Annotated in this window: 32 protein-coding genes and 2 pseudogenes (1 of these 34 running past the window's edge); 12 read left to right on the top strand and 22 right to left on the bottom strand. The window is 43.6% G+C overall.

Translation table 11 applies throughout. The features are described 5' to 3' along the window. Nucleotides 1–297: the 5' portion of a PH domain-containing protein gene (locus tag HMPREF9007_RS06445; protein ID WP_008762797.1), read on the bottom strand. The gene continues 99 nt to the left of window position 1, outside the view; only the first 297 of its 396 coding nucleotides appear in the window; the start codon lies at nucleotides 295–297; its stop codon lies off the left edge, out of view. A gap of 107 nt (nucleotides 298–404) precedes the next feature. On the opposite strand from HMPREF9007_RS06445, the gene nadB reads away from it, so the two are divergent. Both nadB and HMPREF9007_RS06455 read left to right on the top strand, forming a co-directional pair. After that, a complete protein-coding gene (nadB, locus tag HMPREF9007_RS06450; protein ID WP_008762796.1) occupies nucleotides 405–1,976 on the top strand; it encodes an L-aspartate oxidase in 1,572 nt (523 codons plus the stop codon). A 2-nt stretch (nucleotides 1,977–1,978) separates the two neighbouring features. Next, on the top strand, nucleotides 1,979–2,251 hold the full coding sequence (locus tag HMPREF9007_RS06455) for a DUF4884 domain-containing protein (protein WP_008762795.1): 273 nt from the start codon (nucleotides 1,979–1,981) through the stop codon (nucleotides 2,249–2,251). Nucleotides 2,252–2,324: 73 nt separating this feature from the next. Here the strand turns inward: HMPREF9007_RS06455 and rbr are convergent, their stop codons facing one another. Then, the gene (gene rbr / locus HMPREF9007_RS06460; RefSeq protein WP_008762794.1) at nucleotides 2,325–2,903 is read right to left on the bottom strand and encodes a rubrerythrin; all 579 of its coding nucleotides are present in this window, start codon (nucleotides 2,901–2,903) and stop codon (nucleotides 2,325–2,327) included. 244 nt (nucleotides 2,904–3,147) lie between these two features. Between rbr and sulP the strand changes: the two genes are divergently transcribed. Continuing rightward, the gene (gene sulP, locus HMPREF9007_RS06465) at nucleotides 3,148–4,827 is read left to right on the top strand and encodes a sulfate permease (RefSeq protein ID WP_008762793.1); all 1,680 of its coding nucleotides are present in this window, start codon (nucleotides 3,148–3,150) and stop codon (nucleotides 4,825–4,827) included. Nucleotides 4,828–4,920: 93 nt separating this feature from the next. Here the strand turns inward: sulP and HMPREF9007_RS06470 are convergent, their stop codons facing one another. Next, nucleotides 4,921–6,051: a DUF5009 domain-containing protein gene (locus HMPREF9007_RS06470; protein WP_008762792.1), complete on the bottom strand. Its 1,131-nt coding sequence runs from the start codon at nucleotides 6,049–6,051 to the stop codon at nucleotides 4,921–4,923. 271 nt (nucleotides 6,052–6,322) lie between these two features. Here HMPREF9007_RS06470 and HMPREF9007_RS06475 point away from each other — a divergent pair, with 271 nt between their 5' ends. Together HMPREF9007_RS06475 and HMPREF9007_RS06480 are read left to right on the top strand one after the other, a co-directional pair. Next, on the top strand, nucleotides 6,323–7,756 hold the full coding sequence (locus HMPREF9007_RS06475; protein WP_008762791.1) for a sialate O-acetylesterase: 1,434 nt from the start codon (nucleotides 6,323–6,325) through the stop codon (nucleotides 7,754–7,756). 810 nt (nucleotides 7,757–8,566) lie between these two features. Further along, a complete protein-coding gene (locus tag HMPREF9007_RS06480) occupies nucleotides 8,567–8,899 on the top strand; it encodes a hypothetical protein (protein WP_008762790.1) in 333 nt (110 codons plus the stop codon). A gap of 367 nt (nucleotides 8,900–9,266) precedes the next feature. Here HMPREF9007_RS06480 and dinD read toward each other — a convergent pair whose 3' ends face one another. The 5 genes and pseudogenes from dinD to HMPREF9007_RS06505 all read right to left on the bottom strand — a co-directional run bounded on the left by dinD (nucleotide 9,267) and on the right by HMPREF9007_RS06505 (nucleotide 17,956). After that, entirely contained in the window at nucleotides 9,267–10,016 is a 750-nt protein-coding gene (gene dinD, locus HMPREF9007_RS06485; protein ID WP_008762789.1) for a DNA damage-inducible protein D, read from the bottom strand. Nucleotides 10,017–10,246: 230 nt separating this feature from the next. After that, nucleotides 10,247–14,132, bottom strand: a pseudogene (locus tag HMPREF9007_RS06490) (TIM-barrel domain-containing protein). A 169-nt stretch (nucleotides 14,133–14,301) separates the two neighbouring features. Beyond that, nucleotides 14,302–14,964 (bottom strand): hypothetical protein, encoded by a 663-nt coding sequence (locus tag HMPREF9007_RS06495; RefSeq protein ID WP_008762788.1) that lies wholly within the window; start codon nucleotides 14,962–14,964, stop codon nucleotides 14,302–14,304. A 58-nt stretch (nucleotides 14,965–15,022) separates the two neighbouring features. Beyond that, complete coding sequence (locus HMPREF9007_RS06500) at nucleotides 15,023–15,796, bottom strand: radical SAM protein (protein WP_008762787.1); 774 nt, start codon at nucleotides 15,794–15,796, stop codon at nucleotides 15,023–15,025. A gap of 111 nt (nucleotides 15,797–15,907) precedes the next feature. Beyond that, a complete protein-coding gene (locus tag HMPREF9007_RS06505; RefSeq protein ID WP_008762786.1) occupies nucleotides 15,908–17,956 on the bottom strand; it encodes a helix-hairpin-helix domain-containing protein in 2,049 nt (682 codons plus the stop codon). Nucleotides 17,957–18,101: 145 nt separating this feature from the next. Between HMPREF9007_RS06505 and HMPREF9007_RS06510 the strand changes: the two are divergent. Further along, nucleotides 18,102–18,678: pseudogene (locus tag HMPREF9007_RS06510) on the top strand (DUF4294 domain-containing protein). Between the two features lie 382 nt (nucleotides 18,679–19,060). Here HMPREF9007_RS06510 and HMPREF9007_RS06515 read toward each other — a convergent pair. Further along, complete coding sequence (locus HMPREF9007_RS06515; protein ID WP_008762785.1) at nucleotides 19,061–19,588, bottom strand: RNA methyltransferase; 528 nt, start codon at nucleotides 19,586–19,588, stop codon at nucleotides 19,061–19,063. Nucleotides 19,589–20,079: 491 nt separating this feature from the next. On the opposite strand from HMPREF9007_RS06515, the gene nadA reads away from it, so the two are divergent. Continuing rightward, on the top strand, nucleotides 20,080–21,018 hold the full coding sequence (gene nadA / locus HMPREF9007_RS06520; protein ID WP_008762783.1) for a quinolinate synthase NadA: 939 nt from the start codon (nucleotides 20,080–20,082) through the stop codon (nucleotides 21,016–21,018). Between the two features lie 133 nt (nucleotides 21,019–21,151). On the opposite strand, the gene HMPREF9007_RS06525 is transcribed toward nadA, so the two are convergent. From HMPREF9007_RS06525 to HMPREF9007_RS06565, 9 genes are all read right to left on the bottom strand, one after another. Next, nucleotides 21,152–23,176 carry a glycoside hydrolase family 97 protein gene (locus HMPREF9007_RS06525; protein WP_008762782.1) on the bottom strand — a complete coding sequence of 675 codons (2,025 nt, stop codon included), beginning with the start codon at nucleotides 23,174–23,176 and terminating at the stop codon, nucleotides 21,152–21,154. Nucleotides 23,177–23,222: 46 nt separating this feature from the next. Further along, the gene (locus HMPREF9007_RS06530; protein WP_008762781.1) at nucleotides 23,223–23,885 is read right to left on the bottom strand and encodes an SGNH/GDSL hydrolase family protein; all 663 of its coding nucleotides are present in this window, start codon (nucleotides 23,883–23,885) and stop codon (nucleotides 23,223–23,225) included. Between the two features lie 241 nt (nucleotides 23,886–24,126). After that, on the bottom strand, nucleotides 24,127–26,667 hold the full coding sequence (locus HMPREF9007_RS06535) for a beta-glucosidase (RefSeq protein WP_008762780.1): 2,541 nt from the start codon (nucleotides 26,665–26,667) through the stop codon (nucleotides 24,127–24,129). Nucleotides 26,668–26,688: 21 nt separating this feature from the next. After that, nucleotides 26,689–27,639 (bottom strand): DUF4361 domain-containing protein, encoded by a 951-nt coding sequence (locus HMPREF9007_RS06540; RefSeq protein WP_008762779.1) that lies wholly within the window; start codon nucleotides 27,637–27,639, stop codon nucleotides 26,689–26,691. Between the two features lie 30 nt (nucleotides 27,640–27,669). Continuing rightward, nucleotides 27,670–29,673, bottom strand: coding sequence for a RagB/SusD family nutrient uptake outer membrane protein (locus HMPREF9007_RS06545; RefSeq protein ID WP_008762778.1), 2,004 nt, complete (start codon nucleotides 29,671–29,673; stop codon nucleotides 27,670–27,672). Nucleotides 29,674–29,677: 4 nt separating this feature from the next. After that, entirely contained in the window at nucleotides 29,678–32,800 is a 3,123-nt protein-coding gene (locus tag HMPREF9007_RS06550; protein WP_008762777.1) for a TonB-dependent receptor, read from the bottom strand. 29 nt (nucleotides 32,801–32,829) lie between these two features. Then, nucleotides 32,830–34,203, bottom strand: coding sequence for an IPT/TIG domain-containing protein (locus tag HMPREF9007_RS06555; RefSeq protein WP_008762776.1), 1,374 nt, complete (start codon nucleotides 34,201–34,203; stop codon nucleotides 32,830–32,832). Between the two features lie 174 nt (nucleotides 34,204–34,377). Continuing rightward, complete coding sequence (locus HMPREF9007_RS06560; RefSeq protein WP_008762775.1) at nucleotides 34,378–35,742, bottom strand: DUF4998 domain-containing protein; 1,365 nt, start codon at nucleotides 35,740–35,742, stop codon at nucleotides 34,378–34,380. A gap of 439 nt (nucleotides 35,743–36,181) precedes the next feature. After that, nucleotides 36,182–38,611 (bottom strand): glycoside hydrolase family 95 protein, encoded by a 2,430-nt coding sequence (locus HMPREF9007_RS06565; protein ID WP_008762774.1) that lies wholly within the window; start codon nucleotides 38,609–38,611, stop codon nucleotides 36,182–36,184. Between the two features lie 161 nt (nucleotides 38,612–38,772). On the opposite strand from HMPREF9007_RS06565, the gene HMPREF9007_RS06570 reads away from it, so the two are divergent. From HMPREF9007_RS06570 to HMPREF9007_RS06590, 5 genes are all read left to right on the top strand, one after another. After that, complete coding sequence (locus HMPREF9007_RS06570; RefSeq protein ID WP_032850631.1) at nucleotides 38,773–42,807, top strand: hybrid sensor histidine kinase/response regulator transcription factor; 4,035 nt, start codon at nucleotides 38,773–38,775, stop codon at nucleotides 42,805–42,807. A gap of 177 nt (nucleotides 42,808–42,984) precedes the next feature. Continuing rightward, nucleotides 42,985–45,006 (top strand): alpha-galactosidase, encoded by a 2,022-nt coding sequence (locus HMPREF9007_RS06575; RefSeq protein ID WP_008762772.1) that lies wholly within the window; start codon nucleotides 42,985–42,987, stop codon nucleotides 45,004–45,006. An 8-nt stretch (nucleotides 45,007–45,014) separates the two neighbouring features. Further along, on the top strand, nucleotides 45,015–46,961 hold the full coding sequence (locus HMPREF9007_RS06580; RefSeq protein ID WP_008762771.1) for a sialate O-acetylesterase: 1,947 nt from the start codon (nucleotides 45,015–45,017) through the stop codon (nucleotides 46,959–46,961). 24 nt (nucleotides 46,962–46,985) lie between these two features. Next, a complete protein-coding gene (locus HMPREF9007_RS06585) occupies nucleotides 46,986–49,142 on the top strand; it encodes an alpha-galactosidase (protein ID WP_008762770.1) in 2,157 nt (718 codons plus the stop codon). Between the two features lie 46 nt (nucleotides 49,143–49,188). Beyond that, the gene (locus HMPREF9007_RS06590) at nucleotides 49,189–51,396 is read left to right on the top strand and encodes a GH92 family glycosyl hydrolase (RefSeq protein WP_008762769.1); all 2,208 of its coding nucleotides are present in this window, start codon (nucleotides 49,189–49,191) and stop codon (nucleotides 51,394–51,396) included. A 133-nt stretch (nucleotides 51,397–51,529) separates the two neighbouring features. Here the strand turns inward: HMPREF9007_RS06590 and HMPREF9007_RS06595 are convergent, their stop codons facing one another. From HMPREF9007_RS06595 to leuS, 4 genes are all read right to left on the bottom strand, one after another. Next, on the bottom strand, nucleotides 51,530–52,372 hold the full coding sequence (locus HMPREF9007_RS06595; RefSeq protein WP_008762768.1) for an OmpA family protein: 843 nt from the start codon (nucleotides 52,370–52,372) through the stop codon (nucleotides 51,530–51,532). 160 nt (nucleotides 52,373–52,532) lie between these two features. After that, nucleotides 52,533–53,114, bottom strand: coding sequence for a non-canonical purine NTP diphosphatase (locus HMPREF9007_RS06600; protein WP_008762767.1), 582 nt, complete (start codon nucleotides 53,112–53,114; stop codon nucleotides 52,533–52,535). Nucleotides 53,115–53,162: 48 nt separating this feature from the next. After that, nucleotides 53,163–54,080 (bottom strand): YitT family protein, encoded by a 918-nt coding sequence (locus tag HMPREF9007_RS06605; protein ID WP_008762766.1) that lies wholly within the window; start codon nucleotides 54,078–54,080, stop codon nucleotides 53,163–53,165. Nucleotides 54,081–54,252: 172 nt separating this feature from the next. Continuing rightward, a complete protein-coding gene (gene leuS / locus HMPREF9007_RS06610) occupies nucleotides 54,253–57,087 on the bottom strand; it encodes a leucine--tRNA ligase (RefSeq protein WP_008762765.1) in 2,835 nt (944 codons plus the stop codon). Nucleotides 57,088–57,671 lie beyond the last annotated feature (584 nt).

Here is a 57,671-nt window from a genome sequence, read left to right as displayed (position 1 = left end):
ATTCGTCACCGAAAACTTTCCGAATTTCATGGAATGATACTTCCGGATAGCTGTGATTTCGGCAATAGGAATTACTTTTTTACGCATAAAACGTCCGGTGGATATCTCCAGAACTCCATCGGTAGATACAGTGTAAACCGTATGAATAATCTGTTCGATGACTACAATAAGCAGGAGCATTAGTAACACTGCCGGCAAGATATATTTACACCACAAAGCGCCCACGGCATTTACAGTAAGCACCACCAGCAGAAAATACTGGTACCAGGCGATGCGGGCATGAAAAATTCGATTCATTTTGTCAGATTTTTGCGTGCAAGGTAGCAAATTTATGAATTAGTGACAACGAAAAGAACAACGAAGTGACTTATTTTGTAGCTTTGCGGTGAGAAATAAACAAAATTATGGTAAGAAAATTCGATTTCCTCGTTATCGGCTCCGGAATTGCCGGTATGAGTTTTGCGCTCAAAGTGGCGCACAAAGGTAAAGTTGCTCTTATCTGTAAAAGCGGGCTGGAAGAAGCCAATACGTACTTCGCACAAGGAGGAGTGGCGTCCGTCACCAACCTGCTGGTGGATAATTTCGACAAACACATTGAAGACACGATGATTGCCGGCGACTGGATCAGTGACCGTAGCGCAGTAGAAAAAGTAGTGCGCGAAGCGCCTGCGCAAATTGAAGAACTGATCAAATGGGGCGTGGACTTCGACAAAAACGAGAAAGGCGAATTTGACTTGCACCGCGAGGGAGGACACTCCGAGTTCCGCATTCTTCACCATAAAGATAATACGGGAGCAGAGATTCAGGACAGCCTGATCAAAGCCGTGCAAAGGCATCCGAACATCGAGGTGATCGAAAACCAGTTTGCCGTTGAAATACTGACCCAACATCATCTGGGAGTAACTGTTACCCGCCAGACACCGGACATCAAATGCTACGGTGCCTACATCCTCGACCCGAAAACCGGAAAAGTAGATACCTACCTCGCCAAAGTGACTCTTATGGCCACCGGTGGAGTAGGAGCTGTTTATAAAACGACCACCAATCCGCTAGTCGCTACCGGAGACGGTATCGCCATGGTCTATCGTGCCAAAGGTACAGTGAAGGATATGGAGTTTGTGCAATTCCACCCCACCGCCCTGTACCATCCGGGCGACCGCCCTTCGTTCCTGATTACGGAAGCGATGCGTGGCTACGGTGGCGTACTCCGCACAATGGACGGCAAGGAGTTCATGCAAAAATACGATCCCCGTCTTTCACTCGCTCCGCGCGATATCGTAGCCCGTGCTATTGACAACGAAATGAAAAATCGGGGTGATGACCATGTTTATCTTGACGTCACCCACAAAGACCCGGAAGAGACAAAGAAGCACTTTCCCAATATTTACGAGAAATGCCTCAGCTTGGGCATCGACATCACCAAAGATTACATTCCGGTAGCTCCGGCAGCCCACTATCTTTGCGGCGGTATCCTTGTAGACCTGAACGGACAGTCTTCTATCGAACGCCTCTACGCAGTGGGAGAGTGCTCCTGCACCGGTCTCCACGGTGGTAACCGTCTGGCTTCCAACTCACTGATCGAAGCTGTCGTATATGCCGACGCTGCCGCCAAGCATAGCCTGAGAGTTGTAGACCAGTATGCCTACAACGAAGCTATCCCCGAATGGAACGACGAGGGAACCCGTTCACCGGAAGAGATGGTACTGATCACGCAAAGCATGAAGGAAGTCAACCAGATTATGAGTACTTATGTAGGTATTGTCCGCAGTGACCTTCGCCTGAAACGTGCCTGGGACCGACTGGATATCATTTACGAAGAAACTGAAAGCCTGTTCAAACGCAGCGTAGCCTCCAGAGAGATTTGCGAATTGCGTAATATGGTCAACGTAGGATATCTGATTATGCGTCAGGCGATGGAACGCAAAGAAAGCCGCGGATTGCATTATACGATTGATTATCCACATGCTAAAAAATAATCATGAAAACATTAACTAGACTATTTATTCTTTTATTCGTTATGGCAGGTGTAAGTTCCTGCTATACAGGGATCCCATTGAAGCAAGGCAAATCGGAAAACAACCGAACTTACGAAGTCAGCTATTTGTTCGAGCATGACGGAGTCAAAGTCTATCGTTTTATGGATATGGGAAACTATGTGTACTTTACAACAAAAGGAGATGTGACCAGTATCAAAAATGACTCTACGAAAGAAAGGACTGTAACGATCTACAGAGACGATAAGTTCAGATAAAAATATGTCTTAATAAAATGGCGCTTGCATATGATTGCAAGCGCCATTTTTATTATCTAATAAACACCTCTTATTAATAGTTTTCTTTCTTCACCTCGAAATAAGCCTGCGGATGCAAACATGCCGGGCAAACTTCGGGAGCTTCCTTACCGATTTCGATATAACCGCAGTTACGGCATTGCCATACCACTTCGCCTTCTTTAGCGAATACGGTCATATTTTCGATGTTGTTCATGAAAGCCAAGTATCTTTCTTCGTGGCCTTTCTCGGCGATTGAGATATTGCGGTACATAGCGGCAATCATCGGGAAACCTTCCTGTTCTGCCACATCAGCGAAATGAGGATAATCCAGTGACCATTCTTCATGTTCGCCGGCAGCGGCAGCGCGAAGATTTTCGAGTGTATTACCGATCACACCGGCCGGATAGCTGGCAGTAATTTCTACCATACCACCTTCCAGGAACTTGAACATACGTTTAGCGTGTTCCTTTTCCTGATCAGCTGTTTCTGTGAAGATTGCTGAAATTTGTTCGTAACCTTCCTTCTTTGCAACACTTGCAAAATAAGTGTAACGCATTCTTGCCTGTGATTCTCCTGCAAATGAAGTCAGCAGATTCTTCTCTGTCTGGGTTCCTTTAATGCTTTTAGTCATAATTCTAATCTATTTTAAAATTGGTTATTACCAAACGTAACTTGTCGTACTATTTATAACGCAAATATAAGCGATTTGTTCGTAATAAGCTCCCTTTTCTTAATGAATAAAAACTATCGATTCATAGATAAAACCTATCAACAATCAAATAGCATGTTGCTAAACATACTTATCTCGATTATTTTGCGTAATTTTGCAACCTCTACTTTGCAAAAGAGCAAATTATATATAATAATTCACAGAAATGAAGTTATTTGAATTTAAACCCAAATTGGTTTCTTGTTTAAAGAATTATTCGAAAGAAACGTTTATGGCGGACCTGATGGCAGGCGTCATTGTCGGTATCGTAGCACTTCCACTGGCCATCGCCTTCGGTATTGCTTCGGGAGTATCGCCCGAGAAAGGTATTATCACCGCTATTATTGCCGGATTCATCATCTCTCTGCTGGGAGGAAGCAAAGTCCAGATCGGCGGACCGACAGGAGCTTTCATTGTGATCATCTACGGCATCATCCAGCAATATGGCGAAGCCGGACTGATTGTGGCGACGCTTATGGCAGGTGTTCTCCTTATATTATTAGGAGTGTTCAAGCTCGGAGCCGTTATCAAGTTTATTCCGTATCCCATTATCGTCGGTTTCACCAGCGGTATTGCCGTTACCATTTTTACTACGCAGATTGCCGATATCTTCGGACTGTCCTTCGGAGGTGAAAAGGTACCGGGGGACTTTGTCGGGAAATGGATGATTTATTTCCGTCATTTCGATACCGTGAATTGGTGGAATACCATCGTAAGTATTGTCAGCATCATTATCATTGCAATCACTCCCCGGTTTTCTAAAAAAATTCCCGGATCGCTGATTGCTATTATTGTAGTGACAGTGGCCGTCTATCTGATGAAAACTTATGGCGGAATAGATTGCATTCCGACCATCGGTGACCGTTTCACCATTAAGTCAGAATTGCCGGATGCCGTTGTACCGGCTCTGGATTGGGAAGCTATCAAAAATCTGTTTCCGGTAGCTATCACTATTGCAGTGCTGGGAGCTATCGAATCACTCTTGTCTGCCACCGTAGCCGATGGTGTGATAGGCGACCGTCATGATTCCAACACGGAATTAATCGCACAGGGTGCGGCAAATATCGTAGCGCCATTGTTCGGAGGTATCCCCGCTACCGGAGCTATTGCCCGTACGATGACGAATATCAACAATGGAGGTAAGACACCGATTGCAGGTGTTATCCATGCGATTATCCTTCTTCTGATTCTTCTTTTCCTGATGCCCCTTGCACAGTATATTCCGATGGCTTGCCTTGCCGGAGTACTGGTCATCGTATCTTATAATATGAGCGGCTGGCGCGTCTTCAAGGCTTTACTGAAGAATCCGAAGTCCGATGTCACCGTACTGCTGATCACTTTCTTCCTGACTGTTATCTTCGACTTGACAGTTGCCATCGAAGTAGGACTGATCATCGCCTGCGTACTCTTCATGAAACGTGTCATGGAAACTACTGAAATCTCCGTCATTACGGATGAGATCGACCCGAATAAAGAATCGGATATCGCCGTCAATGAAGAAAACATCATGATCCCTAAAGGAGTGGAAGTATATGAGATCAACGGCCCTTACTTCTTCGGTATCGCTACGAAGTTCGAAGAAACGATGGCGCAACTGGGAGACCGTCCGAATGTACGCATCATCCGTATGCGTAAAGTTCCGTTCATCGACTCCACAGGTATTCATAATCTGACTACACTTTGCGAAATGTCGCAGAAAGAAAAGATCACCGTCATTCTTTCCGGAGTCAATGAGAAAGTATATAAGGTGTTGGAGAAATCCGGATTCTATGAATTGCTGGGAAAAGAAAATATCTGCCCGAACTTCAAGGTAGCGCTGGACAGAGCGGAAGAAGTCATGAAATAAAGAGATTCCAACATAAAGAAAGAGCCATTTTTAATCCCGAAAAGCAGGAGATAAAATGGCTCTTTTTATTTTAAGAGAGGGATTACCACTCCACTAAACTTTTAAAAACAAGCCACGTTTATACATCATTCTCAACAGGAAGAAAAGAATAAGATAGTTAGCAAAAGTAAGCCATACGGGATAATAATCTCCCATGTATTGTTTCAGTCCGTAACTGACTGAATCAGCAATGCAACGGAAGTTCACCACTTCTCCCAACAGATAAGCCGTGATGGAATTCATACCATACACTTTCAGCCAGTTCAACCCGCGGCTGTGTCCTTTATAGTCAATCCAATAATAAAATAATGCCATCAACAGAAAGCAATAACCACCGGATAGTAATGTCATACTACCTGTCCACAAACGCTTAATGATGGGCATCTGCAAACTCCAAAGCATCGCCAGCCCTACTAAAAGCACACCAATGACCGACAGAGTCTGTACCACCTTTTTACGGTTCGCTTTCCCTTCTTTCATAATCTTTCCGGCAAAAGCTCCGAGCATGACAGTCACTCCGAATGTCAGACTGCTCCATATCCATGTGTAATTGTAATAAGGTGAAAAGCTCCACGTTCCGTCCTCATTCCAGAAAACACCATCTCTGAAACGACCTAAGACACATCTGTCCACCTGTTCGGCAAAATTTCCAGCCGGTGTGAAGTCACCCAAAAATGTCATGGGAATCCAGTATATGAAAAGCAACAATAAAGTGATTCCTATCTGCCACCTGAATGAAAAATGTAACTGAATGACTGCCGCAATAAAATAGCCGACAGCAATAGACTGCAAAGTATTTGAATAGAGATAAATATGACTGCTGTCCAGTCCAAGCAGATTTCCCTGAACAATCATTCCGAAAATAAACAGCAGAAACACCCGCCTCAGAATCCTCCGATAGACGGGCCAGTAACTGCCGGACATACCGACGTACTTTGACAGTGAAAACGGCATCGAAGCGCCTGTCATAAACAGGAACAACGGCATCACAAGATCCCAGAAACGGAATCCCTCCCACACTTCATGATCAAACTGATAAAGGATATCATTGAGAAACGGCAAGTTCAACTGTCGTGCCAATGCCGCAAACACCGGCTGAAAGAAGACAAGAAGAAATAGATCAAAACCCCGAAGAATATCCAAAGAAGCAAGTCTGGATGTGTTATTCTCTGATAATTTACTCATAGTATTAACAAATTCATATTATTATTCAGTTATTGTCTCATCAAAAACATATTCTGTAAAGCGTCTTAATACAAATATATTCAAAACTTCTTTCCCCTGCAAGTACCTCGGAAAGGAAATGAATCATTGGAATAGAAGCTAAGTTAGAGTAAATCGACCAAAATCTGTCAGAGAATGACTAAATAGTATTATTCCATATTCAAATTAGGTTGTAATTTTGCCCTAGACCTAAGTGAAGTATTTGTCAAATCCTAATTAATAAAACAATAGTATGAAAAAACATTTTCTGATTTTTACAATCTCTCTTTTATTTTTCTCGCTTGCACAAGGCAAAGTGAAGCTCCCTGCCATGATGGGAGATCATATGGTACTCCAACAAAACAGTTCCGTTAAGCTGTGGGGATGGGCAGACGGCAAAAAGGTGACTGTCACCACCTCTTGGAATAACCGTACTTATAAGGTATCGACGGACGATGAGGGAGCATGGCTGGTCAAAGTGGATACTCCTGCCGGAAGTTTTACTCCTTATTCTATTACCATCAGTGACGGAACCCGGGTCACGCTATCGGATATATTAATAGGAGAAGTATGGATATGCTCCGGTCAGTCTAACATGGAAATGACCATGAAAGGAAACATGGGACAACCCATCGACCATTCGCTGGAAACTCTTCTGAACGCAGGCAACTACCGCAACCGTATCCGTTTTATCACTGTCCCCCGAACCAAAGGAGTGAAAGAACGGACAGACTTTGAAGGAGCGAAATGGGAAGTTTCTTCGCCCGAAACCACTATGGATTGCAGTGCCGCAGGTTACTTCTTTGCCCGACAACTGACGGAAACGCTTCATCTCCCCGTAGGACTGGTCATCAACAGTTGGGGAGGTTCACGAATCGAGGCATGGATGACAGAAGAAACGCTCGCCTCCGTGGAAGGCGCAAATATAGAGGCCGCCAAAAATCCAAAGTTAGATACGAACAGCCGGCTGCAATGTCTGTATAATATCATGTTACTGCCTGTGAAAAACTTTACGGCACGCGGATTTCTATGGTATCAGGGAGAGTCGAATCTATTCAACTATCAGATCTATGCTCCGATGATGACCGCAATGGTCCAGCTTTGGAGAAATGTATGGGAAGCACCGGATATGCCTTTTTATTATGTCCAGATTGCTCCGCACAAATATGGAAACAGCCGGAATATAAATTCCGCCTTATTGCAGGAAGCACAAATGAAAGCATTACAGACAATCCCCAACTCCGGAATGATTCCTACGATAGATGTCGGCGACGAGTTCTGCATTCATCCTCCTCAGAAAAATGTAGTAGGACTCCGGCTGGCCAATCTCGCACTGACTAAAACATACGGTCTCCATAAATTTCCATCTACCGGACCAATGATGACAAAGGTGGAATATTCCAAGAACAAAGCGATCGTCACGCTCGACAATGCTCCTTCCGGACTGGCACCGGGCAACTGTGAATTGGAAGGTTTCGAGATTGCAGGAGCCGACAAGAAGTTCTATCCGGCAAAAGCACGGATTGCAGGTCGCACAAGAAATGTGGAAGTATGGAGTGATCAGGTCGCCCAACCGGTAGCCGTACGGTATGCTTTCCGCAATTATGTAGGAAACATCACTTTACGCAATACATTGGGGATCGCTGCTTTCCCGTTCCGGACGGATACATGGGATGATGTAAAGTAAGAGCTGATTAGCCTGTGTGCAGGGTATATATGTCCTGCGTACAGGAGCTATATATCCAACGCGCAGGAGCTATATATCCAATATATTGGGCATATAGCTCCTGTATATTGAATAATAGTCCTTTTTCAATACACTATATTTCATTCATTCCTGCACAGCTTTGAATCATTTCCTGCGTGTAATGAGCTAAACAGTACAAGAATAGACTAATACTGATTAACACATATCTGCCTCTTATCTTTAATAAATCTATCTCCAAGTTATGCATAAAACTATTCGTCTAACAGTTGTTGAACTTTCGTCTGACTACTGTTGTTTTTTCGTCTAACAACTGTCAGACGAAAGTTCAACAACTGTCAGACGAATAGGCTCAAGTATAACGAGTACTAGTTCTTTGCATACACAGTATTAAGTCTTAGTAAAGGAAGTGATCTGCAGGCTAGTATTTACTTTATTATTATCAACGAAATTATAAAACAAAATTATTTGTAAAACAAATAATTATCGCTACTTTTGTCTCATGCTTACTTTCATGCGTAGAAAGAGGCTTTTAAATTTTGTATTGAGAACGGTTATTTATTGCATTCATATATAAAATCGGCTAATTTTATCCACGAGTGACAATGAGTGACGGGTCTCGCGCACAATCGTATATATACTTTGTTATATACCAATTGGGCGTGGGACTATCACTTTTGTCGTGGAGGGGTCTAGCCGATACCTATATATGGCATAAGTAGATAGTTTCCACGTCCTCTTCTTTTATAAACCGCGCACCAACAGGAAACTGATGCGGCAACATAACAAAACATGCAATCAGATTTTAAAAAAGACATTATTCAGTTAATGCAATCTACTAAACTCCTTCACTCTCCACTCTCCGAATTATCGGAAGAAGAAAAAGGAATTGCTTATGAACTGTTGAACCGTTTGGCCGACGGAGCCGTCGATGAAAACTACACCATGCTGGACTATATGCAGATGGCACGCCTTTATTACAATCTTGGAGAATTAAGTAACAATTTATTTGGAGAGCAAGATAACCCACATTATAAAAAAGCCATTTACTATTTAGAGAAAGGAGGCATTGACCTGAGTATGAATAAATGGCTGGAACTAATCAGTTTACGTACAATAGAATAAAGATTACTATCTAATAGAATGATTCTCACTTCATAAAAAGAGTATTCAAATGAAGAAATCCCTAACCAGATTAAATATGGAGGTAGCAGACTGAAGGACTGCTTGTGAAAGTAATCCTTCCCGTCTGTCTCCCAAAGAGGATGCCAATAGTTCCCCACAGGCATCCTCTTTTGTTATATATCAATGATTTACACGAAACGCATTTGAGGCCGATTGTTTTTTTCGCAGAAATCATTTATTCATGCAGAAAAAGCGAGTAAAGCTACCCTATTAATTATTTAATCATCCTTTAATTTTTTCTGTTCTTTTTTCTCTATGCTTTTAATACTTTCTACTGTGGGTAAATCCTCTGGCATAGTACACCTAATTATTTAATTGTTTGGCGAACTTTGGCTCCTACTTGATAGTGAGTCTGATTAGCTTTCTGTTTTCCTTGAATCTGCTCACGGCGAAGTTTATCTTCTGTTTGTGTAGCACGAAATAAGTTGGCTGCTAATTCAGTACTTCCCATATGATCCAGTATCTTTTGACTTTTCTTTAAACCTTTATGTGTATGTATAGCTTTCGCATCCAATCCTCCATATAATCCTTTATAACCATAATTTTGGAAGATTGCATAATCTTTGGAATCAAGTACACCAGCATCTTTAGCAGCACTAGCAAGCTGAGCATTATGCTTTGCTAACTCATTACGCAAGAATAAACGCTTCTCATCTTCCGTAGAAAGATAGTTATATTCATCCATCTGCTTAATTTCTGCAATACGGGTCTGCACAGCAAAATAAGTTTGCCCATTGGCAACAATTTCTTTACTGGGATCTGCATTCTGAATAATTAAGTAGCAAGCATAGCGAGAAAGCTTAACTGAATCGACCGGACGTTTTCCTCCTTTCCCTATTTCTATCATATCGAGGTAATCCTCGAAATGATCCATAAAATTTTGGCCACTATTGCGACAAGCTTCTTTCGCCTTCTCAATCACCGGAATAAAATGACGATATTCTGAATACTCTAAAACTTTTGCCATATCCCTAGCTGACCAAAATTCATTACCGTTCTCATCTATTCGTCTTATCTGTTCAAAGATAGAGTTATGTTGTTTTTCTATATCACTCATACTTTTGTTATTTTATATTATTTGTTTGTGAAAATTATCTTTGAGATTTATCGCTTTATTTCCTTCTTCCCTGTGTACTTGGTAAATGTATAAAATTAATCTGAAAGTCTATCTATTATACGTATATTTATAACGTCTAAATAAAATAGCTCTTAAAGCAAAGAGGATGCCAACAGTTCCCCACAGGCATCCTCTTTTGTTATATATCAATGATTTACACGAAATACATTCTAGAATGAATGCATCCTCAGTTGCTTATCAACCAATATTCCGTCTTTCAGATTCAGATCAAACTTCACTTTACGTTTCGCTTTCAATTTCAGAATAAAGAGTTCTTCCGAACCTTCCAAAGCCTCCTGTTTTCCCATATTGACGAAAGTAGGATAGAGGGATTTCACACCATTTGTATGCAGACGGTCATAAGTCAGATTTTCCATTGCTTTCATATTCAGCGGTTCCACACCTACAAATTCATAGTCGCTCTGATCATAAGGCAAAGCAAAGCTAAGTGCATTAACCGACCGCAGATCATTACCCTTCACACGGATTTCAACGATTTCGTCCTTTTGATACTGCTTCTTCGGAGTACTGATAGACAGAGAGCCGGATACTTTCTCCGTAGCTTCCCTGTCGACACCGCTGTCGAGCTGAGTGGCTACGACAGAAATATCATAAGCATCTATCAAGTCATTCATATTGATATCGCCTTTGCTGATATAACCTTCAAAGTCTGAGTCGCCACGACGCAATCCGGTATAGTTCATATAAGAAGTCAGGTCATTGCGGTCGATCTTGCCATCATTATTGATGTCGCCTTGCAGGTAACTTGCCGTTCCCGGTACTTTGAATACGTAGATCTCACGACCGGAACCGTAGTTTCCTACACCTGCCGTAACGTTCAGTTTGATGTAACGTGCACTTGGACGCTCTGTGAAAGTGAATACTTTTACATCACCATTCCGTTGCCATTCGAATGCTCCGGCTTCCATCCAGTTTTCTTTGTCCATACTGTAAGATACTGTTCCTTTCAGCAGTGTACCGTTACCGGCATCCGCACGGGGCAGATAATGGAACTTATCCAGTTGGTTAACTGTTTTGAGGTCGATAACCAAATCTAATGGTATGGAGTTAACGCTATACTTCGTGTGCCATGTATCTCCCGATTCGGAGAAATTAAACAATCGGTCTACACCGAATCCTCCCTGCGATGCGGCAGTCGATTCGCCTTCAATGCCACGAATAGCAAATTCCAGCGGATTAGTCTTCGTTTTCACCTGAATCTCTGCCCATTCAGAAACACCGTCTTTGTTGACTGCACGCACTTTGAATGCGTAAGGAGTATCCGCTTTCAGATCTTCAAACAGTAAGTGAGTATCCCGGATAGTCGTATAAAGCATTCCGTCAAATTCAATCTCATAGTAATCGGCATTGGGTACTTTGTCCCAAGTCGGTTGCAGGGTATATGCTTCTCTGTTCTGCTCGCTTACCTGAGCGTTTTGCGGTGCAGACAGGGTTCCGGTGCTTACCAAGTTCCGGTCGGCCGGCTCAAAACGGAAACCTTCCACGTCCAGTTCGATACGATTGGCGGTGATGTCGGTGCTGCCCAGTTTGATGTGCAACAGCGGATTCTTTGTGATAACCACTTTCTCAAATTCACTTCCTTTGGTTGCAAACTTATTCAGATTGGGGGTTTCTTCGTACCAGAATACGTTTTCTCCATTCAGAAGTTCCGCTGCCGTGCTTACTTCCGTCAGTTTTACTTTCTTGTTGTTGATTCTTGCAGTCAGTTTCTTTGGTTTCTCCGTGACGTTGATGCGCAGTTCCGTCTTTTTATCTTTTTACAAAACCATCGAAACTTCCGGCTGTGGGATGAATGGTGATAGTCACACGGTTCTTTGCGTCTACGTTCGATTCGATCAGAGTAGATACCGATTTCTCCTGACGGTAGGCTTCCGTCACACCGTCGTCGTCATATTCTACGGTTGCAGTATGGCGGTTCGGATAAAATTCATAGATGCGAAGTGAGGGGTCTATTTCGCTGACATTATTGTTAGGTTGTGTCATCGGAATAATAGCGCCGTTTTTTACAAATACGGGTAACTTCCAGACCGGAGTATCGAAGTTGCTGAGAATACGGTTGCCTTCGTATTTCTCTCCGCTGAAATAGTCTATCCAAGTGCCTTCGGGCAGATAAATTCCATTGCGGATATCATTGCCCTCTTTATCAGCTTTCGTATTCTGATAGACAGGGGCTACGAGAAAGTCAGTACCATACATATATTGGTAGCGGGTAGCCGTTCCGTATGTATATTCATTCGGATAGTCGAGGAACATGGCACGGATGAGAGGCATACCATCGACCGCTTCACGGGCAAAGCTATACGTGTAAGGCATCAGTTCCGATTTCAGTTTGAGATACATGCGGTTAATGGATGTAGCTGGTTCGCCTAAAGCATGGGGGTACTTTTCGTTGGCGCCCCAGCCATCCATATTCAACTGCATGGGGGTAAATGTTTTCCATTGGAAATCACGTATATTGACTGCCGCATTCTTTCCACCAAAGATTCCGTCCATATCCGAGCAGATATTCGGCTGGCCGGACAGACCGGAACCTATATAAGTAGGGATATGAAAACGGATATATTCCCATTCGCCTCCGGTCTGGTCGCCCGACCAGATGCCGGCATAGCGCTGTGTGCCTGCCCATCCGTCCAATGAAATGATAAAGGGACGGGCATCATTGCCATAATAAGGCATAATATGTCCTACGTCCGCCACTCCGTTCAATCCGAAGGAATAGCCGGCTCCTACCCATGCCACATCGGTTTTGAGTACACGCACACCGGCATCACGGACTTCTTTCACGATATCACGCTGCAACAAGGCACTTACACCCTCCTTCGGGTGCAGGTCCGACTGTGTCCAGAGTCCTATTTCCACACCGTTCTTACGGGCGTAGTCTCCCAGGCTTTTCAGATTGGCGATGTTGCCGTCCAGTGTTTCCGTCTGTCCGTATCCGGCTCCGTAACCGTCGTTCGGAAGTAACCATCCGAGAGGCATATCATGATTCTTGTAACGGTCGATAACGGCACGTGCCGAGAACTGGTAATTATTCTTTTCGCCATTCAGAGACTCTTTGATGCCGCCATTGTCTTTCTGGCTTTCTTTATATCGCTTTCCGTCTTCAAAGAGGATTCCTTTCTCGTCTTCCTTCCAATAGTCACGATTGTAGGCATTAAGATGCCCTTCGTAAAAACCGAATTTGGGCAACAAAACGGGGTTTCCCGTCAACTGATAGAAATCATTCAACAGGGAAACGGCTCCGTCGTTGACCATATAGAAAATATCAAGGTAAGAAGAATTGTGAGACAGTTTCACTATGTTTTTCTCTGTTGCTCCAAAATCGTATTCACCTTTCCGGAAAGTGTACCACATCATTCCGTAACCATTGGTAGACCAGTAGAAAGGGGCAGGGGAGGCCACTCCGCCATCCGTCCAGCTATTCTGATTTTCGATGGCAATGACTTTGCCTTTATGAGAAAAACGTCCGTTTTGCACACCGCCTCCGTAGAAGTATTCTTCGGGATTCTCCTTCAAGGTTACGGTCACTTCTTTAGGACCGAATATCACCGGAGCGACTTCTTCGATCACACATTTGCCGGTCAACGGATTAAAGACTTTCATCAGTCCGGTCTGCTTATTCAGTTCAATCCGTACTTGGGCGGTAGTGAGGGTTATATAACCCTCTTTCTCATCCACCGACAGTCCGGAAACTTTGCGTCGGGGCTGGTCTACAAGTATCTGCGCTTCAGGTTTCGCTTCGGGGTCACGGATAATGCCTCCGGAATTGTCCTGAAAGACACGGAAAATATTCTCTCCGTAAAAGTCGATAGTCATCCGTTGCTGGTTCGCAAACAGTACATCAACCGTCGTCGGGTTTATTTTTTCTGCACAAAGGATTCCCGAAGTTTGTTCCTGATGGACGGATGCCGAAGAAACGTCACTCTGATCCAATGCTGCGGATGCCTGTATGGAAGAAAGGGAAATCGGACATAAGAATAAAATGGCGGTAATACGCCTGAGATGTCGTAAAGAGATGGGGGTTTCTTTTTTCATGTTTTTATTTATTTGGTATTAGAAATTAAGACTGTTAATGTCAGATTGTAAAATTACTCGTTTGGTAATAAATACACTTCATCTTTGGGTTACCCTAAATCAGAAGCTGTTTTATTATTATTTATTCACAAATCCCATAGGGATAAGCGGAGGTCAATAGCGTGTCACCTTATTTTTTAAATCTAATCCGATATTCTTGTATCGCCAATGTATCCCTGACTCCTAACGTACTTATAACTTCAGGATTGAATTCATTAAAAGCTTTGCCTCCCATTAGCGAATAAGAATAATCTGTATATTCCGATATCTTGTACAACAAATAGCATAATTCAATATCTTGATAAGAACCATAGGCCACACGTATTTCTTTTGTCCAATACCTCCCCTTCGGAATGGAAAGCGGCGGATCATACTTCATAGGATATTTCATCATTCGAAAACATATCGAATTAACATCACCTTCAAATAGAAAACCTGGACGAGAAGAAAATAAAAACTGTTTGCCATTCTTTTCTACATCATAAACAAATGGATCATCTTTAAATCTCACACTATCTTCCGAACAAAAACAAATAGGTGTCAACGAATTCTTTATATCCATATTATCCGGAATACCCGGTAGAACAACATTAGAACTATATGCAAATTGCATTATTTTATCCGTATCATAAATTTCCTCTTTGTTCGTAAACATTCTGATATTGGAAACTTTCACTACTTCACTTCCATATAAGGTTATAGGGAACTCTATTTCTTCTTCTTTTTCGCATGAAATACATATTAAAGACAAACTCCCTATACTTGATAGCAATAAAAATTTCCAATTCTTCATTTGAGTATATTTTGAAAGTGTTTTTCGGTATTCTATTTACTAATCAATATCTTATCCATCAATAGGACGCTGTTGCCGGAATTCCCGTTCGCTTTATCAATTCTACAATCCGGTCCAGTTCTTCATGAGTGGCTTTCTGCAGGTCATGGTCGGGAGTCTCCCTGTCAATCGTATAGATCATCACTTGACTGGGAGCGATCTCCTTGACTGCTTCCAGCCACGGGAGCACAAACTCATCGGATGTATTATTCATATCTTTCCCAAGGTAACTACCTTTCAGAAACATAGTCTGAATAATACAATTTCCTTTGAATTCTTTCATCTTTTCGATGATCTTCCTTACGGAATATTTCCCGTTGGGACGATCCAGGAGATGAATGTATTCTTCGTTCACCGTATCCAGCTTCAGGATATTATTATCTATCTTGTTCAATGCATCGAATACTGCAGGACGGTCAATGAAGGTAGAATTGCTCAATACACTTACTTTTGCATTCGGGAAATAGTGGTCACGAAGTGCCAGTGTATCTTCTATGATTTCCGGAAAATGAGGGTGGGCAGTCGGTTCACCGTTTCCGGCAAATGTGAGTACATCAGGGGCGGGACCGTTCTTCTGCATATCTTTCAGCTTTTCTTCCAGGGCGATGCGCACTTCTTCACGAGTGGGCAGATGCTTCTTCGGACGATGGTCGGCATTGAAGCCGCATTCACAATAAATGCAGTCGAACGAGCAGACTTTGCCGTCTTCCGGCAATAAGTTGATTCCCAAAGATACACCCAAGCGGCGGGAATGAACAGGGCCGAAGATGGGTGAAGGAAAAATAATAGTCATCTTTTTATTAATTGTTTTAATATGAGTTCAATATCAATACGAACGTTTATCACATCAAACTCACATTATTTTATCATTCACTATTTCATAATATCCAGAGGCAAAGATACTTTAAAACTTAATACGGAGTTGCATTTGTACGTCAGCTTTTTTATTTCCAAGGATTAAATCATTGCCGGAACCTATTTCATTCCGGTCGAGATAAACGGTTTCTCCGAATTTAGTTATAAACATCCAATGTTCATTCGGTTCATATCTCAGACGAACGGCACAGCGAAATCCACGGCCTTGAAAGGAGGGAGTGTAAAATGTATAAAGCAATCCCTTCTCTGATACATATACCCGCGAATCATAGTCGTCTGTAGAAAAATAACTGCCTTGAACGTCAGCAAACAGCCTGGTCCAAGGCAGTTGGGAGGACATCATTTGTGTAACTTGATATCCTTTACTAGCAGCCCTGTCTTGAGAATGAAAATGGTTGTAATCTAAAGTTGTACGACAGCTAAACACATCTCCATAAAAATAGTTCAAACGATATCGAAGTTGGTGATGAAAAATAGGAAGCGTTAGGTTTTCTTTGCTACCTGTCAAGTCACGCTCTTTCTGTTTATAACGATATTTCAAGTACATTGTCAGATTACTGTGCGGAGTAAACGTAGCCTGAAGCAATCCGTCCATACCTCGGGAAGGTTTACTGATCCGGTATTTCTTCCACGGGAAAGAAAACAGATCAAAGGAAGCAAGGATGTGCCAATGGCGGAAAGGGGAAGTTTCCAATCCCAGATAATATCCCTGTTCGTTTTGAACCGCACTTCCTTCTCCAAAAGAATGGGCGAACATAGCCCAATAATTATATGAGTAGTATCGTTGTACGATCATCAACTGAGTTCCTTCCACCGGTGAATACTGAAGACGGTTCAAAGTAGCACTGCCTTGTTTTCCCATAGCCGTCTCTCCTTGGAAAGAAAAGCGATGCCAGCGGTAAGCATAGTCTATTCCTAAATTGTAGAACTGATTTCCATGAATGTTGTATTGGGAATAACCTGTTAATTGCGGTTCATAAGGTCGGTTGAAAACATAGTAAATACCGGTGATACCCAGCCGGATACGGTTCTGTTGATAACTCACGTTTCCACCAGTCAGCTGCATGGTGAATACGTTCTTCTTATCGGCTTCTTTCTGACTGCGGTGTAGTCCGGTTTTGTAGATAGAAGTTATTTCGCCATCGGTCAGCACACCGTCCAGCGAACGGTGTGAGTAAAAGCCGGATATACTCCATTGCTTTGTAATGCTTAAGGTTGCCGCCGCTCCCCGAAAATAATTAGTTTCGTCAGTAGAAGAATGTTTCCTGATTCCTCCGCTGCGGGTGTTGAAAGAAGAAGCATATACGGTCTTTCCCAGTAAGTAATCCGTGCTGATCACCAATCCCTGTCCGAAACTTAATCGATAGTTACCAACAGCCAATGTTTTTAACCGCCCACAATCTTTGAGTAAGAGATAAAAAGAATAATAATCATACCCTTGACGATTGTGCAGAGCAAAGAAAGGTTCTCCGGCATCCTTCTCCGCAACGAAACCTGCATAGAGCTGGTCGCGATAACGGAAAGCATACTTAACAGAGTTATAAACAGAAGGTCCCAAATAGGTATGTTCATAACCTTTTCGCTTGTAAAACGGTATATCTATGCGAGTTATCACTTCATTCTTTCCATACTTCATTGCGCTTTTCAACATAGTTTTCCACCGAAAAGACGACTCATTGTTAATAGCTTTGATACATACGAAAGGCAATAGATACTGAATAGTCTGCCTGTCCATATCCTCTATCAACTGAAGTTCATAAAGAGTTTTCATCTGCCCATGCACGTATATATAGGCTAGCAGATGTTCAATCTGAATATCACTGAGAAAAGGAAATTGTTCCAGTTGTTGACGGGTAGCCCGGTTTAAATCTACAGGTTCGTGAAGGCGGACGGACAGTTCTTCCAGTTCATTCTCCCAATTGGGTTCATTAACAGCATTATCAACACTATTATTAACAGATAAATCTTCAAAAATATCTTCTATAAGACTTTGAGAAAGGTTTTGAGCACTACAAGCAGGAATAATGAACAGGCTGTTTATAATACTTATCAACCGAAATAGTTGAGTAGTTTTCATCAATAAATTATTTGTTTACACCTTGCGTTTTTACAGACAAGGGCGCAAAGATACTTTAAATAGGTTAACGTCTAAAAGAAATGTCTGAATAATAAAATTTTAATTCTATTTTTGTAACGTGAAAAGGAGACTTAACATAGTAATAATGATGGCGTTTGCTATAGTCTGTTCATCGAAGATGCAGGCACAAGACAAGCAAAGCATCAACGGATACTTGGTTCCAATGTGTATCTACAACGGAGATACCATTCCATGTGTCCAGTTAAGGACTGTTTATATCTTCCGCCCGCTAAAATTCAAAAACGAAAAAGAACGGCTAGAATACTACCGCCTAGTACGTAACGTAAAGAAGGTATATCCTATCTCCAAAGAAATTAACCAGGCTATTATTGAAACTTACGAGTATCTTCAGACATTACCCAACGAGAAGGCTCGCCAAAAACATCTCAAACGGGTGGAAAAAGGACTGAAGGAACAATATACCGCACGGATGAAGAAACTCTCTTTTACACAAGGCAAACTCTTGATTAAATTGATAGACCGCCAAAGTAATTCCACCAGTTATGAACTGGTGAAAGCTTTTATGGGACCTTTCAAAAGCAGGATTCTATCAAACGTTTGCCGCACTGTTCGGTGCCAGTCTGAAAAAGGAATATGATCCGTTGGGAGAAGATAAACTGACGGAAAGAGTTGTGCTGCTGGTAGAGAACGGACAAATCTGATTCACCTTGTCATAAGGTTATCAACGTTGTTATTAACCATCATATTTCTATTAAATCCAATTCCACTATCACCATAGGAAAATTACCCCGCTTTATCTGACTTCTAAGGTATTAACAGTTGACCTGTCAGGTGTTAATAGTCTGCATGACAAGTATTAACAGTTGAGAAGTCAGCTATTAATAGCTGTGATGCCATCTGATAACAGCTTGAAACAGGATGGTTAATAAACACTGAATCAATCAGACTCAACCAAGAGTAAGTTGCTACAATATTCTTATCATCACACATAATTATGAACAGAAAAAAATAGTTGGTTAATAGCAAGTTAACTATGATATCAACCACTTATTAACTAATTATTAACCGACTGATTTTACACCGTCAACGCAGCTTTTTGAACAAATCCCAGATGACAATGCCCGTTGTTACAGACACGTTCAGAGAATGCTTGGTACCATATTGGGGAATCTCGATACAACCATCCGAATGATCAATCACTTCCTGTTGCACCCCTTTCACTTCATTTCCCATTACGATAGCGTACTTCTTCGTCTTGTCCAGTTCGAGTCGATCCAGCATAATGCTGCCTTCCGCCTGTTCTATCGAATAAACAATATATCCTTCTTTACGGAGGTTATCAACAGCATCAACAGCGTTATTAACATACTTCCAGTCAACAGTGAACTCTGCGCCCAAAGCCGTCTTATGCATTTCGGGGTGGGGAGGGGTGGCCGTTATTCCACACAGATAAATACACTCGATACGGAAAGCATCCGACGTGCGGAATACCGAACCTATATTATGCAGGCTACGAATATCATCCAGCACTACCACCAAAGGCAGTTTTTCTGCCTGTTTAAACTCTTCGGCACTGATACGGTTCAGCTCTGTTATTTTCAGTTTTCGCATACGTTGTCCATTTATTACGTTTCGGTTGCAAAGGTAGTTCTTTTCTGTTAACAGAGGTGTTGATAACGGTTTAAAACCTGTCAAAACAATCGGGAAAGAATTTGAAAAATAATTCTTGCATTATTCAAAAGAAGGTATAAGGGGCCTTCATTATGAACATTCCAAAAAACAAAGACGAAACTTTCTATGCAGACATCAACATATTTTTCAGCACTTATCTGCCTGTTTATATCCATAAAGTTTTTAACTTTGCACTTTATCAACAGGGAGTTAATAGCATTCTCCCATTTGATAAGGCTTGCATTGATAATGAAGATAATAAATAGTCAATCTTCCACCTTTCTTTCCGTTCATAACGGACTAATAAAGCAGAAGTATGGACTAATAACTTATCCGGCAAGAAAAATCGTATTTATTTGCTAACACTATTAACAGGCTATCATCACTAACAAAGGATTTTTTTTAAAAGGAAGAAATAAAAGAATATTATTATGAATAATCTCATAAAGGCTATTAATGAGCTGAAGAAAGAAAAGAATGCAATCATTCTGGGGCACTACTACCAGAAGGGTGAAATACAAGATATCGCCGATTACGTTGGCGACAGTCTGGCGTTGGCTCAACTGGCTGCCAAAACAGAGGCGGACATCATTGTGATGTGCGGCGTTCACTTTATGGGTGAGACAGCGAAGGTGCTTTGTCCGGATAAGAAAGTGCTGGTGCCCGACATGGAAGCGGGTTGTTCGCTGGCGGACAGTTGTCCGGCGGATCAGTTTGCGCAGTTTGTCAAAGAGCATCCGGGGCACACCGTTATTTCGTACGTGAACACGACAGCTGCCGTGAAGGCGGTAACGGATGTGGTGGTGACTTCCACTAATGCCCGGCAGATCGTGGAAAGTTTTCCCAAAGATGAGAAAATAATCTTTGGTCCGGACCGGAATCTGGGAAATTATATCAACTCAGTTACGAACAGGAATATGCTGCTTTGGGACGGAGCCTGTCATGTGCACGAACAGTTCTCAGTGGAAAAGATCGTGGAATTGAAAACGCAGCATCCGGAAGCATTGGTGCTGGCACATCCCGAATGCAAAAGTACGGTGCTGAAACTGGCAGATGTGGTAGGGTCTACAGCTGCACTGCTGAAGTATGCGGTGAACCACCCGGAGAATACGTATATCGTGGCTACCGAATCGGGTATCTTGCATGAGATGCAGAAGAAGTGTCCGCAGACAACGTTTATCCCCGCTCCTCCGAACGATAGCACCTGTGGATGTAACGAGTGTAGCTTTATGCGGTTGAATACGTTAGAGAAGCTCTATGAGTGTCTGAAGAATGAGTCACCGGAGATTACCGTAGATCCCGAAATAGCGGAGAAGGCAGTGAGGCCTATTCAGCGGATGCTGGAGATTTCGGCGAAGCTGGGATTATGATAGGATATACAAACGGTACCTTCCAATATACTGGATGGTACCGTTTGATGTATTGGAGTGTACCATTCCGTGTATCAGATGGTACCGTTCTTTGAGATGTAATTATCTCATTTAAATTTTATTCATAGCGATATTAGTTTTCTGCTTCCAAACGAATAACGAATCCACCGCCTTTTGCCATATTTATATTCAATATAGTTTTACTATCCACTGTTCTTTTCTCTACCATGTATTCTTTAGGTTGCTTGTAGGAGTTCGGAGCGTCTTTAAAGATAGTTGCCTGATAGGAGACATTGTCTTTCAGGAAGCTGAGGTTCACTTCTGTAGAACGGGCATCCCAGTTGGTCATTCCGCCCACATACCAGTCATTGCCTTTTTGTTTGGCTGTCACGATGTATTCGCTTAATTTTGCTTGCAATGGCAAGGTCTTATCCCAAACTGCGGGAACTTTGGAAAGGAAGTCGAGTACATCCGGATATTTATTGTATTCAGTGGGTGAGTCACATAAATAAGCCATCCATTGGTCGTAAATGACAAACATGGACAATTCATGCGAACGTGTTCCCATGCTCATGGGCGGAGTATTATCTATATCCATCGGTCTGAATTCATCCTGAGTGACACTTCTCATGGATCCCGGAGTATAATCTGCCGGTCCTGCCAACAGGCGGATGAAAGGAAAACGAGTGTGATATTCGGGAGTCAACGTCTTTTCCCAAAAGTTACATTCCGCTCCTCTTACTGCTTCATAGTTCAGTATATTGGGATACGTGCGATGCAATCCGGTAGGGACTGGGCAACCGTGGAAAATAGCTACCATTTGCTTTTCGGCCAGACGTTCTGCAAATTCTTTTCCCCATCGCATGGCTATCTGGTCATTCCGTTCGAAAAAGTCGATCTTTGCTCCGGATACACCGTAGCTGTGCATTTTAGCGATCCAGTCGCTCGGATTCTCTCTGGCGCAACTAGCCCATGTCCAGACGATAATCTTCACATTCCTTTCTTTGGCGTATGAGCATAGTTCTTTGATGTAATCTTCGGACCATCCGGCATCCAAGGTCATATATTCGATATGATTCTTTGAAGCCCAGTCTACGTAGTATTTATATAACTGGAGAGAAAGCTGCTTGTTTCCACTGGGGAAGTCAACACCTTCCAAAACGGCTTTGTGCCACCATTCCCATGCACTCTTTCCCGGTTGGATCCAGGAAGTATCGGTCAGACGGCAAGGATCGGCCAGTTTGTATACCAGTTCGTTGTTCAATAATGATTTGTCATCTTCCGAAACGATGATGACACGCCACGGAAAACTACGGTTTCCATCAGTCTTTGCGATGTAATTCTCTCTGGTAACAACCAAATGATTGGAATACCAGTAGTAAGGATTGGAAGGATCGGAGTCTATTGTTTCTTTTGGGTAATTAGCCCATTTTCCGCGCATGGAGTTGTAGCCGTTGGATTCCATATACAAAGCCGGATAATCATAGGTATTTGATTCTGTTACGACCACTTTATAAGGAGAATCGGGATATTCGTATAATACCGGAGAAACAGCAAAACGTTCGTAAGGAATTTCCAACGGACCTTTGTAGACTTTATAGAGTCTTTCAAAGTTTCTATATCCTTGATGCACCTGATGGGTACGTCCGGATTGATCCGTTTCGCCGGAATAATTAGCATCGCATTCCGGATAATAGATGGTTGGGGTGGAAGCAAAGTTGAAAATGGCATCTTCACTGATGATTGTAATTTCTCCGTTGAGACGGGTGACGAAATGATAGGCCACTCCTTCATCATAAGCACGTACTACAAGGTCGCAACTGTCGTTGAAAGAAACGGTAAGTTCATTATATGTATCCTGTAATTCTTTGTTTTTACCAACAAGGACGTCTATAGTCTGGTTCACCTTTCTTTTCTTTACCGACTTTACACTTCCGTTGCCGATTACTCTTCCGTCCGCCAGATGTAATCCGATGGGAGAAGGAAGTATAAGTTGTGTATTATCATACCATACTTCGTATTGGGTACCTTTGTCTATTTTCAGTTTAATCTTCAGTTTTCCGTTAGGAGAAACCGTTTCATATTTCTCTGCCTGTAACGTGCAGCTTAAAGAGAATAAACAAAGGAGTATTAAATAACTGATTTTTTTCTTATCCATATAATTGTGGTTTAATCTTTGACAGATATTTCTATTTATGAGTTTGTTATAACTTGTCTTTCAGAACAGAGACTACCTGCTTTGCTAAAGCTGAATATCCTGCATCAACCGGATGTGTTCCGTCTCCGCCTGCATAATATTCGGGATGGTCGATTACTACTTTCCATAAGTCGTTTACTTCTATGCCGGCACGATTGATATGTTTCAGTGCAATCTGATTACGTACTTTCAATCGTTCGGTGACAGGAGCAAACTCTTTCATTCCTTCTCCGGTACGGACAGGAGTGGTGGTTGCCCAGATCAACTTGGCTTTAGGAGCGTATTTGCGAATGACTTTGATTAATTGAGGGAAACTTTTATCATATTCTTCTTCTGTATAATCGAACCCGTGCAAACCATTATTGAAATGGATAACGTCGAACTTTGTATTTTTGAGTACTACGGCCAGTTCTTCGATTAAAGCCGGATCACCTATACTTTTCGAATTGGAGAGCCGCCCTACATATGCTTTTTCTTTCAGAGCTGCTTCTACTTTTCCGTAATATCCGCGTGTGATGGAATTTCCGATAAGCAATACGTGTGGAAGATCTGTTTTGTTAGCTCCGGGAATCCAGATGTCAGACCATTCGATATATTCGCGTGCAATCTTTTGTTGGGCAAATACGGGAATACACAAGAACAATAAGATAAATGTAATTACGTGTTTCATGATAATTGGAATAAATGAATAAATTTGATGTGCCAAAAGTAGTCAAGAATAAACTATTGAGTATATATAAACAGAGCAAAAAATGAAAGATTTGCAGCAAACGGTTTATTTAAGTGCTTTTTAATGTACATATAATAAAAAAGAAATGCGGAGAATACTAATCTTTATTTAGAATCAGTATTTCCGCATTTACAGTATTGAGGTGACTAATTAATAATATCAGCCTGTTTTATAGAAAAGATTATAATTCTACTGTTTTTTGTAAACAGATATTATCGGAAGACTTGCCTACCATGAAATTATAGGTTCCCGAAGGTGTATAGAACTGTTTCTTCTGATCATCCCAGAGACGCAATTCTTCTTTTGGAATTTCGATAGATATTTGTTCTGTTGCCCCTTTCTTGATATGAACGCGTTTGAATCCTTTTAATTGTTTCAACGGAGTCTTGATTCCCAAATCGGGGAATTGTACATATACCTGTGCTACTTCGTCACCGTTGTATTTACCACTGTTCTTTACAGAGAAATTCAAAGTAATGTTTTGACTATCTTGTTTGATGTTCAAATTGCGATAATCGAATTTGGTGTAGCTTAATCCGTATCCGAATGCATACAAAGGTTTACCTTCGAAATACATATAAGTACGGTTATTCTTTACATTGTAATCATTGAAAGCCGGAAGATCTTCAATGCTATTGTAGAAAGTCAACGGTAAACGACCGGCCGGGTTATAATCTCCAAACAGAACTTCTGCTATCGCTGTCCCGCCTTGTTCGCCCGGATACCATGCATCAATGATAGCCGGTATATTCTGATCCATCCATCCTACTGCCATAGAGCTACCTGCAACCAGTACAACGATTGTATTCGGATTGGCTTTATATGCTTCGCGAATAAAGATCTGCTGATCTTTTGGTAATTCAATAGAACTTCTGTCTTGTCCTTCACGTTCGATAGATTGATTGATACCCATTACTGCGATCACAACATCCGATTCACGAATCACTTTTGAAGCATCACCGTACATGTTCAGCATATCATATTCTTCCATGCTGGGTACACGCCAATGAAGTCTGGCAATTGCATCTCCTCCATTATCGAAATATTCCGCTTTCAACTGATATTTTTTTCCTTTTTCCAATTTCATAGAAGCTTTTTCTGTACGTGCGCTATGTACATTCCAGTCGTCTATGATTAGCTGGTCGTCAATATATAATTTGCAGCCGTCGTCACTGGTGAAACTGAACACATATTCGCCGGATACACTCGGAACTAGTTCGCCTGTCCAGCGGATAGAAAGCGGAGATTTAGGCAGGAACGGGTCCGGAGCCTGATTCTTTGGTTCGAAGTTAATTCCTTTATCTATGCGGGTTTTAGGAGTGCCTTGAAATGTAGGGTTATCATAGTATTCAGCTTTTAATCCGTTAGGTAAATTAATCGGAGAGATAAGCTGATAACCTTCTTCCGAAGATACCCATGGTGCATGTACCACCTTTATTTCATTACCTACCCGATTGCGGATACCATCCAATACGGATACCGGAGCATTGACCGGGGTTCCGCTGTAATCACCAAATTCGCAGTTAGCAGCATTGATACCGACAACAGCTATTGACTTGATTTTTTTCGCATTCAGCGGAAGAGTGTTTTTTTGATTCTTGAGTAATACGATACTTTGGCGGGCAGCTTCGAGAGCTAACTCTTTATGTTTTTCGCAGCCTACGATTTCAGGAGACAGATGATTGTACGGATTCTTTTCCGGATCATCAAACATACCTAAACGCATACGTGCTCGTAGCACATGGTAGGCGGCACTGTCTATTTCGGCAGTGCTGACCATATATTGTTTATATGCATTTAATAGCGGAGCTCCAAAAACATAGTCTCCACATTCTAAGTCCAGGCCGGCTTTGATAGCTATCATGGCAGCCGCTTCCGGAGTTTTCACATAACGATGGTCAGTCATTAATAATCCGGGAGCACCACAATCGGATACGATATACCCGTTAAAACCCCAGTCTTGTTTTAATACTTTATTCAGCAACCAGTTGTTGGCAGTACATGGCACACCGTTGATGGCATTATAAGCCGTCATGATGGATTCTGCTTTTCCTTCGCGAATACATTTTTCAAATGCAGGGAGATAGTATTCTCTCATGTCTGTTTCAGTGATGGCAGCATCACAATAAAAACGGTTATGTTCTTCGTTGTTGGCAGCAAAATGCTTAGGTGTAGATACGGACTTCAGATAACGGGGATGATCTCCCTGCAATCCTTTGACAAATGCTGTACCCAATACTCCTGACAGGTAAGGGTCTTCTCCATATGTTTCCGGAGTGCGTCCCCAACGAGGGTCGCGGGCCATATTGACAGTAGGTGACCAGAATGTTAATAAGTCACTGAACTGGTCTTTTTGTTTCTTTCCCCGTTCCAGTTCATTCCAGCGAGCACGGGCTTCATCCGAAATGACACTGGCAATAATATGATGTAACTCAGGATTCCACATACTGGCAAGTCCGATCGCCTGCGGGAAAACAGTAAATTTTCCCGGGCGGATGATTCCATGTAATGCTTCATTTCCCATATAATATTTATCAATCCCCATGCGCTCAATTCCAGGAGAAGTGGCACGCAGCAGAGAGATCTTTTCTTCTATGGTCAATTTGGACAAAAGATCCTGTATTCTTTCATGTATGGGAGCATTCATATTTTTGTATAAATCCTGTGCCATTGATACAACCCCCAACTGCATGAAGATTAAAAGTAAAATTAGTTTTTTCATTCTATGTTATTTTAGTGTTAGTTATTCATCAATCTGATCGAGTGTGACACTACGTAAAGAGCGCATATCGACGATTTCCCATTTCGATTCGCCTTTGAAGCGGTATTTGTATTTGAAGTTAAAACGCTGGCGTTTCTTTCCGCCATAAACGTCTGCCAATTCATAATTTCCATAATAATTGGGTTGTTCTTCGTTGATGGAAGCAACTTCGATAAAGTCTGCATTGTATGGCTTCATTGTCAGGCTGTTATCTTCGTTCACTGTAACTATGATACCGTTCTTTTTGATTACTTCTTCATTTTTTTCGTATCCCTTGATACCGGCGAAAATGCGGAATGAGTTTTTCGTAAGTGGGTGGAATGTTTGTGAAGCGGCTGCATCACGTTCGGATTCCCCTTCTTTCTGTAGTTTTCCGGCAGCATTGTAGATAGTCGCTTCGTCTGTTCGGGCATAGAGATTTTTCATTTGTATCTGATAAAGTACTTGCGACTTGTCCGGATTGACAGAATAGGCTGATACACTTTTGATACGCAATGGGATCAGGTAAATCGAATCCGGTGATAGTCCTTCCGGCTTTACCTGAATCGGCATTACATTGTAGGTATCAGGGCTTCCGACTTTCAAAGTTACTCCCATCTGAGCGATGGAGTAATACTTTGAAGGAAGCTCTTTAGCGTATTTTGACTGGTCAATATCGTATTTGATTTTATTATAACTCTGCAATACTTCCGGAGCATATTCCAGTGTAACGTCTACATCCCGGTCGATTTGGAGCGAGCCGCCACAGTTGATAGAAATATATCCGGTGCTTTCGGATTGGTTGAGGTCGTGCATACCAGTATATACCAAGTCATTGTCGCTGATGATACAAATCACCTTTTGTCCCATTTCCTGTTCGAAGTCAAAAGGTTCGCAGGCTGCCAGAGCAAACATTGCCAGAAAATAACCGGCTTTTTTTATCATTGTTTTCATTTGATTATCTGTTTTACTGATGATTCAAAGTTAGTTGTTATATCCCGGATTCTGATCTAGTAATTTTACTTTTCTCAATTCGGATTTGCTGAGAGGTAAGAATAACAGTTTTCTGTGTACTACACGGTCACGGTAATTCTTTTCGTCTACTACGGTACGTTGGTAGAAGCCACCGAATTCATTGGCTGCAATGTTGAGGCCCATGATAGGCTCTGAATCCACGTCTTCGTAAATACCCCAGCGGCGTACATCGTAGAAGCGTCGTCCTTCACCTAAGAATTCTACCATACGTTCGCGTTTGATTTGCTCGAACATTTCTGTAGGGCTTTCCAGTTGGGCCTGAGTGAGCCCCGGTAGTCCGGCACGATAACGAACTTGGTTGAATGCTTTGGCGATTTCGTTCATGTCACGTGACAAGCTGTATGATTCGCCTGTAGGCAAAGTAATGGCATGAGTTGTGGTCAATTGATTCAATGCTTCGGCGTACGACAGTAATATTTCGGCGTAACGGATAATAGGGAATCCTTTCTCATAACGTTCGCTGCTGTTGCCACGCCATGCATCATAAGAAGAAATGTATTTCTTAATCACATAACCTGTAGGAGTGTAGTTGTCGCTACCCACTGTTCCTGCATATTTGCCGGCGTTGCCGTCCATACAGTATTTCACGGTTTGCAGACGGTAAGAGCCGTCGGTAGTCGATGAAGCAGGCCAGTAACATCCGTTGAAACCGACACAGGCGTAGAAGCGCATTTCACGATTGGCATACATTTGCCATACTCCGCTGTTGAGGTGATAGTCTGAAAAATCACGCGGTCCGGAAGTAAAGTCGTTAGGACCTTCTTTATATTCTCCGACTGCCATAGCTTCTTCGATTGTCTTTCCATCTTCCATACGATAGGCATCAATCATTTTCTGCGTTAAGCCCATACCGTTATATCCGCCCATATATTGAGGGAATGACTGTTGGGTGTATCCTTTTACTTCTTCCGAGATACGTCCCCAAATGATTTCGTTGTTATTTTTAAACGGTTCATCTCCTGTAAACATGTAAGAATAAGATTTGAACGGGTCGATTCCACCGGCTCCATCAGGGAAGTTTTCTGTAGGAACACCTGCAGGTAGTTGCGGAGTATTCTGGTCTTTACTCACTGTAAATAGTTCGTAGACATTCATATCAATGACACGTTTGCAGGCAGCGGCGGCTAATGCCCATTTCTCTTCACTATAATTTTGGTTAACGTAATATTCTTTATCGTAAGTACGTTTCCAGTTGCCGAAGTAAAGGCGGGCAGTGGATGTTCCGTTGAAAAGCGGTGAAGCGGCATGTAAGCGTAGGCGTGCTATCAATGCGTAGGCAGCTCCTTTCGTAGGACGTTCAAATTGTGCGATAGAAGCTTTCAGAGGTAGGTAAGCCGCTGCTGTTTCCAGTTCGGAGCAGATGTATTCCACTGTTTCGTCATAAGTAGCACGATAAGTATTGTAAGCTGGACCTTCCAGATTACTTTCAAATATTTCGTCGCCTACAAGAATAGCAGGACCGCAAGTCATCAGAATATGATAATAGGCGTAACCGCGCAGGAAGTGAATATAACCGGTATAGTTACGGCGGTCGAGTGCTGTCATGTCTTGACATTCGTCCATACGTGCCAGCATCAGATTGGCCTTACGGATTACTTTGTACATATCACTCCAGATATTCATACCTCTCAAATTATCAGGATTCACATATCCTAATGCAAAGGCTGATCCACGGAAGATGTCGCTGCTCATTACAGTGAAAATATCGTCACCGGCAGTAATTCCCGGTGCATATTCATGACCGAAGATTTTACTCTCGTCGGGCAATTGTCCGGCTGCACCCCACAGATACGCTTCAAAATAACGTTTCTGTGTGAATACGGAGTCAAACTTCAGTGTATCGTCGAAATATTGATCTACGTCCAGGTAGTTGCAAGAGCCTAGCAGGACGATGAATGCAAAGAGAAGACTCTTTGATATAATCTGGCTTATTTTGGTTTTCATACGATTCATTTTTTTAGAAGTTAATATACATCTGGAAAGCATAGCGTGCCGGTATAGGATAGGCGCCTCCGTTATAATATGCTTGCTCCGGATCGAAATGTTTGAATGGGCTCCATACACAGATGTTGGAAGCTACAAACTGTAGGTCGAGTGACGAAACACCCAGTTGTTTCAATATCTTGCCGGCCCCCAGATTGTAGTTCAGATTGATTTCCTGCAAACGCAAGTAGCGGGCATTGGTTTTCCAGAATGTCGAGGGCTGTGTACTGTTGTGGTCATTTCCATAAGAAAGACGTGGGAACATAGCGTTTGGGTTTTCGGTAGACGCATCACCAGAGATTTCGCGCGGTGTCCAACGATTCGCCTGATTGGCTGTGATAGCCAGTGTGTTTCCTGTTTCTCCGGAAGAGAATGGAAGGAATCCGAAGGCTTTGTAACCATCCACACAGAAGTTATCCACATTACCTGTTCCTTTGAACAAGAATCCCAGTGTCAGTTTCTTCCAGCGTACTTCTCCGCCAAAACCATACATTAGGCGTGGATAGTTGGCTTTATAAGAAAGAGGTACTTGGTCGTCGGAGTTGATAACACCATCACCGTTCACATCTTTGTATTTAATATCACCCGGCAGTACCTTGCGACCTGCAATTCCACTTTGGTCGGGACTGAATTTTACATCGTTTTCGTCGCGGAACAAGCCTAATGCAATATAACCGGAATAAAATTCATAAGGTTTGTCGGCTCTTTCCTGATAAGAATATTTTTGGAAAGCTTCTTCCCAGTTTTTAACCATATTGGCTGTGTACGTAAAGTTACCACGGAGGGTAAACGAGAAGTCTTTGCCGATATCCTGTCTGAATGAGATGTTACCGTCGGCTCCATAGCTGACCATGCTTCCTACGTTTCCAAAAGGTTGTTCTGCCAGTCCGATATAGTCAGGTACCATTGTACGTTGTTGGAAGATGTCATTACGGGTGTCGCGGAAAAAGTCTACTGTGAAGTCAACCTGTTCGTTGAATAACTTTCCTTCAATACCCAAATCCAGTTTGATAGCTTTTTCCCATTGGAGGTTGTCGGCGCCGACTGATTGTTCCGTTACGCCGTTGCTGCCATTCCATCCTTTATTGGCATTTTCGTTCATGATAGTCAGATAAGGAAAACGTTTGTTAGTAATGCGGTCGTTACCTACCGAACCCCATGATCCTCTGATTTTCAAAAAGCTCAACCAAGGTAATGTTTCACGTACAAAGTCGTAGTTGGTCGGTACCCAACCAAGAGCAACGGAGGGGAAGAAACCGAAACGGCGTCCTTTCTGGAAGTTCTCCGAACCGGTGTAACCGAAGTTCAAATCGATCATATATGTATCACGGAATCCGTATGTTAAACGACCGGATAAACCTTGATAACGTTTAGGTACATTATCTACATTAACATTACAGTTGTAACCGTGTATATCACACCATGTACTTTGGTAGCTGCTCATATAGTAGTAAACCAAACCACCAACACGATGATCTCCGAATGCACGGTCATAGTTTAGAGTAGATTCAAAATGCAATTTATTCCATTGTGATTCTTCATCTTTATTATAAGTGGCAGTTTGGGCATCTACTACTTTACGCATAATCAATGTACCATCTACCGTACGTCCGCTGGCATAGTACATTTCCGGCAGAACTTTCCGTATTTCTTTCAGATAACTTTCAGAGTCATAAGCGATTTGTGCTCTTAACTTCAGTCCTTTGGTGATGAAAGGTAAATCCTGAGTGACTGCCAACGTTACTTTGTTTGTAAATCTGCGCCATTTCGCTTTTCCGGTATGGTTCAGCATAACGTAGGGAGAATATTCGTTGTTTGCTCCCCATGCCGGTAGTTCTCCAGTAGAGTATTGCAGTGGAATAGTCAGCGGAGTCAGTCTTTGCTGGGCACTCCAGAGCGCGTCAGTCGAAACGTTTCCCGGTTCAGTCTTTTCAGACAGATAACCTTCCGTGCCTAAATAAGCAGTAGTTGTCTTTGTCAGATTAACATCGATATTACTACGATAGTTATAAGTGCGATAAGCTACGTCAGTACTGTATTTAGAGCTTTTTTCCTGTTTGTAAGCAGCATCTTCATTGGACATACCCAAGCTGAAAAAGTAACGAGCCACACTACCACCACCACGGGCACTCATGTAATAAGTCTGTTGCAGAGAATTCTTGTTCAGAATCTGATCACGCCAGTTTACGTTCGGGTAAAGATCAGGGTCGAGCTGATACTTGATCAGGTCTAGAGCCATCGGTGAGTAAAGTTCTTCTTCGCCGCGAGCCAGTTTTGCTTCGTTGGCCAGTTTTGCGTAGTCATAAGCGCCGAGGTATTCGGGCATATTCTGTAAGTGAGATACGGTCAGGTTGACACGTCCTGTAATTTTCAGTTTATCCACTTCACCGCGTTTGGTAGTAACCAGTACGACACCGTTGGCACCACGTGTGCCGTAAACGGCTGTAGCGGAGGCATCTTTTAATACGGAGAAACTTTCAATGTCTGCAGGATCAATCTGGCTCAAACTACCTTCAAGTCCGTCGATCAGTACCAGTGCACCTTGGTTAGCACCGAAAGTTCCGATACCACGTACCCAAAATTCAGAAATGTTTTTTCCCGGTTCACCACTGTTTTGCAGGGAGATAATACCCGGTACACGTCCGCCTAACATGTTAGGAATAGAAGTAGCCGGTGTCTGCAGGTCTTTTACATCTACGTTCGTGATAGCACCTACTACGCTGACTTTTCGCTGTGAACCGAGTCCGACAACCACCGTTTCTTCCAGTGTATTCGTCGAAGGTTTCAGTTTGAATTGTGCGTTTTTCCGATCCAGTCTGGAGTCAATTCTTACTTCTTGTTTTTCATAACCAAGGAATGACAAAGTGATTACATCACCCATTTGCGCTCCTTTGATTGTAAATTTACCGTCCATATTGGTAACAGTACCTACACCGGGACGGTCTTTCAAAAAGACGTTGGCACCCGGAATCGGGGCATTGAATTCATCGAGTACCGTACCTGAAATGGTAATTGTACTTTCTTTTTTGGTTTGCTCTTGTGCTATGATGCTGAGGCAGCAGAACAGAAAAGCGGTTATAATATATAAATGTTTCATAGCGTTATTATTTATAATGACCTACTGCGTTATTCAATAGAGAGTTTGCGGACACAACGGTTGTCTTTGTCACCGATGTAGATAGTGCCTTCACTGTCGATGGCAAGTCCCCATGGTTCGGTGAAGAGTGCGATTTCCGGTGTTCCGTCTTTATATCCCGAAGTATTGGGGTTACCGATCACCGTACTAACTACCCCTTCGGGAGTCACTTTACGAATACAATGATTACCGGAGTCAGCGATGTAGAGGTTTTCTTCTTCATCCAATACCAATTGGCGAGGGCTGCTGAACTGTGCTTCAGTTTCTTGTCCGTCAGCATGTCCTGCACGTCCTTTGTCTCCTGCATATATTCTGAAGTTTCCTTCGCGGGTCGGGTCGGTAATGTCTTCAAATACACCGATACAATGCTGGTTGGTGAATGCCATGTAGAGTTTCTTCGGGTCTGTCCGGCTGAAGGTCATATAACAGTCAGAGGTAGCTAACAAATCATTATTACCTACTTCTATTACCCAGGCATATCCTGTTTTTCCGTCAATCTTCAGAAAGAAGTTGGCATCTTTGGTACGGCAGTAGAAATGATTGTCCAGTTCACAATAAGCAAAGGAGTGTTTATAAGTAGTATTCACTTTACTTGCATCTACACCTTCGGCTGCCATATAGTCTCTTCTTCGGGGTGTCCAGAAGTCTACCGAATTGACAGACCAGAATGTGTTACCGCCATCGGTAGGAATCACTAATCCTAATCCGTTATCTATGATACATGGTTGGTTCAACGGATATTGGCCTGCATTATCGATAATAATAGAAGACTGGTTTTCTTTTTCATTGATTAATATCAGTTTGTTGGCTCCCCACAGTTCGCGTGGACATACAAAGAGATTATCTTCGGCATCGACAGCCAGGAAACCGACTTCAGGAAATTCTGTCTCGCCCAGTGTACCTACTTTGACGCCACTTGTTCCGGGACGTCCGCACAGGGTAGTAACTACTGTCTGAATGTGATAGTCGAATTTCTTATCATATACGGCAGACTGTTCACCTACTTTTACAGTGATTTCTACCTGATCATGATCCGGGTCACCATCATCCGGCATGCCATCTCCCGGACGACGCGGAGTAATCACATAAAGTTTGTTTCCCAAAGAGCCGATTAATGCTGCTTTCTTATTATTAAAATAAACCTCGATGTTACTTAAGTCAGTTCCGAAATTTTCTCCGTTCAGAATCACTTGTGTAGCGATACCTCCTGAGTCAGGATAAAAGTTCGTAACTTTAATAGGTGCGTTAGGATCATATACCTGAGCTGATGTTTTATCTTCACAGGAAGATGCGATGATGATGGTTAAAGCACATCCCCCTATGCAAAATAAAAAAAGAATTTGATGTATTAAATTTTTCTTCATAATATTGATGTTACATAATGTTGTTGATAGTATAAGACATTATTTCCTGAATGAAATAATATTGATATTGACTCAACGATTGACTTTACTGGTTACTGCATAATAGAAGGTTTTACTGTTTTTCATATTGTTTTTTGATTTAATATTTGATTATAAGATAAATGATATACAATTTTATTGTTGGTAAGCAAAACGTATGAATTTATAGTTAAAGTTTCCTCCCTCGCCAATGATAAACTTCACGGTATGTTTACCTTTAGTTAGATAAAGTTTGGGTTGATTTTCAGGATAAACATCATGTTGCCATTTGAAGGCATTCCAATCATTGTCATTTATCATGTGAACAGAGTTTGTTGCAACACCATCCACTTCCAACGAATAATATCCACCATTACCGTTGTTGACAGAACGGAAGAGGTCGAAAGCGTATGTGCCTTCATCTTGTACGTCAAGGGTAAACATTTGCCATTCGTCGGCTCCGGTATATCCGATGTTCATGCCGAATTCCGTATCCACACCGGGACTGTTGTCGTCACCTTTTTCCGAACGGTAGTTGTAACCTGCTTCATTGTGAGCGCTGTTATCATGATAACCAACGCCTTCACCTCCCAAGTCGAAATTGAAAACGGAAATCTCGCGGGTCTCAGAAGCGGAAAGTATGGAACGCAAGTCTTCATAATTGTCTAGAACGACAGGGGCTACATAGAATGTATCTGCGGCGTTGTTTTCGGGAACTGCATATGTTGCATAAGACAGGTCGGAGCCAAAGTCTAATAAATAGGAGTTCGTTTCACTGCCAAGAATATATTTGGTGACATCTTCTCCTGCTTCATTTTTGTAGTTCAGTACGCAACTTCCCGGTTTATCTTTCCATTTTACTACCAGTCCGTTACCAAAACGGGTAGCTACTTCTACGGTACGATTGCTCAGTGTAGATTGGAATGACTCACCATATACATTGGCAGAAACATTGATCGGATTTGCCTGATTTCCATACCGGTCTACACAAGTCACTGTGAAATCATACTTCTTATTTTCTTCCAGATTGTCATAATAGAATTTGAAAACGCCGCTTTTATAGTTCACTTCTTCTTCGATGGAACTATTGTTGTTATTACATATGACGTTCATCTTCTGGACTTTTTCGTTGTCGATAGTCACTTCTATTAAAACACGTTTATTTCCTGCGCGTGCCAGTACTTCTTTAGAGGTGGGCAGGCTTACTGTTACATCTATTGTTTTGGTCCATTCTCCCTGCGCAATAGTGATTTGAGTGTTGCCTACTCCTGTAGCGGTTACCAGCCCCTCATTGGTTACTGTAGCGATGGACGGGTCTTCACTAGTCCATTCAAATGTACTTTCGGTGGGGCTTGCGGTCAGTTGTTCCGTATCTCCGAAGAACAGGTCCAGTGAAGTCTGATTGACGTAAACCATGTTCTCATAATTGTGATTGATTTCTCCGGTGTGACATGCTATCATGCAAAAGACTGCAAATAGCGATATATCCACTTTCGATAATTTACTTACATATTTACTCATAGTAAATTCCTCCTAAATTTTTAAGGTTAATCTATTCTTTTTTTTGTTATCTGGTGTTGCAAACGTACGATAAAGCTGGCTTAAATCTAAGTACGAATGCTGCAAACTTTAGTCTGAATGCGCCAAAATAGGCTATAATATCCGTTATTTCATGGGTTCTTCGAGTTTTAACCAATACTAATTTCTATTTTGCGCTGTTGTCTGCTGAAATAGCTCTTTTGATAGAGTTGTAAGTAGACTCTTGAATTTAATTTATAGTATGATCTTGCTTGTGCCACCTTATTGGCACAACTGTGCCAAGTGCTTGGCATCACCGTGCCAATAGGGTGGCACTACTGTGCCAAAGGCTTGGCACAAGCAAGACACAGTTTTACCTATTTACTCTGATATAATGAACAGATGATTTTGATACTATAAACTAATCAGTCAGGTATACTTTTTACAGCGAAACAGTGAGTTTATCTCCCGCATTCATACTGATCTGTACCGAACCGTCTGCATTTATTTCAGGTGTAAATGCTTTCTTGTTCATTTTCCAGTTGTATGCACTTGCATTTGTGATGCGGAAAGAGAACTCAGCCGGGACGGATGCTCTTAATTCGGTATTTTCTATCCGGGCATTTTTCCAGTTCGCATCCAGTTCAATTCCGCCGCGGGCACAAAGTCCTTTGAAACTTCCGTCTTTCCATTCTTCCGGTAGGCAGGGGAGCAGTTCAATCCGGTTGTCGTAGCTTTGCAGCAACATTTCTGCGATACCTGCGGCTCCGGCCGTGTTTCCGTCGAAAGCGAAGATATCATCGTTGGCTCCGGCAATTCCGGCAGGAGAAACAGTGAACATATTTTCGCGGGACAGAGGGCCTAAAAGTTGCTTTACACTATCGTATGCCTTCTTTGGTTCTTTCAGGCGGGCATAGAAACAAATCATATTGGCGCGGCTCCACTCCGTATCTTCCCAGTCCTTGGCAGCCAGACGTCTTTCGATGGTGGTATAGGCAGCTTTTGCTAGTTCGGGTGTTTTATTTAACGTAATCTGCGAATAAGGATAGAGAGATAACAAGTGTGTGGTGTGACGGTGATTGGGATGTGCTTCTTCGTAATCTTCAAACCATTCCTGTACGCCTCCGTTTGCGCTGATACGGAAGGGAGGGAGTTGGCTGATAGCAGTACGGAGACTGTCGGCAAATGAGGCATCGACATTTAATATTTCCGTCGATTGCAGACATGCCGAGAATATCTCGTAAGCCAGTACACGGTCGCAAGTCGGCATCATAGATGCGCAAAACTCTTGTCCCTGATAGTGGAAACTGTTTTCCGGTGAGATGCTGGGACCTGTCACAAGATAATTGTTTCGTGGGTCGATGACCATATAATCCAGCAGGAATTCGGCATTGCTCTTTAATAAAGGATAAGCGGTTTCTTGCAGGAACTTTTTATCCTGGGTGTATTCATATTGAGTCCATACGTGAGAAGTGAGCCATGAGGAGGCAGTTGGGAACAATCCCCAGAGAATGCTGCCCGATACGGCTGTATATCCCCACGGGTTAGAGGTGGTATGGGCGGTCCATCCTTTGCAGCCATATAAATCCTGAGCTATTTTTGAACCATGCACAGACAAGTCCTTGATATAGTCGAAAAGCGGAAGATGACACTCGGGCAGGTTACCCACATTGGCAATCCAGTAGTTTTGTTCCGTATTGATATCCAGATGATAATCGTTCGTCCAACCCATGTGGCAAGCCAGATTGTCATTGAAGAATCCTTGCAGGGCTACGGGCAGCGGAGAGTTGGGACGTGAAGAAGCAATCAGCAGATAACGGGCGTACTGGAAGAATAAGGCATCCAGTCCCGGATCAGATTCTCCCGCTTTCACTCGTGCCCAGCGCTGATCGTTCGGCAGATGGCTCAATTTACCATTGTCTCCGAATGAGAGGGCTACCCGGGAGAAAAGCGGAGCATAGTCTTCTACATGTATATTTCTCAGTGTTTTGAAGCTTTTCTTAGAGGCTGCTTCGATTGTTTCCTTGCATTTCTGCTTGTAGTCGTATCCTGCGAATGTCGTATTCTTATAATTAGTACGTACGTCAGACAGTAAGGTTACTTCCGTTGCCTTGTCGATAAGGAGTTTCTTTCCGTCGGCTTTGATGGTTCCTCCTTTTATTTCTACGGCGATGCGTCCTTCAAACAATACTCCTCCTCTGCCGTGTTTTTCAAATTCGGCGTTACCGGTATAGATCAGTTGGTTCCCGGAGGCTATGACTTCGGCATTTCTGAGCAAATTCAGTTCCAGTTCCATCGTGATGGCTTCCGGACGGCTGGCTGTGATATACATGGCAATTACGTCATCCGGATTGGAAGCGATAGACTGACGGGTATATTCTGTGTCACCTATTTTATAAGTGACGGTATTGACAGCAGTAGATAAATCCAGTTCGTGGTGATAGTCGGACAATTCTCCTTCGGGATAAGTGAAATTCAGTTTCAGGTCACCGATAGGAAGATGTGTTCCGGCGGAATGCGGACTTCCGGCCATCGTGTTTCCGGCGATGTGGTTGCCTTCGGCAAGATTGCCCTCAAAGAACAGTTTCCGTATCTCGTCGAGTTTTTCTCTTCCCAGCGGACGCTGTTGATGTTCATCATACTCTCCCGACCACATGGTCGATTCGTTCAGACCGATGGTTTCCGTTTCCACGCCACCATATACCATTGCTCCGAGACGACCGTTTCCCAAAGGCAGAGATTTCATCCATTCGTCAGCAGGTTTGTCATACCATAATTTCATGTTATCCGTGGTTGCTTCTGACGGCAAGCAACTACTGAATAGAAGTGTGGCCCCGATAATCAGGCCAAGTGATCTCGTTATGTTTCTCATGTTATAAAATAATTATTCAATGATGCTGCAAAGGTATCCGGGAAGGCAAATTTAAAAATGGACAAATGCGCCTATTACTGAAACAAATGCGTCAACTGCTTTCTACGTACCATTTTTTGGTGTATATTTGCCCGCGTAGCAAACATAAAAGCTCTGTATATATGAAAAAACACCTAGTGCGATTGTTCCTTCTGAACTATCTGTTGTTACTCTCCATCTGTGTCGTTCGTGCACAGGATCGTTCCGATTTCTATTTCACTCATGTCAATGGAGAAAATGGATTGTCGGCCAGTAATGTGAAAGCAATCTTGCAGGATAGTTATGGATTTATGTGGTTCGGAACTAAAAACGGACTCAACCGCTATGACGGAACTTCCATCCTTCAGTTCAACTGTGATGATCTGGTAGCGGGAGTGGGTAATCATAATATTGCCGCCCTTTTTGAAGATAACAAACGAAACCTATGGGTAGGAACGGACAGGGGCGTTTATATCTATGATCCAAGGATTGATGTTTTTACTCATTTCAGTTTGTCTACACAGGAAGGAATAACTGTCGATAACTGGGTGGCGGAGATACTGTCCGACTCATTGGATAATATATGGATACTGATTCCCGATCAGGGAATCTTCCGGTATAAAGACGAAAAGTTAAGTTTTTACTCTCTCACGAATAAGGATAATCTCAAAAATAATAATCCCGAATGTATCTGTGTGAATGAAAAAGGTGAGGTATGGATAGGTACTTCGGGTGTCGGGCTATTCAAATATAATCCCAAGGAAGATAAGTTTGAGCAATATCTGACCGACCGGACCGGACGTTCGCTGGCAGATAAGACAATTATAAGTATTTGCTTTCAGGGTGAAAATGCCATCCTTGCCATACACGAAGGAGATCTGATAAAATACAATACCGTCACCAACGAATTAAGTGACATTCCTTTCCTTGGTGAGAAGAAGACATTCCTGCGGGATGTGATGTGTTTTGAAGATGAAATCTGGGTAGGCTCGCTTCATGGTGTTTTTATCATTAACGAGAAGAAGAATAAGGTGACCCATCTCAAAGAGGACCTGATGCGTTCGTTCAGCCTTTCCGATAACAGTATTTATTCTATCTACAGAGATCATGAAGGAGGAATCTGGATCGGTACGATGTTCGGCGGTGCCAATTACCTGCCCAAGCGTGAGCTGACTTTTGATAAATATGTGCCGGGAAGTGACTCGCATTCGTTGAATACCAAACGAATCAGAGGACTGGCGGAAGATAACTACGGATGTATCTGGATAGGGACGGAAGATAACGGTGTCAATGTGCTGGACCCTAAAACGGGTGAAGTGCATCAGATACACGATCATGTTCCCGGCCGTCTGATTACATTATGCGTCAGACATTACAATGATCATGTCTATGTGGGACTGCTCAAACAGGGGATGAACGATATCAGCCTGCCCGGCGAACATCTGCGGTATGTCAGTGATGCGGAGTTGGGCATTGAGGAAGGTAGTGTATATAGTTTCCTGATAGATAGCAAAGGGCGCAGATGGATAGGTCCGGGATGGGGGCTGTATATGTCGCAACCCAACGAAAAGAAATATCATAAGATAGATGAAGTAGGGTATTGCTGGATTTACGATATCATGGAAGACAAGGATGGTCTGATCTGGATTGCCACAATGGGAAACGGTATCTGGAAATGCAATCCCGAAACCGGTACGTATCATAACTATTACTTTAATGAAGGGAAAAGCTCTAACTCCGTCAGTTCCATCATGCAGGACAGTAAAGGGAATATATGGTTCTCTACCGACCGTGGCGGTATATGCAGATATAATGAAGCACAGGACGACTTTACCACTTTCAGTATCGAAGACGGGCTGCCGGACGATGTAGCTTACAATATATTGGAAGATGATGCCGGAAATCTGTGGTTTGGCACCAATAAAGGATTGGTCAAGTTCAATCCCGAGAATGGAGATGTACGTGTCTTTACCAATAAGGACGGACTATTGGGTAATCAGTTCAATTATCAATCGGCATTGAAAGCTCAAGATGGAAGGTTCTACTTCGGCGGGGTGGACGGACTGATTGCTTTCGACCCTGCTGTTCAGGAAAAGGAAAAGCCGCTTCCTCCCGTCTACATTTCCAAGTTTAGTATATATAATAAGGAGGTGACAGTGCATACTCCTGACTCACCCCTGAAACAATGTATCGTACATACGGATGAAATCGTCCTGCCTTATGATCAGGCCAATATCAGTTTTGACGTGGCCTTGCTCAGTTACTCTACTGCCGAGTCCAACCAATACTATTATCGTATGGAACCGCTGGACAGGGATTGGGTACGGGCAGCCAGCAACCAGAACATCTCGTATGCCAAACTTCCGCCGGGAAAATACACCTTCCGTGTGCAGGCTACTCACGGCAGTAAGTCCGAGTCGTCCACACGTTCTCTGTCTATTATCATTCTTCCTCCGTGGTGGCAGTCTATCATCGCTTACATTGTATATACCGTATGCATTATCCTGATCGTGGTTGGCACCATCTTATGGTACAAACGCCGCAAGGAGAAACAACTGGAAGAACGGCAAAAACTGTTCGAGATCGAAAAAGAGAAGGAACTGTACGAATCCAAAGTAGACTTCTTCACAGAGATAGCGCACGAAGTGCGTACCCCTTTGACACTGATCAACGGTCCTCTCGAAGCCATTGAGGAAATGGAGATACAGGAGCCCAAGATGAAGAAGTATATCAGTGTGATGGTCCAGAACACCAAACGCCTGCTGGAACTTACCGGACAACTGCTGGACTTCCAGAAGATCGGTGCCAACAAGCTGACCATGAAATTTGAGAGCGTGGACATTACCGAACTTCTTGCCGGAATCGTGGCACGCTTTGAAGTGACGTTCAGCCTGAACCGGAAAGAATTGCAGTTAAAATCGACAGAAGAGCAGGTGTGGGCAGCTGTAGATAAAGAAGCAATCACCAAGATACTGAGCAACCTGCTCAATAATGCGCTGAAGTACGCCAGCCAGAATGTACTGGTAGAACTGGAAAAGGGAGAAGACAGCTTTACGATTCGTGTTACCAGTGACGGAAACAAGATTCCGGCGGAAGTCAGCCAATATATATTCGAACCGTTCTATCAGGTGGACAGAAAGGAGAAGCCCCGTAATGGAGTAGGCATCGGCTTGTCTCTGGCACGTTCGCTGGCATCCCTGCACAAAGGCACGATCTATCTGGATACCCGTCAGGAAAACAATATGTTTGTACTGACCATTCCTTTGAATATGGAGGGCATTAAACAGGAGAACAACAAAGCCATACAGAAAGACATTGTCGAGCTGGACGAACATACGCCCGTCACGGCCGATATGTATGGATATACCCTTCTGCTGGTAGAAGACAACGAAAGTATGCTGACCTTTATTCTCGAACGCTTGCAGGAAAACTTCACCGTAGAGACAGCGATGAACGGGATAGAAGCACTGGAAATATTGAGAAGCGGCCATATCGACTTGATCATCAGTGATATCATGATGCCTGTAATGGACGGATACCAACTCTGCAAGGAAGTAAAATCGGATATGGAGCTTTCTCATATTCCTATTATCTTCCTGACAGCCAAGAATGACATCGACAGCAAAATCAACGGTCTGAAATATGGTGCGGAAGCATACGTTGAGAAACCTTTCTCTTTCAATTATCTGAAAGAACAAGTCCTGTCCTTGCTTGACAACAGGCGCAGGGAAAGAGAAGCCTTTGCGAAACGCCCCTTCTTCTCTGTCAACAATATGCAAATGAACAAGGCGGACGAGGAATTTATGAATAAAGTGATCAAGGTCATTGAAGATAACATAACCGATGATAATTTCGGTGTAGAACGGATGGCGGATATACTCTGCATGAGTCGTTCTAGTTTGTTAAGGAAAATCAAGACACTGTTCAACTTGTCTCCGCTCGATTTTATCCGGTTGATCAAGTTGAAAAAGGCAGCCGAGTTTATCCAGGAAGGTAAATACCGGATCGGAGATATCTGCTATATGGTCGGCATCAATTCGCCGTCTTATTTCAGCAAGTTATTCCTGAAACAATTCGGCATGACACCCAAAGATTTTGAGAAACAATATCAATCCGGCAAACAGATCATTATCACGCAGGAGATAAAGAATGTCGAGGCAGGAGAGGGCACAAAATAGATAAAATACCTCTCTTAGCCCGCATTGGAGCTTATTTGCCGTATTTTTATCATTTTTTGAATCGTTTGTATATAGTAAAGGAGATGCCAATCCTTACCTTTGTGGCATACCTCAATAAGAGAAAAAGGTTTCTTATTCGGGTATGCTTTATTTTTTTACATAAGAACATTGTACCATATGAAAAACCAAAAGCTACTACTAAAAAAAATGTCGGGAGTATCCCTGATGCTTCTTCTGTTTCTTTTCATTTCCAACTGTGCCAGTGGAGACAAGATTTTCTCTACCGATGTATGGAATATAACTTACGATGATCAGCAAGGGGGGATAGCACTCACTTATAAGTCAAAAAATATTTGTAACGGAATGTATGCTTCCTATCAATGGGAAGGGAAGGAGATCAAGACAAGTGACTATGCCCGCCATAAAATCAGTACGGGCAAAGTTTCCGATTCTTTCGGGAAAGGACATATATATAAGGTAGAGTATACAGATAAGGAACTTCCGAAGCTGACTCAGTATTTCTATCTTTATCCGGGTAAGGAATATATACTGACCGATTTTACGGTCGAAGCGAAAGAGGAAATCAGTTCCGGCAGAATGGCTCCTGTCAATGTCGATTCTATATCCGGATTCTTGCAGGCAGGTGATAACCGTGCCCTTTTTGTTCCGTTCGATAATGACAAATGGATCAGATATCAGTCTCATCCGCTTGGTTTCGATACATTGGTGAGTTATGAAGTGACAGCCATATTCAATAATGAAAGCCGGAACGGTCTGGTGATCGGCTCCGTAGAACATGATAACTGGAAAACAGGTATTTCAATAGGTAAGGGGGATCGTGATAACATTGGTTCGCTGGTATGTTATGGGGGCATAGCAGATGAGCAGACTCGTGACGTAAAGGCTCACGGTGCATTAGCAGGTAAAAAGATTAAATCCCCTAAAGTCTTTTTGGGTTTCTTTGAAGATTGGTGCGATGGACTTGAAGCGTATGCAAAAGCCAACGCTGTAATTGCCCCTCCCAAAGCATGGGAGAAAGCTGTTCCATTTGGTTGGAACAGCTGGGGGGCATTACAATTCAATCTGACTTATGAGAAAGCGATGGAAGTCTCCGATTATTTCAAGGAGAATCTGCAGAATAATCATTTTGTAAACCCTGATCAGACTGTCTATATCGGTCTGGACTCCGGTTGGGACTGTATGAATGAGGAACAACTGAAATCATTTATAGAAAAGTGTAAGTCGAACGGACAGATCGGTGGTATCTACTGGACCCCGTTCACCGACTGGGCACGCGATCCGGAACGGACGGTAGATGCCGCACCGGAATATAAATACAAAGATATCTATCTCTATGCCAACGGAAAGCCGCAGGAACTGGACGGCGCTTATGCAGTCGATCCAACGCATCCGGCAGTGGAAGCTATGATGAAGAAGACTTCCGGTTTGTTCCACCGTGCAGGATTCGAGTATGTGAAGATGGACTTCATGACACACGGTGCGATGGAAGCGGACAAATGGTATAATCCTGAGATTACCACAGGTATACAGGGATATAATTATGGCATGAAACTGCTCAATCAATATTTTGGAGATATGTATATCAATCTCTCCATTTCTCCTGTCTTCCCTGCCCAGTATGCGCAGTCACGCAGAATAGCCTGTGATGCGTGGAATCAGATCAAGGATACCGAATATACATTGAACGCTCTTTCATACGGCTGGTGGCAGAAGTATATCTATCAATATAACGATGCCGATCATATTGTACTGAGAGATGCTACCGACGGAGAAAACCGTGCCCGTATTACTTCGGGTGTCATTACGGGTATTTACATTACAGGAGACGATTTCAGTGCGGGAGGAGGAAAAGACGCCAAAGAAAAGTCACAGAAATATCTGACCAATGCGGCAGTGAATGCAGTAGCGACAGGAGAAGTGTTCCGTCCCGTGGAAGGAAACGGAGAGAAGTCGGAACATATCTTTGTAAGGAAGACACCCGATGGTCGTTTCCATTGTGCGGTATTCAACTACTCGGACCAGGAACAGACAACTGTGCTTTCGTTAGAAAGAATAGGATTGGACAAGGCACGCGGCTATCAGGTGAAAGAGTTGTGGAGCGGCAATGAGACTTTTGCCACAGGACAGCTTGAAGTGACCGTACCCTCCAAAGACGTGCAATTACTTGAATTTAAATAACCGAAGAAATGAAAAAATATCAATTAACACTCTTATCGTTATGTGTGGCAGCCTTTGCGCAAGCGAAGGTCACATTGCCGTCATTCTTTACCGATAATATGGTTATTCAGCAAAACAGTCAGCTGACGTTGCCGGGAAAAGCAAAAGCCGGTAAACAAGTGACTGTGAAGGTGAGCTGGAATCATGAGAAATATACGGCTAAAGCGTCAGCTGATGGTCATTTTAGCATAGAAGTCCCGACTCCGCCTGCCGGAGGACCTTATCAGATCATTGTTTCGGATGGTGAGAAACTAGTGTTGAACAACGTCTTATCGGGCGAAGTCTGGATATGTTCCGGTCAGTCGAATATGGAAATGCCCGTTGCCGGATGGGGAAAAGTGATGAATTACGAACAGGAAGTTGCCGATGCCAATTATCCTTCCATCCGTCTGTTGCAGGTAAAGAAGACCGTTGCTTTCTCTCCGCAGGATAACGTAGAAATGAATATGAACGGCTGGCAGGAATGTAGTTCCGCTACTGTACCGGAGTTTTCTTCCGTCGCTTATTTCTACGCCCGTAAGTTGTGGAAAGAACTGAATGTGCCCGTTGGGGTGATTGACTGTACTTGGGGCGGCACACCTGCCGAATCGTGGACAAGCCATCAGACATTGAAACAAGTCATGGGATTCCAGAAAAAGATGGCCGAAATGGAAAGCGCAGGCTTCCAAAGAGAGAAACTTGTCGAACTTTACCATCGGGAAATGGACGAGTGGCTTCAGCAGTTTGATGCCAGGGATGCCGGATTCAAAGACGGAGCTCCCCAATGGATATCAGCTCTTCAGACAGGGAATGAATGGAAACCGATGGAACTGCCTGCTTATTGGGAAACTCGCGGACTGAATTTTGACGGTACTGTCTGGTTCCAGAAAGAAGTGGAAATACCTGCTGACTGGAACGGCAAGGAAATCTCCTTCCATCTGGCTATGATCGACGACGACGACGTCACTTACTTTAACGGGAAGGAGATAGGAAGAACTTCGGGATGCAATACGATGCGTACTTATAAGATTCCCGCAGCCTTGGCAAAGGCAGGCAAAGGAGTTATCACCATACGTGCCATAGATTATGGCGGCGAAGGCGGTATCCACGGAGAACCTCAGCAGATGTATATGGAAGCGAACGGCAAGAAGATTTCCTTGGCGGGCAACTGGAACTATCACACCGGAGTATCGATGACCGGCGCACCTTCCAGACCATTGTCTCCCGAAGGAACCGGCTGGCCGACATCCTGTTACCCGACCGTACTTTACAATGCAATGATACATCCTTTTACTGTCTTTCCTATCAAGGGTGCTATCTGGTATCAGGGAGAAAATAATGTAGGATTCGACGAGCAGTACAGGGTACTTTTCCAGTCAATGATTACAGATTGGAGAAGGGCATGGAAACAGGATTTTCCTTTCTACTTTGTGCAGTTGGCCAATTATCTGAAACCGGAAGAAGTGCAGCCGGATTCCAAATGGGCGGCTCTCCGTGATGCACAGGCACATGCGCTGCACCTGCCTAATACAGGTATGGCATGTGCCATCGACCTCGGCGAAGCTTATGATATCCACCCGAAAAACAAACAGGAAGTAGGAAAGCGGCTGGCGCAAGCGGCATTGGCGAAGACCTATAACAAAGGTACATACGAAGTGCCCGCATTCCTTGGATACCGCATTTCGGGACGTACGCTGATTCTTAGTTTCGATCAGGAAGTAGTAGCCAAAGAAGGTGCTCCGAAAGGCTTTATACTGGCGGGACCGGACGGGAAATACGTTCCGGCACAGGCTACCATCCGGGGAAAAGAAGTCATTCTGCAATCCGACCGGATAGAAATACCGACGGCGGCTTGCTATGCGTGGGCAGACAATCCTGTTTGTAATCTATATGGCAAGAGCGGGCTTCCCGTACCCCCGTTCCGCACCAGAGAATAAATATCAACCATAACAATGTAAACCATGAAATTAAAAGCATTCTTACTTTTTTTTCTATTGAGTTCTTTTTCTCTTTTGCAGGCTGCCGACAAGCCTCTGATCAAAATAGAAACCGAACGGACCAGCCTTATCTATCAAGTAGCTGACAACGGACGTCTGTATCAGAAATACTTGGGCAAAAAGCTTAACCATGATTCCGATATCCAGTATCTGCCACAAGGGACTGAAGCTTATCTGACTCACGGCATGGAGGACTACTTTGAACCGGCTATTCACATACGCCATAACGACAACAACTCTTCATTGCTGCTGAAATACGTAGATCATTCGAGCAATGTCATCGGCAACGGAGTCAACGAAACCGTGATTACTCTTAAAGATGATAAATACCCTGTGACCGTGAAGCTGCATTATGTGGCTTACGGCAAAGAGAACATTATCCGTGCGTTCAGTGAAATCAGCCATGAGGAGAAGAAACCTGTGATACTTTGCAAGTATGCTTCATCGATGCTTCACCTGAACAGCAGCAAGTATTTCCTGACTGAATTTTCCGGTGACTGGGCACACGAAGCCAACGTGACCGAAAGAGAACTGGCTTTCGGCAAAAAGGTGATCGATACGAAGTTGGGCGCACGTGCCAATATGTTTGTGGCTCCTTTCTTCCAGCTGGCTCTTGACAATCCTTCACAGGAAAATGCAGGTGAAGTGCTGGTAGGAACTATCGGATGGACGGGCAACTTTCGCTTTACTTTCGAAGTGGACAACAAAAACGAACTGCGTATTATCAGCGGTATCAACCCGTACGACTCCGAATACAGCCTGCCCGCTAAAGAAGTGTTCCGTACTCCGGACTTCTATTTCACTTACAGCACGCAGGGGAAAGGTGAGGCCAGCCGCAACTTCCATGACTGGGCGCGCAATCATCAGGTGAAAAACGGTAATGATACCCGCATGACTTTGCTCAACAACTGGGAATCTACCTATTTTGACTTTGATGAAAACAAACTGATCGGCTTGATGGATGAGGCTACCAAGCTGGGCGTAGATATGTTCCTGCTGGACGATGGTTGGTTTGCCAACAAATATCCCCGTAGCAGTGACCATCAGGGGTTGGGCGACTGGGAAGAGACTGCCGCCAAACTTCCGAATGGAGTAGGGCGTCTTGTTGAAGAAGCACAAAAGAAAGGTATCAAGTTCGGTATATGGATAGAGCCGGAAATGGTGAATCCCAAAAGCGAGCTTTACGAAAAGCATAAGGACTGGGTGATTCATCTGCCTAACCGTGATGAATACTACTTCCGCAACCAGATGGTTCTCGACCTTAGCAATCCGAAAGTACAGGATCATGTATTCGGCGTGGTGGACAACCTGATGACCAAATATCCCGGCATCGCTTTCTTCAAATGGGACTGCAACAGCCCGATTACGAATATCTATTCGGTGTATCTGAAAGATAAACAGTCTCATCTGTACGTTGATTATGTGCGCGGACTTTACAAGGTGCTGGACAGAATCAAGGCTAAATATCCTGATCTTCCGATGATGCTGTGTGCCGGTGGCGGCGGACGCTCCGACTATGAAGCATTGAAGTACTTCACAGAGTTCTGGCCAAGCGACAATACCGATCCTATCGAACGTCTGTTTATCCAATGGGGCTATTCGCAGATCTTCCCAAGTAAGACACTGTGTGCCCACGTCACTACTTGGAATCGTGGAACCAGTATCAAGTTCCGTACCGATGTAGCCATGATGTGCAAATTAGGATTCGACATCAAACTGGAAGACATGAATCAGAATGAGCACTTGTACTGTGATCTGGCAGTCAAGAACTACAACCGTCTGAAACCTGTCATCCTTGAAGGTGATATGTATCGCCTTGTTTCTCCTTACGGAAGCAACCATACTTCTTCCATGTTTGTAGGCAAGGACAAGAAAACGGCTGCGGTATTCGCCTTCGATATCCATCCGCGCTATGCGGAAAAGACACTGCCTGTCCGCTTGCAAGGGTTGGATGCCGATAAGATGTACCGTGTGAAGGAAATCAATATGATGCCCGGCAGCGGTTCCTCATTGAAGGGTAACGACCAGGTTTTCTCCGGAGAATATCTGATGAACGTCGGACTGGATCTTTTCACAACGCAGCAGCTCAACAGCCGGCTTATTGAAATAACAGCAGAATAAAAAGCCATAGACATAAGAAACATATCTTATAAAAACACCACGAACCATGAAGAAATTACTTTTAAGTGTATGTGCATTTTCATTGACTCTTGCTACGTTGCAGGCAGGGGAAATCACTAAATATGTAAATCCGTTTATTGGAACGGGGGCCATCGATGGGGGACTTTCGGGTAATAATTACCCGGGGGCGACCTCGCCGTTCGGTATGATACAGCTTTCTCCGGACACCAGCGAAGCTCCCAACTGGGGAGACGCGTCCGGATACGACTATAACCGGAATACAATCTTCGGTTTCAGCCATACCCGCCTGAGCGGGACAGGAGCTTCGGACCTGATCGACATTACATTGATGCCGACCAGTAGCGGACGCACTTCTTCCGCATTCACGCACGACGAAGAGAAAGCCCGTCCCGGCTATTATCAGGTAATGCTGAAAGATGAAGGTATTAATGCAGAGCTTACCACTACTCAGAGAAACGGTATCCACCGCTATCAATATCCCGCCGGTAAAGATGCGGAGATTATACTGGATATGGACCACTCGGCAGATAAGGGCAGTTGGGGACGCCGGATCATTAACTCTCAGATCCGCATTCTGAATGACCATGCAGTGGAAGGTTACCGTATCATCACCGGATGGGCGAAACTACGCAAGATTTATTTCTACATGGAGTTTTCCAGTCCTATCCTTACTTCTACGCTGAGAGACGGCGGGCGTGTTCATGAAAACACAGCCGTGATCAACGGTACGAATCTTCATGGCTGTTTCCGTTTCGGCCAACTGAATGGCAAACCATTGACGTGCAAAGTAGCCCTTTCGTCCGTCTCTATGGAGAATGCCCGTCAGAACATGGAACAGGAAGCACCGCACTGGGATTTCGACCGCTATGTGGCTGCTGCGGACGCTGATTGGGAAAAACAACTAGGAAAGATCGAAGTGAAAGGTACGGAAGTGCAGAAAGAGATATTCTATACGGCTCTTTACCACACCATGATACAGCCTAACACCATGTCCGACGTGAACGGCGAATACATGGCTGCCGACTATACGACCCGCAAGGTGGCGAACAATGAAACTCATTACACCACATTCTCCCTGTGGGATACTTTCCGCGCCTCTCATCCTCTCTACACGTTGCTGGAACCCGAGCGGGTGACTGACTTCGTGAAGAGCATGATACGCCAGTATGAATATTACGGCTACCTGCCTATCTGGCAATTATGGGGACAGGACAATTACTGTATGATCGGTAACCACTCCATCCCTGTGATTACTGATGCCATCCTGAAAGGTATTCCCGGAATTGATATGGAGAAGGCCTATGAAGCAGTCTATAACAGTTCGGTAACCTCACACCCCAACTCTCCTTTTGAGGTATGGGAGAAATACGGCTTTATGCCCGAAAACATTCAGACTCAATCTGTCTCCATCACTCTAGAACAGGCTTTTGATGACTGGTGCGTTGCCCAACTGGCTGCAAAACTGAACAAGGATACCGATTATCAGCGATTCCACAAACGCTCCGAATATTACCGGAACCTTTTCCATCCGAAAACGAAGTTCTTCCAGTCCAAGAATGACAAGGGAGAATGGATCGAACCTTTCGACCCGTATCAATACGGTGGAAACGGTGGGCATCCGTTTACCGAAGGAAATGCATGGCAATACTTTTGGTATGTTCCGCATAACATCCAGGCCTTGATGGAACTGACAGGAGGAACGAAAGCCTTTGAACAAAAGCTGGATACCTTCTTTACCTCTACCTATAAGAGTGAGCAGATGAATCATAACGCTTCGGGATTTGTGGGACAGTATGCACATGGCAATGAGCCCAGCCATCACGTAGCTTATCTCTATAATTTTGCAGGTCAGCCGTGGAAGACGCAAAAGTATGTCAGCCATATTCTGAACACGCTGTATAACAACACTTCTTCGGGATATGCCGGAAATGATGACTGCGGTCAGATGTCTGCCTGGTATGTATTCAGTGCGATGGGATTCTATCCGGTCAATCCTGCCGACGGCCGGTATATCATCGGTTCCCCGCTTTTGGATGAGTGTACTTTGAAACTGGCAGGTAATAAGGAATTCCGTATCCGGACCATTCGCAAGTCTCCCGAAGATATCTACATTCAGTCGGTGACTTTGAACGGGAAGAAACACAAAGATTTCTTCATCACTCATCAGGATATTATGAACGGTGGTACGATGGTATTCAAGATGGGCAAGAAACCATCCGGCTGGGGAAAGTAAACAGTATGAATTCAGATATTGTATCTAATAGAAACATGGATGAGTTATATCATATAGGGTAATAAATATTATAGCCTTGTTTCTATATAATAAGAGACTGTCTACCTTCTGACAGTCTCTTATTATTATTTTCTTATTGAACCTCTTCGGAAGTCTGTAACATCTGGAACAGCTTGTCCAGCTTCGGAGCCATGATAATTTCCGTACGGCGGTTCTTGCTTCTGCCTTCTGCTGTTTCATTGTCGTCAACAGGCATATATTCGCCGCGACCGCTGGGCTGTATCTGCAAAGGATTTACACCGTAGTTCTTGATCAGGATACGTACGACGGAGGTAGCACGAATCACACTCAAATCCCAGTTGTCTTTGAACTGTACGGTGTTGATCGGTTTATTGTCGGTGTGACCTTCGATGAATACGTCGATGTCGGTCTGCTTATTTAGGACTTCCGCCAATTTGCCGAGAGCTTCCTCTCCGCGTTTATCCAGACGGGCGCTTCCTGACTGGAACAGCAATTTGTCCGACATTGCCACATATACCTTTCCATCTTTTTCACGAACCGTCAGTTCGTCTGTGCTAAAGCCCAGTAACGCGTCTTTTACACTGTTCAGCAGTTGTTTCACTTTCTCGTTCTGAGCGTTGATCATGTCCTGTAGCTCATTGATGGTGCGTTCTCTTTCGCTAAGTTCGTTTTTCTTCTGACTCAACAAGGCATTCAGTTTTTCCTGTTCGGTCATGTTAGTACTAAGCATGCTCTGATACTGACGGATACTGTTTCCCATCTGGGTGGTATCACGCAGGAGCTTCTTGATTTGTGCTGACAGCTGGTCGCCTGTGTTGCGGCAATCAGTCAATAAACTTTGCAAGCTGTCGATACTTGCAATACGTGCGGCTTCTGTCATCATGAACTTCTTTTTCGTTACACATGAAGTACATAATAACAATGTAAGGAAAGTAAATAATGCAATTTTCTTCATTACGCTTTATTTTTTTGCAAAGAAATAATTTTCTTCTGAAGATTACAAAAAATCTTTTATTAAACTCTGTGTCATATAGTTAAGAAATGACCTGAGAGAATTTTACTGCTGGTACTTCGTTGATGTCAAGACAGACTGTTGTACGGAATATGCCAAAGAATCAGCGTTGCAAAAACTCGCAAAGTTTCTGTACAGCCAGTGCACGATGGCTGATCTTGTTCTTTATTTCGTTTCCCAGTTCGGCAAAAGTCTGTTCGTACCCTTCGGGCTTGAATATCGGGTCATAACCGAAGCCGGAATCTCCGCGCTTCTCTTTGATGATTTCCCCTTTGATCACACCTTCAAAGAGATATTCCTTTCCGTCGAGAATCAGCGAAATGGCAGTGCGGAATTGCGCTTTCCGGTTCTCTTTTCCTTCCAGTTCGTGGAGCAGCTTGCGCATATTCGCCTGAGCATCGTGGCCTTCGCCTTCGGCATAACGGGCGGAGTACACTCCGGGCGCTCCGTTCAGAGCTTCCACTTCCAGTCCGGTGTCATCGGCAAAGCAGTCCAGCTGATAGTTCCGGTAGATAAAAGAAGATTTCAGCAAGGCATTTCCTTCCAGCGTTTCGGCTGTTTCGGGGATGTCCGTGTGGCAGTCAATGTCATTCAGACTGAGCAGTTCTACCTTATCCCCGAGGATGGCAGCTACTTCTTCGAGTTTATGAGCATTGTTGGTGGCAAATACAAGTTTGCGTTTCATTGTCTTATTCTTGTTTTTTAGCGGAATTATCCGGATTCATTCACCTGTTTATTTCACTTTCAACTGATCGAACCCTTCGCCATACACCCCGATGACGGAACTTTGCGAGATGAAAGCGTTCGGGTCGATACGTTTTACCAGTCGGAAGATATCCAGCGACTGACGTCTTTTGGCCAGTACGACCAATACTTTTACATCGTTTTTGCTGTACCATCCGGTGCCGTTGAGCACGGTCACCCCACGGTCAGTATCTTTGATGATGCGGTCGGCTATCTCATCATACTTCTTGGAGAAGATGAAGAACTGTACGGACTGACGGGCGCTGTTGATAATCCAGTCGAGCACGACACCGATAATGAACAGAGTGACGAAACCGAAGATTACCCGACGCCAGTCGTGAAACACAAAGTAACAGGAACTGATGATGAACACATCACAAATCATGATCATCCTTCCAAGTGATACGTCTTTGTATTTGTTGACAATAGCAGCGATGATGTCCGTTCCTCCGGTACTGCCGTTATAATTGAAAGTAATGCCCAGACCTACACCACACATAGCCGCACCGATGATACAAGCCATAAAGTCCTGTCCGCTGCCGAGCAGCAGAGGCTTTCCGTCGGCCGACATATCGGGCGTTTGTATGTAGTTGTTTACCAATACCTGGAATATCCATAGTAGGAAAGTCAGCATGAAAATCGCATAAGTAGTCTTTATGCTGAATCGCGGACCTAATATCTTGATGGCAAATGTCATCAGAACCGCATTGATGATGAAGTACGACCACTGGATCGGAAATCCCGTTGCGTAATAGATGATAGCCCCGATACCGGTAGTACCTCCTGTCGTTATCTGGTAAGGCAGCAGAAACGCCGCCCATCCCATAGCATAACTTATCAATCCGAGAGTGATGTAGATATAATCCTTCACTTCTCTCATTATTTCCGCTTTTGCTGGTTTGCGCATTTAATTAATAGGTAATAAGTATTAAGTAATAGGTAATAAGTATTAAGTAATAGGTAATAAGTCGTAGTCGATAGGTACAGGTAATAAGTATTAAGTATTAGGTATTAACCTTGCGGATATGCTCGGAAAGCAGCTACGGTTATTACCTATTACTTATTACCTGTTACTTATTTTAAACTACCACATTTACAATCTTCTTCGGCACCACGATGATCTTCTTCGGTGTTTTGCCTTCGATCCACTTCTGCGAACGTTCGTCGGCTAATACGGCAGCCTGGATGGCATCCGAAGCGGCATCAGCGTCAAACTCCATGTTGAAGCGTGCTTTTCCGTTGAAGGAGATGGTATAGTTGATCGTATCTTCTTTCAGATATTCTTCGTTGTATGCGGGCCATGCGGCGTCACATACGGAAGTTTCGTGTCCCAGTGTATCCCACAGTTCTTCGCAAACGTGCGGAGCGAAAGGAGCGAGGGTGATAACGAGCTGTTCCAGTATCTCTTTCTTGTTGCATTTCAAGTTGGAGAGTTCGTTGACACAGATCATGAATGCGCTGACAGACGTATTGTAAGAGAACTGTTCGATATCTCCCGTTACTTTCTTGATCAGTTTGTGCAGGCTCTTCAACTCTTCCTTCGTTGCAGGCTCGTCTTTCACCAGATATTCGTCGGTACGGCTGTAGAACAATGACCAGAACTTACGGATAAAGCGGTGTACACCGTCAATACCGTTCGTATCCCAAGGCTTGGACTGCTCAACCGGACCGAGGAACATTTCGTACATACGAAGGGTGTCTGCACCGTATTTTTCCACAATCATATCCGGATTGACTACGTTGAACATTGATTTACTCATCTTCTCAACCGCCCATCCGCAGATGTATTTTCCGTCTTCGAGGATAAACTCTGCTTCCGCATATTCGGGACGCCATGCCTTGAATGCTTCCAGGTCGAGGATATCATTGGATACGATGTTTACATCCACATGAAGTGGAGTCACTTCGTATTGGTCTTTCAGGTTCAGTGAAACGAAGGTGTGAGTATCTTTGATGCGATATACAAAGTTGCTGCGGCCTTGAATCATGCCTTGGTTTACTAACTTCTGGAACGGTTCTTCTACTACCGATGCACCTACATCGTGCAGGAACTTATTCCAGAAACGGGAGTAGATCAAGTGTCCGGTAGCGTGTTCCGTTCCTCCTACATAAAGGTCTACGTTTTTCCAGTATTCGTCCACTTTCGGGTCCACCAACGCTTTGTTGTTGTGCGGGTCCATGTAGCGCAGATAGTATGCGGAAGAACCGGCGAATCCCGGCATGGTGTTCAGTTCCAGCGGGAAGATGGTAACGTTGTCGATCTTTTCGTTTTCTACTGTGCACTTGTTTACCGTGTCCCACGCCCATTCCTTGGCGTGTCCCAATGGAGGTTCGCCTGTTTCGGTGGGGAGGAACTTGTCTACTTCCGGAAGTTCCAGCGGCAGACAGTCTTCGTCAATCATGTACGGCATTCCGTCTTTGTAGTATACAGGGAACGGTTCCCCCCAGTAGCGCTGGCGTGAGAAAATGGCGTCGCGAAGACGGTAGTTCACTTTCACACGTCCCAGATTATGTTCTTTCACATATTGCTTGGTCTTTTCAATGGCTTCCTTGATGGTCAGTCCGTTCAGAGACAGATCACAGTACGGAGTTACATCCGGACGCGGAGAGTTGCAGACGATACCTTCCTTGGCATCGAAGCTTTCTTCGTTTACGTCACAACCTTCTACCAACGGGCGGATTTCGAGTCCGAAATGCTTGGCGAAAGCATAGTCGCGGCTATCGTGGGCGGGTACGGCCATGATGGCTCCTGTTCCGTATCCTGCCAATACGTAATCGCTGATCCAGATGGGCACTGCTTCACCTGTAAACGGATTGATAGCATACGAACCGCTGAATACACCGGTCACGCTGCGGTCGGCGATGCGTTCGCGTTCCGTACGTTTCTTGGTGCGGTCAAGGTAGGCGTCTACTTCTGCTTTCTGGGCGGGAGTGGTCAGCTGGGCTACCAGATCACTTTCCGGAGCCAGAACCATGAAGGTCACACCGAACATGGTATCTGCACGGGTAGTAAAGATGGTAAATTCGAGATCGCTGTCTTTTACCTTGAACTGTACTTCGGCACCTTCGGAGCGTCCGATCCAGTTCTTTTGAGTTTCTTTCAGTGATTCGGTCCAGTCGATGGTATCCAGTCCGTCGAGCAGACGCTGAGCATAAGCGGATACACGCAGACACCACTGGCGCATCTTCTTCTGGACTACGGGGAAGCCGCCGCGTTCGCTGACGCCGTCTATGACTTCGTCATTTGCCAATACGGTTCCCAGTGCCTGGCACCAGTTCACCATCGTTTCGCCGAGGTAGGCGATGCGGTAGTTCATCAGGATTTCCTGCTGTTCCTTTTCGCTTTTGGCTTTCCATTCTTCGGCGGTAAAGCTGATTTCTTCGCTGCAGGCAGCGTTGAGTCCTTCGTTTCCGTAGATTGCGAATGCATCGATCAGTTCCTGGATAGGGCGTGCCTGCTGTTCGTCGTTGCAGTAGTAGCTGTTGAACATCTTTTGGAAAGCCCATTGGGTCCAGTGATAATATTCGGGTTCGCACGTACGGATTTCGCGGCTCCAGTCGAAAGAGAAGCCTATTTTGTCGAGTTGCTCGCGATAGCGGTCGATATTAGCTTTAGTAGTAATTGCGGGATGCTGTCCGGTCTGAATAGCGTATTGTTCCGCTGGCAAACCATATGCGTCATATCCCATCGGATTGAGTACATTGAAGCCACGCAGTCGTTTGTAACGGGCGTAAATGTCCGAAGCGATGTATCCCAGCGGATGCCCTACGTGCAGTCCGGCCCCTGACGGGTAAGGGAACATATTCAATACATAGAATTTCTGCTTCGATTCGTCTTCCGTAACCTGGTAGGTTTTCTCTTCCACCCACCTTTGCTGCCACTTCTTTTCAATCTCCCTGAAATTGTACTCCATAGTGATAAAGTTTTTATTTATAGTGATTTATACTGTTATTTCAATTTGAGCCAGCAAATTTACGTGTTTATTTTCAGATAACCACGTAGTGAGTGAAAAAAACCTTTCTTTTATAATAAGGTATTGCCCGAATAACAAGGTAATACCTGATAAATGAAGAAATATCACGGCAAATACCGTCCGGCTATTGACTTTCTTGTTTTTATTTCGTATATTTGATGTAGTCTGAAGGTATTTAATTGACTACAAATAGATTAAAAGAAACTCGCATGAGAATGGGCAACGGATAAGAAATTGGTAAAGTGCTTTGATACACTATATTTCTCATGCTGTCAAACAACTCTTATTTGTTTGCAAATATAATATTATTGCAGGTAATAATCAAAAATAACGAGGTTTATTTTCATTTTTACCTGCTGATATTTGTTCCGGATTATCAGATGCGATATATTTGTAATTAGGATTCGTACCGTGTTCCAAGCGGTTCATAAGTAACGACTTGCGGAGTTTTGGCAACAAGGGGATGCGGCTCCGTTTTATAGAAATGACTTATGCAAACCGACTTATCCATTTACAACAGTCTT

The sequence above is a fragment of the Bacteroides sp. 1_1_14 genome (assembly GCF_000162515.1).
GTDB lineage: Bacteria > Bacteroidota > Bacteroidia > Bacteroidales > Bacteroidaceae > Bacteroides > Bacteroides thetaiotaomicron.
This window is presented reverse-complemented; position numbering and strand designations above follow the sequence as displayed.

What these genes read in the sequence shown, in the direction of transcription:
- nadB (WP_008762796.1), top strand. Translation starts at nt 405, where the DNA reads ATGGTAAGAAAATTCGATTTCCTCGTTATCGGCTCCGGAATTGCCGGT.
- HMPREF9007_RS06455 (WP_008762795.1), top strand. Translation starts at nt 1,979, where the DNA reads ATGAAAACATTAACTAGACTATTTATTCTTTTATTCGTTATGGCAGGT.
- rbr (WP_008762794.1), bottom strand. Translation starts at nt 2,903, where the DNA reads ATGACTAAAAGCATTAAAGGAACCCAGACAGAGAAGAATCTGCTGACT.
- sulP (WP_008762793.1), top strand. Translation starts at nt 3,148, where the DNA reads ATGAAGTTATTTGAATTTAAACCCAAATTGGTTTCTTGTTTAAAGAAT.
- HMPREF9007_RS06470 (WP_008762792.1), bottom strand. Translation starts at nt 6,051, where the DNA reads ATGAGTAAATTATCAGAGAATAACACATCCAGACTTGCTTCTTTGGAT.
- HMPREF9007_RS06475 (WP_008762791.1), top strand. Translation starts at nt 6,323, where the DNA reads ATGAAAAAACATTTTCTGATTTTTACAATCTCTCTTTTATTTTTCTCG.
- HMPREF9007_RS06480 (WP_008762790.1), top strand. Translation starts at nt 8,567, where the DNA reads ATGCAATCAGATTTTAAAAAAGACATTATTCAGTTAATGCAATCTACT.
- dinD (WP_008762789.1), bottom strand. Translation starts at nt 10,016, where the DNA reads ATGAGTGATATAGAAAAACAACATAACTCTATCTTTGAACAGATAAGA.
- HMPREF9007_RS06495 (WP_008762788.1), bottom strand. Translation starts at nt 14,964, where the DNA reads ATGAAGAATTGGAAATTTTTATTGCTATCAAGTATAGGGAGTTTGTCT.
- HMPREF9007_RS06500 (WP_008762787.1), bottom strand. Translation starts at nt 15,796, where the DNA reads ATGACTATTATTTTTCCTTCACCCATCTTCGGCCCTGTTCATTCCCGC.
- HMPREF9007_RS06505 (WP_008762786.1), bottom strand. Translation starts at nt 17,956, where the DNA reads ATGAAAACTACTCAACTATTTCGGTTGATAAGTATTATAAACAGCCTG.
- HMPREF9007_RS06515 (WP_008762785.1), bottom strand. Translation starts at nt 19,588, where the DNA reads ATGCGAAAACTGAAAATAACAGAGCTGAACCGTATCAGTGCCGAAGAG.
- nadA (WP_008762783.1), top strand. Translation starts at nt 20,080, where the DNA reads ATGAATAATCTCATAAAGGCTATTAATGAGCTGAAGAAAGAAAAGAAT.
- HMPREF9007_RS06525 (WP_008762782.1), bottom strand. Translation starts at nt 23,176, where the DNA reads ATGGATAAGAAAAAAATCAGTTATTTAATACTCCTTTGTTTATTCTCT.
- HMPREF9007_RS06530 (WP_008762781.1), bottom strand. Translation starts at nt 23,885, where the DNA reads ATGAAACACGTAATTACATTTATCTTATTGTTCTTGTGTATTCCCGTA.
- HMPREF9007_RS06535 (WP_008762780.1), bottom strand. Translation starts at nt 26,667, where the DNA reads ATGAAAAAACTAATTTTACTTTTAATCTTCATGCAGTTGGGGGTTGTA.
- HMPREF9007_RS06540 (WP_008762779.1), bottom strand. Translation starts at nt 27,639, where the DNA reads ATGAAAACAATGATAAAAAAAGCCGGTTATTTTCTGGCAATGTTTGCT.
- HMPREF9007_RS06545 (WP_008762778.1), bottom strand. Translation starts at nt 29,673, where the DNA reads ATGAATCGTATGAAAACCAAAATAAGCCAGATTATATCAAAGAGTCTT.
- HMPREF9007_RS06550 (WP_008762777.1), bottom strand. Translation starts at nt 32,800, where the DNA reads ATGAAACATTTATATATTATAACCGCTTTTCTGTTCTGCTGCCTCAGC.
- HMPREF9007_RS06555 (WP_008762776.1), bottom strand. Translation starts at nt 34,203, where the DNA reads ATGAAGAAAAATTTAATACATCAAATTCTTTTTTTATTTTGCATAGGG.
- HMPREF9007_RS06560 (WP_008762775.1), bottom strand. Translation starts at nt 35,742, where the DNA reads ATGAGTAAATATGTAAGTAAATTATCGAAAGTGGATATATCGCTATTT.
- HMPREF9007_RS06565 (WP_008762774.1), bottom strand. Translation starts at nt 38,611, where the DNA reads ATGAGAAACATAACGAGATCACTTGGCCTGATTATCGGGGCCACACTT.
- HMPREF9007_RS06570 (WP_032850631.1), top strand. Translation starts at nt 38,773, where the DNA reads ATGAAAAAACACCTAGTGCGATTGTTCCTTCTGAACTATCTGTTGTTA.
- HMPREF9007_RS06575 (WP_008762772.1), top strand. Translation starts at nt 42,985, where the DNA reads ATGAAAAACCAAAAGCTACTACTAAAAAAAATGTCGGGAGTATCCCTG.
- HMPREF9007_RS06580 (WP_008762771.1), top strand. Translation starts at nt 45,015, where the DNA reads ATGAAAAAATATCAATTAACACTCTTATCGTTATGTGTGGCAGCCTTT.
- HMPREF9007_RS06585 (WP_008762770.1), top strand. Translation starts at nt 46,986, where the DNA reads ATGAAATTAAAAGCATTCTTACTTTTTTTTCTATTGAGTTCTTTTTCT.
- HMPREF9007_RS06590 (WP_008762769.1), top strand. Translation starts at nt 49,189, where the DNA reads ATGAAGAAATTACTTTTAAGTGTATGTGCATTTTCATTGACTCTTGCT.
- HMPREF9007_RS06595 (WP_008762768.1), bottom strand. Translation starts at nt 52,372, where the DNA reads ATGAAGAAAATTGCATTATTTACTTTCCTTACATTGTTATTATGTACT.
- HMPREF9007_RS06600 (WP_008762767.1), bottom strand. Translation starts at nt 53,114, where the DNA reads ATGAAACGCAAACTTGTATTTGCCACCAACAATGCTCATAAACTCGAA.
- HMPREF9007_RS06605 (WP_008762766.1), bottom strand. Translation starts at nt 54,080, where the DNA reads ATGCGCAAACCAGCAAAAGCGGAAATAATGAGAGAAGTGAAGGATTAT.
- leuS (WP_008762765.1), bottom strand. Translation starts at nt 57,087, where the DNA reads ATGGAGTACAATTTCAGGGAGATTGAAAAGAAGTGGCAGCAAAGGTGG.